General features: G+C 63.2%; 49 protein-coding genes and 2 tRNA genes. 26 read left to right on the top strand and 25 right to left on the bottom strand.

Going from position 1 to position 56,922, the window contains the following annotated elements:
- Window positions 1-61: 61 nt before the first annotated feature.
- The 5 genes from A3AC_RS0107050 to A3AC_RS0107030 form a co-directional block, all read right to left on the bottom strand.
- Entirely contained in the window at window positions 62-1,132 is a 1,071-nt protein-coding gene (locus A3AC_RS0107050) for a rhodanese-like domain-containing protein (RefSeq protein ID WP_025598074.1), read from the bottom strand.
- Between the two features lie 76 nt (window positions 1,133-1,208).
- Window positions 1,209-1,862 (bottom strand): peroxiredoxin, encoded by a 654-nt coding sequence (locus tag A3AC_RS0107045; protein ID WP_025598073.1) that lies wholly within the window; start codon window positions 1,860-1,862, stop codon window positions 1,209-1,211.
- A gap of 284 nt (window positions 1,863-2,146) precedes the next feature.
- A complete protein-coding gene (locus tag A3AC_RS0107040) occupies window positions 2,147-2,833 on the bottom strand; it encodes a Fe2+-dependent dioxygenase (RefSeq protein ID WP_025598072.1) in 687 nt (228 codons plus the stop codon).
- Window positions 2,834-2,944: 111 nt separating this feature from the next.
- Window positions 2,945-5,176 carry a TonB-dependent receptor gene (locus A3AC_RS0107035; protein ID WP_025598071.1) on the bottom strand — a complete coding sequence of 744 codons (2,232 nt, stop codon included), beginning with the start codon at window positions 5,174-5,176 and terminating at the stop codon, window positions 2,945-2,947.
- Between the two features lie 290 nt (window positions 5,177-5,466).
- Window positions 5,467-5,542: transfer RNA gene (locus tag A3AC_RS0107030), tRNA-Lys, on the bottom strand.
- Between the two features lie 197 nt (window positions 5,543-5,739).
- Between A3AC_RS0107030 and A3AC_RS0107025 the strand changes: the two genes are divergently transcribed.
- Together A3AC_RS0107025 and A3AC_RS0107020 are read left to right on the top strand one after the other, a co-directional pair.
- Complete coding sequence (locus A3AC_RS0107025) at window positions 5,740-6,144, top strand: PaaI family thioesterase (protein WP_025598070.1); 405 nt, start codon at window positions 5,740-5,742, stop codon at window positions 6,142-6,144.
- Window positions 6,145-6,189: 45 nt separating this feature from the next.
- A complete protein-coding gene (locus A3AC_RS0107020) occupies window positions 6,190-7,053 on the top strand; it encodes a patatin-like phospholipase family protein (protein WP_025598069.1) in 864 nt (287 codons plus the stop codon).
- Between the two features lie 17 nt (window positions 7,054-7,070).
- Here the strand turns inward: A3AC_RS0107020 and A3AC_RS0107015 are convergent, their stop codons facing one another.
- The gene (locus A3AC_RS0107015; RefSeq protein ID WP_025598068.1) at window positions 7,071-8,084 is read right to left on the bottom strand and encodes a D-2-hydroxyacid dehydrogenase family protein; all 1,014 of its coding nucleotides are present in this window, start codon (window positions 8,082-8,084) and stop codon (window positions 7,071-7,073) included.
- 373 nt (window positions 8,085-8,457) lie between these two features.
- Between A3AC_RS0107015 and A3AC_RS0107010 the strand changes: the two genes are divergently transcribed.
- On the top strand, window positions 8,458-10,326 hold the full coding sequence (locus tag A3AC_RS0107010; protein WP_025598067.1) for a phosphoenolpyruvate carboxykinase (GTP): 1,869 nt from the start codon (window positions 8,458-8,460) through the stop codon (window positions 10,324-10,326).
- Window positions 10,327-10,668: 342 nt separating this feature from the next.
- Entirely contained in the window at window positions 10,669-11,772 is a 1,104-nt protein-coding gene (locus A3AC_RS0107005) for a LysR family transcriptional regulator (protein ID WP_025598066.1), read from the top strand.
- Window positions 11,773-11,949: 177 nt separating this feature from the next.
- Here the strand turns inward: A3AC_RS0107005 and A3AC_RS0107000 are convergent, their stop codons facing one another.
- From A3AC_RS0107000 to dprA, 3 genes are all read right to left on the bottom strand, one after another.
- Window positions 11,950-14,622 (bottom strand): DNA topoisomerase III, encoded by a 2,673-nt coding sequence (locus tag A3AC_RS0107000; protein ID WP_025598065.1) that lies wholly within the window; start codon window positions 14,620-14,622, stop codon window positions 11,950-11,952.
- Window positions 14,623-14,917: 295 nt separating this feature from the next.
- A complete protein-coding gene (locus tag A3AC_RS0106995; protein ID WP_025598064.1) occupies window positions 14,918-15,295 on the bottom strand; it encodes a thioredoxin family protein in 378 nt (125 codons plus the stop codon).
- A 100-nt stretch (window positions 15,296-15,395) separates the two neighbouring features.
- Entirely contained in the window at window positions 15,396-16,658 is a 1,263-nt protein-coding gene (gene dprA, locus A3AC_RS0106990) for a DNA-processing protein DprA (protein WP_025598063.1), read from the bottom strand.
- Between the two features lie 244 nt (window positions 16,659-16,902).
- Here dprA and def point away from each other — a divergent pair, with 244 nt between their 5' ends.
- The 14 genes from def to A3AC_RS0106920 all read left to right on the top strand — a co-directional run bounded on the left by def (window position 16,903) and on the right by A3AC_RS0106920 (window position 29,657).
- The gene (gene def / locus A3AC_RS0106985; RefSeq protein ID WP_025598062.1) at window positions 16,903-17,406 is read left to right on the top strand and encodes a peptide deformylase; all 504 of its coding nucleotides are present in this window, start codon (window positions 16,903-16,905) and stop codon (window positions 17,404-17,406) included.
- Window positions 17,407-17,443: 37 nt separating this feature from the next.
- Window positions 17,444-18,430 (top strand): methionyl-tRNA formyltransferase, encoded by a 987-nt coding sequence (fmt, locus tag A3AC_RS0106980; RefSeq protein ID WP_025598061.1) that lies wholly within the window; start codon window positions 17,444-17,446, stop codon window positions 18,428-18,430.
- Window positions 18,431-18,543: 113 nt separating this feature from the next.
- Window positions 18,544-19,185: a LysE family translocator gene (locus A3AC_RS0106975; RefSeq protein WP_025598060.1), complete on the top strand. Its 642-nt coding sequence runs from the start codon at window positions 18,544-18,546 to the stop codon at window positions 19,183-19,185.
- Window positions 19,186-19,289: 104 nt separating this feature from the next.
- On the top strand, window positions 19,290-20,147 hold the full coding sequence (gene htpX / locus A3AC_RS0106970; RefSeq protein WP_025598059.1) for a zinc metalloprotease HtpX: 858 nt from the start codon (window positions 19,290-19,292) through the stop codon (window positions 20,145-20,147).
- Between the two features lie 191 nt (window positions 20,148-20,338).
- Complete coding sequence (gene rsmB, locus A3AC_RS0106965; protein WP_025598058.1) at window positions 20,339-21,778, top strand: 16S rRNA (cytosine(967)-C(5))-methyltransferase RsmB; 1,440 nt, start codon at window positions 20,339-20,341, stop codon at window positions 21,776-21,778.
- Complete coding sequence (locus A3AC_RS0106960) at window positions 21,775-22,374, top strand: DUF4390 domain-containing protein (RefSeq protein WP_025598057.1); 600 nt, start codon at window positions 21,775-21,777, stop codon at window positions 22,372-22,374. Before rsmB ends, A3AC_RS0106960 begins: the two co-directional genes overlap by 4 nt.
- Entirely contained in the window at window positions 22,364-24,778 is a 2,415-nt protein-coding gene (locus A3AC_RS0106955; protein ID WP_025598056.1) for a sensor histidine kinase, read from the top strand. The genes A3AC_RS0106960 and A3AC_RS0106955 overlap by 11 nt, the downstream gene beginning before the upstream one ends.
- Complete coding sequence (gene esaR / locus A3AC_RS0106950; protein WP_025598055.1) at window positions 24,779-25,468, top strand: response regulator transcription factor EsaR; 690 nt, start codon at window positions 24,779-24,781, stop codon at window positions 25,466-25,468. It abuts the gene before it with no gap.
- Between the two features lie 98 nt (window positions 25,469-25,566).
- Window positions 25,567-25,642: transfer RNA gene (locus tag A3AC_RS0106945), tRNA-Phe, on the top strand.
- Between the two features lie 398 nt (window positions 25,643-26,040).
- Entirely contained in the window at window positions 26,041-26,772 is a 732-nt protein-coding gene (gene queC, locus A3AC_RS0106940) for a 7-cyano-7-deazaguanine synthase QueC (RefSeq protein WP_025598054.1), read from the top strand.
- 107 nt (window positions 26,773-26,879) lie between these two features.
- On the top strand, window positions 26,880-27,512 hold the full coding sequence (queE, locus tag A3AC_RS0106935) for a 7-carboxy-7-deazaguanine synthase (RefSeq protein WP_025598053.1): 633 nt from the start codon (window positions 26,880-26,882) through the stop codon (window positions 27,510-27,512).
- A 9-nt stretch (window positions 27,513-27,521) separates the two neighbouring features.
- Window positions 27,522-27,965: a 6-carboxytetrahydropterin synthase QueD gene (queD, locus tag A3AC_RS0106930; protein ID WP_156924586.1), complete on the top strand. Its 444-nt coding sequence runs from the start codon at window positions 27,522-27,524 to the stop codon at window positions 27,963-27,965.
- Window positions 27,966-28,176: 211 nt separating this feature from the next.
- Complete coding sequence (locus tag A3AC_RS0106925; protein WP_025598051.1) at window positions 28,177-28,959, top strand: HpcH/HpaI aldolase family protein; 783 nt, start codon at window positions 28,177-28,179, stop codon at window positions 28,957-28,959.
- Complete coding sequence (locus A3AC_RS0106920; RefSeq protein ID WP_025598050.1) at window positions 28,956-29,657, top strand: tetratricopeptide repeat protein; 702 nt, start codon at window positions 28,956-28,958, stop codon at window positions 29,655-29,657. The genes A3AC_RS0106925 and A3AC_RS0106920 overlap by 4 nt, the downstream gene beginning before the upstream one ends.
- Before the next feature lie 68 nt (window positions 29,658-29,725).
- On the opposite strand, the gene rodA is transcribed toward A3AC_RS0106920, so the two are convergent.
- From rodA to A3AC_RS0106895, 5 genes are all read right to left on the bottom strand, one after another.
- Window positions 29,726-30,874: a rod shape-determining protein RodA gene (gene rodA / locus A3AC_RS0106915; RefSeq protein WP_025598049.1), complete on the bottom strand. Its 1,149-nt coding sequence runs from the start codon at window positions 30,872-30,874 to the stop codon at window positions 29,726-29,728.
- 10 nt (window positions 30,875-30,884) lie between these two features.
- Window positions 30,885-33,332 (bottom strand): penicillin-binding protein 2, encoded by a 2,448-nt coding sequence (gene mrdA / locus A3AC_RS0106910; RefSeq protein ID WP_025598048.1) that lies wholly within the window; start codon window positions 33,330-33,332, stop codon window positions 30,885-30,887.
- A 141-nt stretch (window positions 33,333-33,473) separates the two neighbouring features.
- Window positions 33,474-33,986 (bottom strand): rod shape-determining protein MreD, encoded by a 513-nt coding sequence (gene mreD / locus A3AC_RS0106905; protein ID WP_025598047.1) that lies wholly within the window; start codon window positions 33,984-33,986, stop codon window positions 33,474-33,476.
- Window positions 33,983-35,080 carry a rod shape-determining protein MreC gene (gene mreC / locus A3AC_RS0106900; RefSeq protein WP_025598046.1) on the bottom strand — a complete coding sequence of 366 codons (1,098 nt, stop codon included), beginning with the start codon at window positions 35,078-35,080 and terminating at the stop codon, window positions 33,983-33,985. Before mreC ends, mreD begins: the two co-directional genes overlap by 4 nt.
- A gap of 151 nt (window positions 35,081-35,231) precedes the next feature.
- Window positions 35,232-36,275, bottom strand: a complete 1,044-nt coding sequence (locus A3AC_RS0106895) for a rod shape-determining protein (protein ID WP_004189550.1) — start codon at window positions 36,273-36,275, stop codon at window positions 35,232-35,234.
- Between the two features lie 375 nt (window positions 36,276-36,650).
- On the opposite strand from A3AC_RS0106895, the gene gatC reads away from it, so the two are divergent.
- The 5 genes from gatC to A3AC_RS0106870 all read left to right on the top strand — a co-directional run bounded on the left by gatC (window position 36,651) and on the right by A3AC_RS0106870 (window position 42,028).
- A complete protein-coding gene (gatC, locus tag A3AC_RS0106890; RefSeq protein ID WP_025598045.1) occupies window positions 36,651-36,950 on the top strand; it encodes an Asp-tRNA(Asn)/Glu-tRNA(Gln) amidotransferase subunit GatC in 300 nt (99 codons plus the stop codon).
- A 184-nt stretch (window positions 36,951-37,134) separates the two neighbouring features.
- The gene (gatA, locus tag A3AC_RS0106885; protein WP_025598044.1) at window positions 37,135-38,622 is read left to right on the top strand and encodes an Asp-tRNA(Asn)/Glu-tRNA(Gln) amidotransferase subunit GatA; all 1,488 of its coding nucleotides are present in this window, start codon (window positions 37,135-37,137) and stop codon (window positions 38,620-38,622) included.
- Window positions 38,623-38,627: 5 nt separating this feature from the next.
- Complete coding sequence (gatB, locus tag A3AC_RS0106880) at window positions 38,628-40,103, top strand: Asp-tRNA(Asn)/Glu-tRNA(Gln) amidotransferase subunit GatB (protein WP_025598043.1); 1,476 nt, start codon at window positions 38,628-38,630, stop codon at window positions 40,101-40,103.
- A gap of 238 nt (window positions 40,104-40,341) precedes the next feature.
- Window positions 40,342-41,175 carry a PPK2 family polyphosphate kinase gene (locus tag A3AC_RS0106875; RefSeq protein ID WP_025598042.1) on the top strand — a complete coding sequence of 278 codons (834 nt, stop codon included), beginning with the start codon at window positions 40,342-40,344 and terminating at the stop codon, window positions 41,173-41,175.
- Between the two features lie 73 nt (window positions 41,176-41,248).
- Window positions 41,249-42,028: an exodeoxyribonuclease III gene (locus A3AC_RS0106870; protein ID WP_025598041.1), complete on the top strand. Its 780-nt coding sequence runs from the start codon at window positions 41,249-41,251 to the stop codon at window positions 42,026-42,028.
- A 98-nt stretch (window positions 42,029-42,126) separates the two neighbouring features.
- Here the strand turns inward: A3AC_RS0106870 and A3AC_RS29835 are convergent, their stop codons facing one another.
- The 7 genes from A3AC_RS29835 to argB form a co-directional block, all read right to left on the bottom strand.
- Window positions 42,127-43,425 (bottom strand): M48 family metallopeptidase, encoded by a 1,299-nt coding sequence (locus A3AC_RS29835; protein WP_442856476.1) that lies wholly within the window; start codon window positions 43,423-43,425, stop codon window positions 42,127-42,129.
- Window positions 43,407-44,801 carry an AmpG family muropeptide MFS transporter gene (locus tag A3AC_RS0106860; protein ID WP_025598039.1) on the bottom strand — a complete coding sequence of 465 codons (1,395 nt, stop codon included), beginning with the start codon at window positions 44,799-44,801 and terminating at the stop codon, window positions 43,407-43,409. Before A3AC_RS0106860 ends, A3AC_RS29835 begins: the two co-directional genes overlap by 19 nt.
- 14 nt (window positions 44,802-44,815) lie before the next feature.
- Complete coding sequence (gene metW, locus A3AC_RS0106855; protein ID WP_025598038.1) at window positions 44,816-45,424, bottom strand: methionine biosynthesis protein MetW; 609 nt, start codon at window positions 45,422-45,424, stop codon at window positions 44,816-44,818.
- A complete protein-coding gene (metX, locus tag A3AC_RS0106850) occupies window positions 45,421-46,566 on the bottom strand; it encodes a homoserine O-succinyltransferase MetX (protein WP_025598037.1) in 1,146 nt (381 codons plus the stop codon). Before metX ends, metW begins: the two co-directional genes overlap by 4 nt.
- 297 nt (window positions 46,567-46,863) lie before the next feature.
- Window positions 46,864-47,550 carry a nucleoid occlusion factor SlmA gene (gene slmA, locus A3AC_RS0106845; protein WP_025598036.1) on the bottom strand — a complete coding sequence of 229 codons (687 nt, stop codon included), beginning with the start codon at window positions 47,548-47,550 and terminating at the stop codon, window positions 46,864-46,866.
- A complete protein-coding gene (locus tag A3AC_RS0106840; RefSeq protein ID WP_025598035.1) occupies window positions 47,517-48,320 on the bottom strand; it encodes a pyrimidine 5'-nucleotidase in 804 nt (267 codons plus the stop codon). Before A3AC_RS0106840 ends, slmA begins: the two co-directional genes overlap by 34 nt.
- 187 nt (window positions 48,321-48,507) lie before the next feature.
- Complete coding sequence (gene argB / locus A3AC_RS0106835; RefSeq protein ID WP_013337747.1) at window positions 48,508-49,407, bottom strand: acetylglutamate kinase; 900 nt, start codon at window positions 49,405-49,407, stop codon at window positions 48,508-48,510.
- A gap of 264 nt (window positions 49,408-49,671) precedes the next feature.
- On the opposite strand from argB, the gene A3AC_RS29830 reads away from it, so the two are divergent.
- Complete coding sequence (locus A3AC_RS29830) at window positions 49,672-49,896, top strand: cysteine-rich CWC family protein (protein ID WP_084515399.1); 225 nt, start codon at window positions 49,672-49,674, stop codon at window positions 49,894-49,896.
- 31 nt (window positions 49,897-49,927) lie between these two features.
- Here A3AC_RS29830 and A3AC_RS0106825 read toward each other — a convergent pair whose 3' ends face one another.
- Entirely contained in the window at window positions 49,928-51,556 is a 1,629-nt protein-coding gene (locus A3AC_RS0106825) for a tetratricopeptide repeat protein (RefSeq protein WP_025598033.1), read from the bottom strand.
- 106 nt (window positions 51,557-51,662) lie between these two features.
- On the opposite strand from A3AC_RS0106825, the gene A3AC_RS0106820 reads away from it, so the two are divergent.
- Together A3AC_RS0106820 and A3AC_RS0106815 are read left to right on the top strand one after the other, a co-directional pair.
- Window positions 51,663-52,973, top strand: coding sequence for an ATP-binding protein (locus tag A3AC_RS0106820; protein ID WP_025598032.1), 1,311 nt, complete (start codon window positions 51,663-51,665; stop codon window positions 52,971-52,973).
- Window positions 52,970-53,512, top strand: a complete 543-nt coding sequence (locus tag A3AC_RS0106815; RefSeq protein WP_006050519.1) for a response regulator transcription factor — start codon at window positions 52,970-52,972, stop codon at window positions 53,510-53,512. The genes A3AC_RS0106820 and A3AC_RS0106815 overlap by 4 nt, the downstream gene beginning before the upstream one ends.
- Before the next feature lie 214 nt (window positions 53,513-53,726).
- Here A3AC_RS0106815 and hslU read toward each other — a convergent pair whose 3' ends face one another.
- The 3 genes from hslU to dksA all read right to left on the bottom strand — a co-directional run bounded on the left by hslU (window position 53,727) and on the right by dksA (window position 56,303).
- The gene (hslU, locus tag A3AC_RS0106810) at window positions 53,727-55,073 is read right to left on the bottom strand and encodes an ATP-dependent protease ATPase subunit HslU (protein ID WP_025598031.1); all 1,347 of its coding nucleotides are present in this window, start codon (window positions 55,071-55,073) and stop codon (window positions 53,727-53,729) included.
- 9 nt (window positions 55,074-55,082) lie between these two features.
- Window positions 55,083-55,619 carry an ATP-dependent protease subunit HslV gene (gene hslV, locus A3AC_RS0106805; RefSeq protein ID WP_006050517.1) on the bottom strand — a complete coding sequence of 179 codons (537 nt, stop codon included), beginning with the start codon at window positions 55,617-55,619 and terminating at the stop codon, window positions 55,083-55,085.
- Window positions 55,620-55,883: 264 nt separating this feature from the next.
- Entirely contained in the window at window positions 55,884-56,303 is a 420-nt protein-coding gene (gene dksA / locus A3AC_RS0106795) for an RNA polymerase-binding protein DksA (protein ID WP_006050516.1), read from the bottom strand.
- Window positions 56,304-56,922 lie beyond the last annotated feature (619 nt).

Below are 56,922 nucleotides of genomic sequence, written 5' to 3'. Positions count from 1 at the left end.
TGACGCGCTTGAACGGTATCGGCGGCGGAGCAGGGTGTATTGAAGGAAATTGCTATGTGAGCTACATGCTGCCGTTTTCCACGACGCGGCTCTCCGCACGCCAGCGCAGCATGCCGCCCGCGAGGTTCGCGACTTCGTTGAATCCGGCCTGGCGCAGGATCACCGTGGCTTGCGCCGAACGGCCGCCCGCGCGGCACACGGTTACGATGGGGCGCTCTTTGTCCAGCTCGGCGGCGCGTGCGGCCAGATTGCCGAGCGAAATGAGCTGTGCGCGAGGAATGCGGCCAAGCGGCCCGTTGAACTCGTCGGGCTCGCGCACGTCGACGATCTGCACTGAACGCAGATTGTCCTCTAGCCATTGCGGGCCGATTTCCCAGATTCCCGCGAATGTGTAGACGAGCGGTGCCCAATCCGGCTCGACGGCCTGCGTCGGGTCGCTCGCCGCCTCGCCGCATTTCAGGTTCGCCGGCACCGCAATGTCAATCTGCTTTGGATGCGGCAGCCGAAGGTTCGTCACGTAGCCGACGAAATCGTCTTCGCACAGCTCGCCGCCAAGCCGCGGATTGAAGCGCCGCTCTTCGCCGACGCTTGTGACCGTCAAGCCGCGATAGTCGTGAGCCGGATACAGCAGGCATGTGTCCGGCTGACTGAAAATCCGCCCGTGGATTGCGCGGAACATCGCGCGGGCATCGCCGTGCTGGAAATCGGTGCGCCCTGTGCCGCGAATCAGCAGACAGTCGCCGGTGAACATCATCGTGCCGTCGTCGAGTGCGAGGCTGATGCAGCCGTTCGTATGCCCCGGCGTCGCGCGCACTTCGAGGTAACGCGTACCGAACTCGCATCGGTCGCCGTGATTCAGGTAGCGGTCGGCGCCTTGCGCGCCGCTTGCTGACGATATCGCGATCTCGCTACCTGTACGGCGTTTCATCATCCATGCGCCCGTCACGTGATCGGCATGCACATGGGTGTCGATCGTATAACGGAGGCGCAGCCCCAGTTCCTGGATGAGCGCGCTGTCGCGGCGCACCTGCTCGAATACGGGGTCGATAAGGACCGCTTCCCGCGTCGCGCTGTCGGCAAGAAGATAGGTGTAGGTGGACGATTGCGGGTCGATCAGTTGGCGGAAGATCAGCAAGGTTTGTCTCCGTGGCGCGCACCGTCGCGAGAACCGGGCGCGCGGGGGCGCCCGGCTTCACTGCGCCGCGATCTCACCGTGGCTGCGCAACGTACCGCAAATACGGCTTCAGGGTTTTGAAGCCTTCGGGGTATTTCTTCGCCGCATCATCGTTCGAGACGGATGTCGGAATGATGACATCGTCCCCCGGTTTCCAGTTCACGGGCGTGGCGACCGCATGTTTCGCGTTCAGTTGCAGCGAATCAAGCAGACGCAGCACTTCGTCGAAATTGCGCCCGGAACTCATCGGATACACGAGCATCGCCTTGACCTTCTTGTCCGGCCCGATGATGAACACCGAGCGAACCGTAGCGTTGTCCGCCGCGGTGCGCGTGCCGCCGCTGGCATTCGGGTGAATCATGTCGTAGAGCTTTGCGACATTCAGATCGGCGTCGCCGATCAGCGGGTAATTGACTGCGTGGCCCTGCGTTTCTTCAATATCCTTCACCCACTTCTGATGATCGCTGACGGGGTCGACACTCAGGCCGATGATTTTCGTATTGCGCTTTTCGAATTCCGGCTTGAGGCCGGCCATGTATCCAAGCTCAGTGGTGCAGACGGGCGTGAAGTCCTTAGGATGCGAAAACAGAACCGCCCACTGGTCGCCGATCCATTCGTGAAAACGGATGGTGCCTTCGGTGGTTTCCGCGGTGAAATCCGGAGCTTCCTCTCCAAGTCGAATCGACATCGTCATCCTCCGTGAGAACGCGCCGGGGAGGTGCGCCGACTCGCTGAGCCGCGATCCCCCGGGCTGCCTGAACGTTTGATCAGGCGATTGCTTGCCTCTCGATCAGCCTCCAGCCGCCTTTACGGTCTTGGTGCGGGAGGACCTTGCGCGCGTGAAGGCGGGCGTCTTCGCAGATTGCTGTGCTGCGCAAACACCCGGATGCGCCACGCGTCGCGCTTAAAGCGTAGGACAAAAACGCGCGCCGCTCTAGCCAGCATGCAGGGCGAATCCGCCGCGTCTGCGAATCAGGTTTCGCTCCACATGCGCAGCAGGTTGTGATAGCAGCCGACGAGCGTGCGCCGGGCGGCGTCGTCCGCGTTCGACGCGTTAAGGCGCTGGATCGCGCCGTCCAGATCGAACAGCATCGCGCGCTGCGTGTCGTCGCGTACGAGGCTTTGCACCCAGAAGAAGCTCGACACGCGTGCGCCGCGCGTCACCGGCCGCACCTGATGCAGGCTCGTGCCCGGGTAAACGATGGCATGCCCGGCCGGCAATTTGACTTCCTGCATGCCGAACGTGTCTTCGATCAGCAGTTCGCCGCCGTCGTATTCGTCGGGCGGCGTGAGGAAGAGCGTGACGGACAGATCGGTACGCACGCGCGCGCCGCTGCCGGGCACGAGGCGAATGGCGCCGTCGACATGGCTGCCGAAATGCATGCCGCCTTCATAGCGGTTAAAGAGCGGCGGATAAACCTTGTTCGGCAGCGCGGCGCTGATGAAAAGCGGATGCCGCTCGAGCGCCGCGAGGATTCTGTCGCCCATTTCCAGCGCGATCGGCGAGCCTTCCGCGATCTGCTGGTTGCGCTTGACGGGCGCGCCCTGATAGCCGGCCGTCGCCCGACCGTCCACCCACGAGCCGGTGGCCGCCTCGAGTTGGGCGCGCATTGCGGCGGCGTCGGCCGGACTGAAAACGTCGGGGATCGAGACAATCATGGTTGGAGTTTCCTGCTGCAAAACCGCGCGCCTGTTCGCAGGCCTGACAGAGCGGGCAGCGAAAAGGCGCGTGGCGTGCGTGGCGTACGTATTTTGCTCGCCGCCCGGCGGTCAGAAGAACCGATAGTTTAGCGTCGCGAGGAACGTACGGCCGTTGCCGGGCACCGCGCGTCCGCCGTCCGACGGAATCAGCGCGTCGTAGTAGTTCTTGTCCGTGATATTCAGCACGTTGAACTGGACGTCGTACTTTTTCGCGTGATACGCGGCCATCGCGTCCCAGCGCGTATAGCCGCCGACCTGCACGAAGTTGTTGTTCGCCGCGTAGCGCGACGACGTGTAGATCGGCCCGCCGCCAATTTCCCAATGCGGCGTGAATGCGTAGGTGGTCCACAGCGTCAGCATGTTGCGCGGCGTGTTCGCGGGCGTTTTGCCGGCGGTGCCGTCCAGTGCCTTCAGGATCGTTGCGTCCATGTACGTGTAGCCGCCGAACACTTGCCACTTGTTTGTGATGTGGCCCGCGACGCCGAGCTGGTAGCCGCGCACGCGGACGTCGCCGTCGAGCGTGTAGCTGCCGTCCGCATTCAGCGTGCGCGCGTTCGTCTTCTCAATGTTGAAGAGCGATTGCGTCACGGACAGCCCGCCGCCCAGCAGATCCCACTTCGCGCCGACTTCGTACGACTTGTTGTGCTCCGGCGGCAGATTCTGCTGCCTGTTCGTGAGCGTGAGCGCTTCGAGCGACGGATTGAACGACGTGCCGTACGACACGTAATAGGACTGCCAGTCGGTCGGCTGCCAGATCACGCCGCCGCGCACGCTCGTAAAGTAGTTCGTCTGCGTCGCGTAGGAAGGCGCATTGATCGAGTTGTGAATCGACGCCTCATAGCGGTCCCAGCGCAGGCCGCCCACAACCTTCCAGTGTTCGCCGATGGAAACGGTGTCGTTCGCATAGACGCCGAGGCCGTTCGCGCTCGATTCCGCGAGATTCGTCGCAACCGTTTTTGCATTCGACGGACGCGTCGTGTAGGTGGGATCGACCAGCGGCACGATCGCAATCGTGTTCGACGGCAAGCCCGGCGTCGTGGTCGCGAAGCTCTGGTTGCTGTACGTCTCGTGGCTCAGATCCACGCCCGCGACGACTTCATGCTTGATGAAACCGGTGTTGAACTTCGCTTCGATGTCGGTCGAGTTGTAGACCGAATGATCGTTGATGTTGCGGTCCTTGCCTTGCAGCTTCACGAACAGCTTCGACGGATCGATGGCCGTGTAGTTGCCGTTGGCGAGAGCAGTCGACGTCGGCAGCGGACCGGTCAACACCGAGGCCGCATTGGTCGCGCGCGCTTCCGTGCTGTAGTGGCTGAACTGCGTCTGATTGCGCAGTTTCAGGTTGTCGTTGAAGCGGTGTTCGATGCGGGCGTTGAGCGTTTGCACGTCCTGGATCGTGCGGTCGTCAGTGAAGCCGTAGAACGTGCCGCGATTCACCGGCGCCGGGTGGCCGTTGAGCGCGGGAATGCCGTAGTCCGGCTGATCGCGGTTGTGCTGAATCAGCGCGGAGAGGGTGATTTCCGTCGGCGTGCCAATGCCGAATTTGACCTCGGGCGCGACGCCGTAGTCCTTGCTCTTCATCACGTCGCGCGAGGAACCGAGGTCCTGACCGAACGCGTTGATCCGGAATGCGGACGTCGACGTGATCGGCGTGTTCAGGTCGACGGTGGTGCGGTAGCGGTCGTGCGTGCCCGCTTGCACGGACACGTCCGCGCGCGGCTTGAGCGTGGGCTGCTTGCTGACCTGGTTGATCACGCCGCCCGTCGAACCGCGCCCGAAGTAGAGCGACGACGGGCCGTACAGCACGTCGATCGATTCGAGGTTGAATGTGTCGCGGTAGTACTGGCCGCGGTCGCGGAAACCGTCGAGGTAGATGTCGGTGCGCGCTGAGAAGCCGCGCAGGTTGATGTTGTTGCCGATCTGCCCGCCTTCCGCGGCGCCGATGGTGATGCCTGGCACGTTGCGCAGCGCGTCGGTGAACGAACTCGCGGCCTGCGATTGCAGCACCGACTTCGGCACCACGACGGCGGCTTGCGGAATGTCGCGCAGCGCGGTCGGCACTTTTGCGCCGACGCTCGAGACGTCAGCGGCGAATTCCGCCGGCGCGCCGTTCTGACCCGTCACCTTGACGGCGGGCAGTGTGGCGCTGTCTGCGTTCTGGCTGGCGGTCGGAGTGGAACTCGGAGTCGAAGTGGATGACGCGGGCGGTGCGCCGGTCGCGGGCGTTGCTGTCGTTTGAGCGTAAAGCGGCGTCGCGAACGCGACCAGAACGGCCGCCGCGAGAGGCGTGTTTCGGAACATCTCGATACCCTGTCGTTGTCGCTATTGTTCTGACTCGACGGACGCCAACGTCCGTGCAGCACCGGCAGGTGGACTGCCGGCGGCAAGGGCGATGGACCCATCGTCTTATTCTCATGTTCTCAAATGAGAATCAGTATCATTACACGGATGATAATAGTTCGCAATAATTCGTTACGCATCGGTAACCTTGGGCGCGGGGAAATGTGCGGGGGAGGAATGCGATGAGGGGTGGCGCGTGGGCCAAAAGCAAAAAGGCCGGTCAGCTTTCGCTAACCGGCCTTTGAATTCTTTGGTGGGGCGTGAGTGACTCGAACACTCGACCTACGGATTAAGAGTCCGCTGCTCTACCAACTGAGCTAACGCCCCAACAGAAGCGAAATTATGCAGCATGTTTTCCGGCTTGCCAAGCCCCTTTCCCAGATTTCTTAAAAAAACCGCCGCCCCCGCTCGAGCCATTCCTCAACGAAAGCCGTGCCTTCAAAAAGGCGTTGCGTCGGGCGTCCCGGTATCATGTCGCGGACACTTGCCGCTTATATCCCACGCGGCTTTCGACGGAAATCGCCATGGACGACAAAGAGACTACCGAACTGCTCGACCGCATCCTCGCGCCATGGGTCCGCGAACTTGCGCTGACTCCCGTCAAAGCCGATGCAGAAAGCGCGACGCTGCGCCTGCCGTTTGCCGGCGCGCTGCGTCACTCCGGCGGCGTGATCTGCGGTCAGGTGTTCATGGCCGCCGCAGACACCGCGATGATCGTCGCCATTACGGCCGCGCTCGGCGGCTTCAAGCCGATGACCACCGTATCGCTGAACATCAGTTTCATGCGCGCGGTGCGCAAGGGCGATGTGCTGGTCACCGCGCGCGTGCTTCGCTTGGGCCGCAATCTGGTATTTGGTGAAGTGGAACTGTTCGACGAGACCGGCAATATGGCGGTCCACGCAACCACGACTTACGCGTTGCTCGAATAAGCCGCCGCCTCGCGACACAAGACAAGCCACCAAGGACAAAACAGGATGTTCGATCAGGTCGTATTCGCCGGCGGCGGCAATCGCTGCTGGTGGCAGGCGGGTTTCTGGGACGTCGTGCAGCCGGAGTTGCACATTCGTCCACGTGTGATCGCCGGCATATCCGCGGGCGCGGCCACCGCGTGCATGCTCTACACGCGCGATTCCGAATGGGTCATGCGCTATTACGAAGACGCGCTGCGTCACAACTCGCGCAACGCCTACTGGGGCAATCTGCTGCGCGGTCAGTCGGTGTTTCCGCATTACCGCATCTATCGGCAGGCGCTGCTCGACATCTACGGCGAGAAGTTTTCCTCGCTTGCCGAGGCGCCTGAGATCCGCATCGGCGTTTCGCATCTGCCGCGTTGGCTCGGCGCGCGCAGCGCGGTGGCCGCGGGCCTCATCGCGTACAACATCGAAAAATATGTGCGCAAGACGCTGCACCCCACGCTCGGCCAGACGCTCGGTTTCCATCCGGAATTCGTGCGCGCTCAGGATTGTGCGACTGTCGAAGATCTCGCCGATCTGATCCTGCAATCGTCGAGCACGCCGCCTTTCACGCCGGTCTTGCGGCGCAACGGGCGGCCGGTGCTCGACGGCGGCATGGTCGACAACGTGCCCGTCGGCGCGCTCGACGCCGACGCGCCCGGCAACGTGCTCGTCATGGTCACGCGTCTTTATCCGCGGCCGCAGATGTTCGTCGTGCCGCATGGCGTGCAGCAACGGCTCTATGTACAGCCGTCGCGCAAAGTGCCGATCTCGAGCTGGGACTATACGAGCCCCTCGCAGATGGTGCATGCATACAACCTCGGCCGCGCGGACGGCGAGACCTTCCTCGAACGCATGCCCGATCTGCTGGAATTCGCCGCTTGAGGCTCGAGGCCTGACGCCTAGCGCCGGCGTCCGCCCTGCAACGCTTCCGGATTCGCGACGCTGGCCGTGTCGCCGGCATCAAAAGCCAGAATGTTCTTGAAGGCCGCGCTGAAGTACAGCTCATAGCTCTCGCGCTCCACATAGCCAATGTGCGGCGTGCAGATCACGTTCTCCATGCGCAGCAGGCTATAGCCTTGCAGGATGGGCTCGCTTTCATACACGTCGACCGCGACCATGCCCGGGCGATTGTGTGATAGCGCATTGACGAGCGCGTTTTCGTCGAGCAACTCGGCGCGGCTCGTGTTGACGAGCAACGCGGTCGGCTTCATGCGCATCAGATCTTCCTGCTTGACGATGCCGCGCGTGTCGTCGTGCAGACGAAGATGCAGCGACAGCACGTCGCTCTGCTCGAACAACGCTTCGCGGCTTTCCGCGACGCCGTAGCCGTCTTCGCGAGCGGCTTCGCGCGAATGCTCGCGGCCCCAGATCAGCACGTTCATGCCGAAGGCCTTGCCGTAGCCGGCCACGAGCCGCCCTATCTTCCCATAGCCCCAGATGCCCAATGTCTGACCGCGTAACACCTGGCCTAGGCCGAAGTTAGGCGGCAACGCGGACGTCTTAAGACCCGACTGCTGCCAGGCTCCCTGCTTAAGGTTCGCTACGTATTGCGGAATGCGTCGCTGCGCCGCCATGATGAGAGCCCACGTGAGCTCGGCCGGCGCGATGGGCGAACCGCTGCCTTCAAGCACGGCGATGCCGCGCTCGGTACAGGCGGCCAGATCGATATGGCTGGAGACTTTGCCTGTCTGGCTGATCATGCGCAAACGAGGCAGTTTATCGAGCAATTGCGAGCTGATGCGAGTGCGTTCCCGAATCAGAACGAGCGCGTCGACTTCGGAAAGACGGCTTGCGAGCTGACCAAGTCCCCGGACGGTGTTGTTGAAAACTTTGACTTCGTGATCGGCGAGCAGTTGAAAGCAGTCGAGCTTGCGTACGGCGTCCTGATAGTCGTCGAGGATGGCAATCTTCATGGTATGTATCTTGCGCCGCACCATGGCGGTGCGGAACGGAGTGTTATGCTGACTGTCCCATCATGTGACCCAGGTCACATGCCGGTCTGGCTGAATGCCTTACCGTAGAAACTGCCGCGTAGAACGACAGCGTTACGGCAAGGCCGATTGACATCGTTTTTAACAGTTTGTTGCGTGTTGAGGCAAGCCGCTTTACAGACGGTTGCAGACGCCCGTCCCATGCGCCTTGGCCGGACAAGCTGCGTTGAAGCCCGTGATGACCTGCGCAATTGCGCGTCGGTTTGTAGAAACCGGCGCAATCAATTGAACGTCTCTCGCATGCAGCATCGCCGGGCTTGTACCGTTTTCCAATCCCACAAACGGAGACAAGTCGATGAATCTTCCATCATTCGAGGCACATCCCACAGCCAAAGCGTCGGTAGAAGCGCCAGCGTGGGTCAAACATCGAAAACTGATCGACTGGGTCCAGCGCGTTGCCGCTATGACCAGACCGGACAAGATCGTCTGGTGCGACGGCTCGCAGGAAGAGTACGACCGCCTGTGCGCGCAGATGGTCGAAGCCGGCACGCTCAAGAAGCTCAATCCCGCGAAACGTCCGAACTCCTATCTTGCCTGGTCCGATCCTTCCGACGTCGCGCGCGTCGAGGATCGCACGTTCATTTGCGCAAAGCGTCGCGAGGACGCCGGGCCGACCAACAACTGGATCGCACCAGACGAAATGCGCGCGACGCTCGACGGTCTGTTCGACGGCGCAATGCGCGGCCGCACCATGTACGTGGTGCCGTTTTCGATGGGCCCGCTCGGCTCGCCCATCGCGCATATCGGCGTGGAACTGAGCGACAGCCCGTACGTGGTCACGAACATGCGAATCATGACCCGCATGGGTCGCAAGGTGTACGACGTGCTCGGCGAAGACGGCGAGTTCGTGCCGTGCGTGCACTCGGTCGGCGCGCCGCTCGAAGCGGGCGCGAAAGACGTGCCCTGGCCATGCAATCCGACCAAGTACATCGTCCATTTTCCCGAAACGCGCGAAATCTGGAGCTATGGCTCGGGCTACGGCGGCAACGCGTTGCTCGGCAAGAAGTGCTTTGCGCTGCGCATTGCATCGACGATGGGCCGCGACGAAGGCTGGCTTGCCGAGCACATGCTGATTCTTGGCGTGACCTCGCCCGAGGGACGCAAGCACCATGTGGCGGCGGCTTTCCCGTCGGCGTGCGGCAAAACCAACTTTGCGATGCTGATTCCGCCCGAAGGCCTGAACGGCTGGAAAATCTCGACCATCGGCGACGATATCGCGTGGATCAAACCCGGCAAGGACGGCCGGCTTTACGCGATCAATCCGGAAGCTGGCTACTTCGGCGTCGCGCCCGGCACGAGTGAAAAGACCAACTTCAACGCCATGGCCACGTTGAAGGAAAACGTGATCTTCACGAACGTAGCACTGACCGACGACGGCGACGTGTGGTGGGAAGGCATGACCGACGAACCGCCCGCGCATCTGATCGATTGGCAAGGCAAGGACTGGACGCCGGCGAGCGCGAAGGAGAGCGGCCGCAAGGCGGCGCATCCGAATGCGCGCTTTACGGCGCCGGCCTCGCAATGCCCGTCCATCGACGCCGACTGGGAAAACCCGGCGGGCGTGCCGATCGACGCGTTCATTTTCGGCGGACGCCGTTCCACCACGGTGCCGCTCGTCACGGAGGCGCGCAACTGGGTCGAGGGCGTCTACATGGCGGCGACCATGGGCTCGGAGACGACCGCAGCCGCCGCCGGCCAGCAAGGCGTGGTGCGGCGCGACCCGTTCGCGATGCTGCCGTTCTGCGGCTACAACATGAGCGACTATTTCGGCCATTGGCTGAAAACCGGTGAGCGCCTGCAGCAACTGAACGCGAAGCTGCCGAAAATCTTCTGCGTCAACTGGTTCCGCAAGGGCGCCGACGGCAAATTCGTGTGGCCGGGCTTCGGCGAGAACATGCGCGTGCTTGGCTGGATGGTCGGGCGCATCGAGGGCACGGCGCAGGGCGAGGAGCATGCGTTCGGCGTGTCGCCGCACTACGAGGACATCGACTGGAGCGGTCTGAACTTCAGCCGCGAGCAGTTCGAGCAGGTCATTTCCGTGGACGACGCGGCTTGGCGCGCCGAACTCGCGCTGCACTCGGAACTCTTTGACACGTTGCAGCAAGGGCTACCGCCCGCGTTGACCCAAGCGAAAAGCCAGTTGGAAAGCAAACTGGCAGCTTGACATGTGAGTGTTCACTACGCTTCGCAGAAGCCGCCCTAGGGCGGCTTTTCTTTTTCGCCCGGTCGCGATTGGCTTGAGGCCGTCTCTGGCGCTCAGGCGAGCCCTGTTCCATCTGTTCGAGCAAGCACGCGTTGCAAGCTGCGCCGCAGCATATTGTCTCGTTTGACGGAACAATCAGCGGTCATGCCCTACATTTGGGCGCACAGTCGCACAAAAATTGACGAGATTTCCGCTTTTGCGGGCAACTTCTGCACGATTGCGCGAGTCGTAGGAGAATCCTTAGTTCGCTTCCACTGGTTATCACCAATTGTCAGGAAGCCGTAACACGGCAGGAGTTGTCATATGGATCATTTGCAGTCGATGCGAGTTTTCGTCAAAGTGGCGGATCTCGGCAGTTTTGCCCGCGCTGCGAGCGCGCTGGATATCTCCAACGCAGTTGCCACCCGTCACGTTGCCGACCTCGAAGGGCGTCTTGGTACGCGGCTGCTCAACCGTACAACTCGCAGTTTGTCCCTGACCGAATCCGGCCAGGTTTATCTCGAACGCGCGCGCCAGATTCTCGACGAGCTCGAGGACGTCGAGCAGATGGTGGTCGCGCGAAATCACGAACCCGTTGGCACCTTGCGGATCGTCGCGCCGGTCGTATTCGGTTTGCACAACCTGGCGCCGGTGCTGCAAACCTACGCTGAGCGTTATCCCAAAGTCATTCCGGACGTCACGCTGGTGGACCGCCAGGTCGATCTGGTCGAAGAAGGTTTCGACGTCGGCGTGGTGATCGCACGGCAGATGCGCAGCGCGAGCATCGTCACGCGGCGTCTGACCACGGGCTGCATGACTGTGTGCGCCACCCCGGCTTATCTCGAGAAGCATGGCACACCCACGCGTCCCGAGCATCTGCTGGAACATCCGTGTCTGAGTCTGCCCTCCGAATATTGGGGCGACGAGCGCGTGTTTACCGGTCCCGAAGGCGAAGTACGCGTGCGGCCGTCGAACGTGATCGTCGCGAACAACACGGAGATGCTGCGTCAGTTCGCGCTGCTCGGTATGGGCATTGCGATTCTGCCGAGCTATCTGATCGGGCGCGACATGACGCGCGGCCGGCTGGTGCGCCTGCTTGGCGATTACCGTTTGCCGCAGGTCGAGATCAACATTGCGTATCCGAGCCGTCGCCATTTGCCGGCCAAGGTGCGCACGTTCATCGACCATCTTGTCGAGCATTTCAGCCAGACACCGAACAGCCTGCTCGGCGAACAGTGGATCAAGGACGGCGTTGGGCGTCCTGCGTCGCCGGCGTCGTTGGAGTCGGCGGATGCTGCGATGCCGCCCGAAGCGTTCGACGGCGCTGAGCCGCTATCCCGTCTGCTGGACAGCGAGCTGGCGCCGGTGCCAAAGACGTTGGGTAAGCCGGCGAACCGCTCGCGCCCCACGGTGTTGACGCCGCTGTAAAGCGACTTGGGTGGCGAGCAGTGCGCGCATCACATGGCGCGTTGCCGAAAGCATCAAAAAGCCAATGAAAAAGCGCGGTCACCTTATCGGTGATCGCGCTTTTTTGTCATGAGCGTCGTTGGCTAACGCAGGCGGGCATTCAGCGCGCAGCACGGCGCGCCGCGCTGCGCCCGCTGATCACGAGCCCGTTTTGCGGGCCGCCGTCTTTTTGGCCGGCGCTTTTTTTGCCGCTGCGGTTTTCGTCGCGGGTGCTTTTTTCGCTGCAGCCTTTTTGGCAGCCGGCGCTGCCTTCACCGCGACCGACGCTTCGTCCTCGTCGGATTCGAACTCCGGACCACCGGCCTTTGCTGCCGACTTCGCCGCGGCCGTCCTGGCGGCGGTCTTGGCCGACGGCTCCTTCTTCTCGAATTCGAAGCCGATCTTGCCGTCGTTCTGCTTGACGAGGAACGCCTTGAAGTTACGGCCTGTGCGCGACGACTTGAAGTTCGTCAGCAGGTCGGTGCGTCCTTCTTCGAGCAGCTTGGCCATCTGCTCGCGCGCGATTTCCTGCTGCAGAATCACCTTGCCCGAGCGGAAGTCGCAAGTCTTTGGATTGGCGACCGAGTTCTCGCAGACGTAGCTCATGCCATGCTCGAACACGCGGCCCTTGCACTTCGGACACGCGCCCACCGGCTCCTGATCGGAAAAGTCGGGCGGTTCGCCGTCTTCACCGCCAGCATCCTGACCGAAGTCGAACTCGAGCTTGTAGTTCTTGATTTCGTCGTCGAGCGAAAGCTTGAGGATCGCCGAGAAAGGACGGCCCATCTTGCTGCGGAAACCCGAGAGCGGACCGATCGTCTTGTTCTTCAGCAGTTCCTCGACTTCCTCGATCTCGAACTGTCGGCCGCCCGGAATCTTGGAGATGGAGAACTCGCACTTCGAGCACGCGAAGCGGCGATAATTCTCCTTCACCTGACCGCCGCAATTCGGGCATGGCGTCTGCAACGTCGCGTAATCGCCCGGGATCGTGTCCGAATCGTATTCCTTCGCACGCTTCACGATGGTTTGCGTCATGCGCGCGATTTCCTGCATGAACGCGTCGCGCGGCAGGTTGCCACGCTCCATCTGGGAGAGCTTGTATTCCCACTCGCCGGTCAATTCGGGCGCGGTCAATTCCTTCACGCCGAGACCGCGCAGCAGCGTCATCAACTGGAATGCCTTGGCGGTCGGAATCAGATCGCGGCCTTCGCGGATCAGATACTTCTCGCCGAGCAGACCTTCGATAATCGCTGCGCGCGTAGCCGGCGTGCCGAGACCCTTGGCCGCCATCGCTTCGCGCAATTCGTCGTCTTCGACGAGCTTGCCCGCGCCTTCCATGGCCGACAGCAGCGTGGCTTCGTTGTAGCGTGCCGGCGGTTTCGTTACCAGTTGCTGGGCGGCGATCTTGTCGGTCTTGACCTTTTCGTCCTTCTGCACGGGCACGAGGTTCGCGTCTTCACCGCTGATTTCGCGGCCGTAGACCTGCAGCCAGCCAGGCTCGACCAGCACCTTGCCTTCAGTCTTGAAGTGATGGCCGACCACCTCGGTAATACGCGTGGTCACGCGGTACTCGGCCGCCGGGAAGAACACCGAAAGGAAGCGCTTCACGACGAGGTCGTAAAGCTTCTGCTCGGGCTCGGACAGATTCTTCGGCGCTTGCAGCGTCGGGATGATGGCGAAGTGGTCGCTGATCTTCGAATTATCGAAGATGCGCTTGTTCGGCTTGACCCAGCCCTTGTCCAACACCTGCTTCGCGAACGGCAGATAGTTGTTGCTCTCCTTGAGCATGCCGAGCGTCTGCTTGACCGTATCCATATAGTCTTCGGGCAACGCGCGTGCGTCAGTCCGCGGATAGGTCAGCACCTTGTGCTTTTCGTACAGCGCCTGAGCGAGGCCTAGCGTGTTCTTGGCCGAGAAACCGAAGCGGCCGTTCGCCTCGCGCTGCAGGCTCGTCAGGTCGAAGAGCGCCGGCGACAGTTGCGTGGACGGCTTCGACTCTTCAGTGACCGTGCCGAGCTGGCCGCGGCACGCGGCGACGATTGTCTCCGCCGCGGGCAGCGACCACAGACGCGAGTCGCGCTTTTCAGGATCGAACTCGTCGCGCTTGAATTTCGGATCGAACCAGCGGCCCTCGTAAAAACCGGCCGCGCAGACGAACTCCGCCTTCACTTCCCAGTAGTCGCGCGGCACGAAGCGGCGAATCTTCTCCTCGCGCTCAACGACGATTGACAGCGTGGGCGTCTGCACCCGGCCGACGGTGGTCAGGAAAAAGCCACCGCCCTTGCTGTTGAACGCTGTCATCGCGCGCGTGCCGTTGATGCCGACGAGCCAGTCCGCTTCCGAGCGGCAACGCGCGGCGTCGGCGAGCGGCTGCATTTCCTCGTCGCTGCGCAAACGCGCGAAGCCGTCGCGGATCGCGGCCGGCGTCATCGATTGCAGCCACAGGCGCTGCACCGGCTGCTTCGCTTTCGCGTGTTGCGCGATCAGGCGGAAAATCAGCTCGCCCTCGCGCCCCGCGTCGCATGCGTTGATGAGGCGGTCAATATCCTTGCGCTTGAGGAGCTTCGTCAGCACCTTCAGGCGCGACTCGCTCTTCGCGATCGGATTCAGGTCGAAATGCGGCGGAATGACGGGCAGATTGGCGAAACTCCACTTGCCGCGTTTCACTTCGTATTCTTCGGGCGCGGCGATTTCCAGCAGATGGCCCACTGCAGAAGAGAGGACGTACTCGTCGCTCTCGTAGTATTCGTCATGCTTGGTAAAACCGCCCAAAGCGCGCGCGATGTCGTTCGCGACGGAAGGCTTTTCGGCGATGATCAGTGCTTTGGACATGACTCGATGTGAGGTTGGTATATCCGGGTTGGTGGCCTTGAGCGCGCCCAGTCGGCGCGACCCTCGTTTGCGACCTTGCTACCCATTAACGACCGCTTTATAGCACACGGCGGGAAAGCGGCGTGTCAACTGACATAAAAGCGCGCCATCATAATTGCGCGCTCAGCAATTGGGCAAGCTGCGGCAAACGCGCGCTGCGCCGGTCGCAACCGTCGTGCTGCCGAGGCTCCGGCGCGCTGCTCCGGATTGTCGGACGAGCCGCGCGGCTCGCGTTCGGATTGCCCTCAGATTGCCTTCAGACGGCCGCCAGCGCGGGCCGCAGCTTGGGTGCGCCGACCACGCCCGGCAGCGCGGTCAGGTCCGACAACATCCGCTCGACAATCGCTGCCTGAGGCAAAACGGTGCCGAAGAAGCGTGTCGTTACTGAGTCTTCGATCAGAATGGTCGGAAAATTCTCGACATCAAGATCATCGAATCGATCCGCATGCGTCTCGATGTCGATCCATGCGAAACAGATCTCCGGATGCCGCTCGGCCAGCTTGTCGAACGCCTCGCGGTACTCGCGACAGGTTCCGCACCACTCCGCGCACAGGCAGGCGACGAACAGCGTGTCGGGTTCGTTGACGCGCTCGGCTATCCGGTCCTGGTCGGTGTCGAGATTCAGCGCGGGCATGGTGGTTCCTCAAGTGCTTGGTCGAATGCTTTGGCGCGAATGTAGCACGGCCGATCGCGCAGGGTGTCCGAGCGGCGAGCGTGTCTAGCCGATTCGCGGCCTAGCCGTGGCTTGCCCGCGTGTAGCGGCCGCCGGGCAGCGCGCTGACGTGGCCGGCGAGTTCCAGTTGCAGCAGCGTGGCCTGCAAGGCGGCGTAGTCCATCTCGGTGCGCGTGGCGAGAATTTCAAGACTCGTCGGGGCGTGCCCGAGCGCGGCGAGGAGCCGCTCCGCGTCGGGGTCGGACGGAACGATTGCATTCGAGCGGCGCGCTTCAGTGTTTGCGGGCCCTGGCTGCGCCGCGTTCGCCGGTTCGCGGCTATTCGACGAGTCACCTGGCGTGCAGCCAGCCGCGGCATCGGCGAACGTGCACGTCGCGCCGCGCTGAACGTGGATGCCCGCGGCAAGGGGAGAGGCAACCGGCGCGGCCCTCGCGAACCCCAATTCATCGAGCACCTCGTCAGGCGTCTCCACGAGCTTTGCGCCCTGCTTGATCATCCGATGACACCCGCGCGACAGTGGCGCGTGAATGGAGCCGGGCAACGCGAAGATATCGCGGCCCATCTCGTTGGCAAGCCGCGCGGTGATGAGCGAGCCCGAGCGCATGGCCGCCTCGACAATCAGCACGCCGCTCACGAGTCCCGCGATCAGCCGGTTGCGCTGGGGGAAGTTGGCGGCGCGCGCCGGCGTGCCGAGCGGCCACTCCGACAGAATCGCGCCTTGCACGGCAATTTGCCTCGCCAGCGCATGATGCGCGGAGGGATAGACCAGATCCGCGCCGGTGCCGATCACCGCGACGGTGCTTCCAATTCCGTCGAGCCCGCCCCGATGCGCCGCGCCGTCGATCCCTTGGGCAAGCCCGGACACGACGGTCACGCCCGCCGCCGAAATCGTCCGCGCGAAGCGTTCAGCGTCTTCCATGCCTTGCGGCGTGGCGCTGCGGCTGCCCACTAGCGCGACCGCGCGTGTATGCAGCAAGTCCAGCCGTCCCTTTATATATAGCAGCGGCGGCGGATCGGGCATGGTGAGGAGCGCCGGCGGGTAGGCCGGGTCGTCGAGCGTGACGATCTGGTTGCCGGGCAGCTCACGCCAGGCAATCGCCGCGTCCAGTTGGGCGTCGAATTCGGGGCCCGTCGGAGCCAGCGCCGCGCGTGCCGCAGCCTCGCCGGCAATCGCGGCGAGCGTTTCGGGCTGCTGCTGAAGAATCGCCTCCGGAAGGCCGAAGGCACTCAGCAACAGGCGCAACGCCGCGGGTTTGAGTCCCGGCGCGAGAGAGAGCCGCAGCCACGCGGCGAGTTCAGTTTCCGTCGAAGGCAAGCTGTGCATTGTGGGTCGATCCTCGTGCAGGGGCCAGCGGGCAGGCGGGCGCCATGCTAAAATTTTCATCATCCGAAATAACTGCAGCGCCGCGCCCACCCGCGCGGGCTCGTCGTCTAGCGCGTGTGGCGCGTTGAATCGAACCGGTTCGACACCATCTATCGTGTGCGTATTGCGACGGGCCCACAACCTGGCCGAATGGCCAACGCGAGCCTTCCCACGGTCAGCGGCGCCGAAATTCACACTCGAAATCATGGCTTTACTGAACATCCTCAATTACCCGGACAAACGGCTGCACAAGGTTGCGAAGCCGGTGGAAGAGGTCAACGACCGTATCCGCCGCCTCGTCGCGGATATGGCCGAAACCATGTACGCCGCGCCGGGCGTGGGCCTCGCGGCCACCCAGGTCGACGTGCACGAGCGCGTGATCGTGATCGACGTCTCGGACACGCACGATCAGTTGCTCGCGTTCATCAATCCGGAAATTGTCTGGTCGAGCGACGAGAAAAAGCTCTCGGAGGAGGGCTGTCTGTCCGTGCCGGGCATTTACGACAACGTCGAGCGCGCGGAGAAAGTGCGCGTGCGGGCGCTGAACGAGAAGGGCGAAACGTTCGAGATGGACTGTGAAGGGCTTCTCGCAGTGTGCATTCAGCACGAAATGGATCACCTGATGGGCCGCGTGTTCGTCGAATATCTGTCGCCGCTGAAGCAGACGCGCATCAAAAGCAAGATGAAGAAACTCGCCCACGCGATGTAATGCGCGCCCGTTCCGCTACCCGCCTGCTTCCCCGCTCATGAGTCATTCGTTGCGCGTTGTCTTCGCCGGTACGCCGGAATTCGCTTCGGCGGCGCTCGCCGCCATCCACGGTGCCGGTTTTCCGGTGCCGCTCGTGCTCACCCAGCCGGATCGGCCGGCGGGTCGCGGCATGAAATTGCAGGCGAGTCCCGTCAAGCGTTACGCCGTCGAGCACGGGCTCGCGCTCGCGCAACCGCCGTCGCTGCGCCTGGCCGGCAAGTATCCGGCCGAGGCCGCGGCCGCCATCGAGCAGTTGCGCGCCACGCCGCACGACGTAATGGTGGTGGCCGCCTACGGCCTGATCCTGCCGCAGGAAGTGCTCGATATCGCGCCGTTCGGCTGCATTAATATTCACGCGTCGCTGCTGCCGCGCTGGCGCGGCGCCGCGCCGATTCATCGCGCGATCGAGGCGGGCGACGCCGAAACCGGCATCACGCTCATGCAGATGGACGCCGGCCTCGACACCGGCGCGATGATCTCCGAAACGCGCACCCCAATTTCCGCCGACGACACCACCGCCACCTTGCACGACCGCCTTGCGCAAGCCGGCGCGAAGCTGATCGTCGAGGCCCTGATGGAACTGGAGAAGAGCGGCAAGCTGGCATCCACGCCGCAACCCGCCGACGGCGTGACTTACGCGGAAAAGATCGGCAAGCACGAGGCCGCTCTCAACTGGCGTCGCCCGGCTGTGGCGCTCGCCCGCCAGGTGCGCGCGTTCGACCCGTTCCCGGGCGGCGTGGCCACGCTCGAAGACGGCACCTCGATCAAGATCTGGGCGGCCGCCGCCGAAGACGCCCCGAGCCACGCGGCGCCCGGCACGATCACCGATGTTTCCCCCGAAGGCGTAGTCGTGGCCTGTGGCGAAGGCGCACTGCGTCTCACGCAATTGCAAAAACCCGGCGGCAAGCGCCTGCCGGTGCGCGAATTCCTGGCCGGCTTTGCGCTGGCTACGGGTCAGCGTTTCGAGCTTCCCGAAGCGAATTAACACGGCGCGGCTGCGCCTTGCCATCGTCCGTTCGGCCGACGGCAAGCGGCACCGCCGGGCGCTCGCCGCGCGTTAGAATCGTTGTTGCAGAGGATCAGTTTCCGAGGATTCCCATGTTCGGCATCACCCATTTCGAGTTTTTCGTCATCGCCGTTTTCTTGCTGAACGTCACGCCGGGGCCGGATACGGCTTATATCGTCGGGCGCAGCGTCGCGCAGGGCCGAGGAGCGGGGCTCATGTCCGCGCTGGGCATTTCGGCTGGCTGCTGCGTGCACTCGCTCGCGTGCGCGTTTGGCCTGACGGCGCTGCTCGCCGCGTCGGCTACCGCGTTCACCGTCATCAAGTTTGTCGGCGCGATCTATCTGATCTATCTGGGCGTGCGCCTCATTTTCGCCAGGCCCGCCGTGGACGAGGCCCGCGGCGCAGCGCGCGCGGCCGGCGCGCCGAAGTCGCTGCGTCAGCTGTTCCTGCAAGGCTTCTGGACCAACGTGCTGAATCCGAAGGTCGTGCTTTTCTTCGTGTCGTTCTTCCCGCAGTTCGTTGCCGCCGGCACCGAGCAGAAGGCGCTCGCCTTTCTCACGCTCGGCGCAGTGTTCGTGGTGATGAGCATGCTGTGGAACAGCTTTGTCGCGTGGGTCGCCGGCAGCGTGACGCAGCGCTTCTCGGGCAAGCCTTCGGTGAAGAAGTGGCTCGACCGCGGCGTCGGCAGCGCCTTTGTCGGCCTGGGCATCAAGCTCGCCACTGCATCGAGATGATTGAATTTTCCGCGCGCGTCCATATCTAACATTTCGCTTACAATCAGGCGCCGCAATGATGCGGCACGGATATGAACCTGGCGTTAGGGCAAGGAGTTGCAGACATGTTCAATTGGGTCAAAACCGCGATGTTGATGGCCGCGATCACGGCCCTTTTCATCGTGATCGGCGGAATGATAGGCGGGTCGCGCGGCATGACGATCGCGCTCGTCATTGCGCTCGGCATGAATTTTTTCTCGTACTGGTTCTCGGACAAGATGGTGCTGCGCATGTACAACGCGCAGGAAGTCGACGAAACCAGCGCGCCGCAGTTCTACCGCATGGTGCGTGAACTCTCCACGGGCGCCGGCTTGCCGATGCCGCGCGTCTACCTGATCAACGAAGACGCGCCGAACGCATTCGCCACCGGCCGCAACCCGGAGCATGCGGCGGTTGCAGCGACCACCGGTATTCTGCGTGTGCTGTCCGAGCGCGAAATGCGGGGCGTGATGGCGCACGAACTCGCGCACGTGAAACATCGCGACATTCTCATCTCGACCATTTCGGCCACCATGGCCGGCGCGATTTCCGCGCTCGCGAACTTCGCGATGTTCTTTGGCGGCCGCGACGAAAACGGGCGTCCCACGAACCCGATCGCCGGCATTGCAGTCGCGCTGCTAGCGCCTATTGCCGGCGCGCTGATCCAGATGGCGATTTCGCGCGCGCGTGAATTCGAGGCGGACCGCGGCGGCGCGCAGATTTCCGGCGACCCGCAAGCGCTCGCTTCGGCGCTCGACAAGATTCATCGTTACGCGAGCGGCATTCCGTTCCCCGCGGCCGAGCAGCATCCGGCCACCGCGCAGATGATGATCATGAACCCGCTGGCGGGCGGCGGCATCGCGAATCTGTTCTCTACGCACCCGGCGACAGAGGAACGCATCGCGCGTCTGATGGAGATGGCCCGCACCGGGCGCTTCGAATAAAAGCCGTGCGCGCCGTTTGACGCGCGGTCTGACAAAGAGATAGGCGGGTCTTCGGACTCGCCTTTTTGTTTGCTGAAGGCGGCCCTGCGCTCCGCCGACGCCGCCTGGCGGTCCGCGAGCCGCGAGCCGCGCCACGCTACAATGTGCGTTCATTGTGCCGCGCCTACCGCGCGGCCTGCCTTAGTCTTCCCATGATCCCAAAGCCTTCTTCGCGTTCTGCTTCTTCGTCGGCGCGTCCGCGCGAGTCCCGCTTGTCCGTGCTGCATCTCGCGCCGGAGTCGCTCGGCTTCGCGCTCGATTGCGCCGCGCAAGCGGTCGGCGCCGTGCGCCTCGGCGCGGCTTTGCCGGCAGCGCTGCAATCCGTTTTCGTGTCCGCGCCGGAGGGCAGCGCCGCTGCTGCGCGCGGTGCGGTGCAGGACATCGCTTATCGAACGATGCGGCGTCTCGGCACGGCCGAGTGGCTGATCGCGCGGCTCGTCAAGAAAGCGCCGCCGCCCCATGTCGGCCATGTGCTGGCCTGCGCCCTTGCGCTCCTGATCGACGACGAAGCGAGCGCGGCCTATACCCCGTTCACGGTCGTCGACCAGGCGGTCAGGGCGATTGCGGCACGTCGTGAATTCGCGTTTGCGAAGGGGCTTGTCAACGCGGTGCTGCGCAACTTCCTACGCGAGCGCGACCTGCTGCTGACAGAAGCACAAGCCGACGAAGTGGCGCGCTGGAATTACCCGACGTGGTGGATCGACGCGGTGAGACGCGCATGGCCCGAAGCATGGCAAGACGTGCTCGCGGCCGGCAACACGCAAGGTCCGTTGACACTGCGCGTGAACGCGCGTCATTCGACTGTCGAAGCCTATCTGCAAGTCCTCGAGCAGCATCACATCGCCGCTAGCAAAGTGGGCGATCAGGCGGTCAAGCTCGCCGCGCCGATGCCTGTCGATCGTATTCCTGGCTTTAACGAGGGCGTGGTCTCGGTGCAGGACGCGGGCGCGCAGCTCGCCGCGCAACTGCTCGGCGTGCGTGACGGCATGCGCGTGCTCGACGCGTGCGCCGCGCCGGGCGGCAAGACCGGACATCTGCTCGAACTCGCGAACCTGCAACTGGTCGCGCTCGAAAGCGACGTGGCGCGCGCGCGGCGCATCGGCGAAAACCTGCAGCGGCTCAAGCTCGAAGCAGAAGTCCGAATCGGCGACGCGGGCGCGCCGTCCAAATGGCACGACGACATCGACCAGCCTTTCGATCGCATTCTTGCGGACGTGCCGTGCTCGGCGTCGGGCATCGTGCGGCGCCATCCGGACATTCGCTGGTTGCGCCGCGCGTCCGACATTCCCGCGCTCGTCGACGAACAGCGGCGCATTCTCGACGCGCTTTGGCCGCTCGTGAAACCTGGCGGCGAGTTGCTTTACGTTACGTGCTCGATCTTTCCCGAAGAAGGCGAGTTGCAGGCGCAGTGGTTTGGAAACAACTGCCAGGATGCGGTACGATTGGACGCGCCGGGGCAACTTCTACCTTCAGTCGCCCGCGCGCCCGCCGACACATCGGCCGGTTCTCATGCCGGAGAATTCGCTGACATCAGCGCCGGCGCGAACTCAGACCACGACGGATTTTTCTACGCGCGCTTTCAGAAACGGTGACCATCAAACGCTTCTTCCCGCTTCGGCTCGCCGCCGTGCTTTGGGTCGTGCTGGCCGTCTGGCTTGCGGCACCCGGCGCGGCGCGCGCCGACTCGATCGCCGTGCAGCGCGCTTCGCTGCAAGCCGACAACACCGGTTGGAGCCTCGACGCGCGTTTCGACTTCGAGTTGAACAGTAATCTCGAAGACGCAGTCAATAAGGGCATTCCGCTTTACTTCACGACCGATTTCGAACTGAGCCGGCCGCGCTGGTACTGGTTCGACGAACAGCCGGTCAACGTGTCGCAGAGCCTGCGGCTGTCATTTCAGCCGCTCACGCGTGAATATCGTGTGTCGAGTGTGTCGTCCGGCGGTTTGCAGCTTGGCTTCTCCACGTTGAAGGACGCGCTCGCGGTCATCAAGCATGTGTCGTCTTGGCATGTGATCGAGCGCAACGACGTGCATGTGGGCGAGACCTACACCGCGTCGGTGCGCATGCAGCTCGACGTTGCGCTTATGCCCAAGCCGTTCCAGATCGACGCGGTGAACAACCGCGACTGGAACCTCGCTTCCGAATGGAAGCGCTTTACCTTCACGGTGACCGAACGTGCTAAATAAAGTGCGCTCCGCCACCAGCGTCAGCAGCATCGTCGCACGCGTGCTGGTGACCACTGTCGCCGTGACGGCTGTGCTGTTGCTCGTGCTGCTCGCCGCGGCAAGCGCCAACACCGAATTCTTCGACCGCTATTACCAGTGGCTGTATGCGGCCAATCTGGTTGTCGCGATCATCTTTCTGCTCGTGGTGGTCACGCTCGTCGTCGTCATCATCGTGCGATTGCGAAAGGGTAAGTTCGGCACCCGGTTGCTCGCCAAGCTCGCGTTTTTCATGGCGCTGGTGGGCGTGGTGCCGGGCGGCATCATCTACGTGGTCTCGTATCAGTTCGTCTCGCGCAGTATCGAATCGTGGTTCGACGTGAATGTGGAAACCGCGCTTACGTCGGGTCTGAGCCTCGGGCGCAGCATGCTCGATACGTCGCTGTCCGATCTGCAAACCAAGGGGCGCCTGATGTCCGAGCAGCTCGCGAGCGCTGACGCGGCCGGCACGACGCTCACGCTGCTGCGTCTGCGCGACCAGTTCGGCGTGCAGGACGCGACGATCGTCGAGCCCACGCGCAGCATGTCCGGCGCGACGCCCGACATGCACGTGGTCGCACAGGCCTCGGGCAATTACGCGACGCTCGTGCCGAACGATCTGCCCACGCCGCTCATGATCGATCAGGCGCGCGGACGCGGATATGCGGCGATCGAAGGCGAGATCGACGGCGATCCTCGCGTGCACGGCAGCAAGGGCGCGCTAAGGCTGCGCGTCGTGCAGCGCATTCCCGATTCAAACGCGGCGCTTCTGCAACCCACCGAGCGTTTTCTGCAGCTCACGCAGCCGGTGTCGCAATCGCTTGCACGCAATGCCGACGCTGTGCAGCGCGCGTATCGCGAGTATCAGGAGAAAGCGCTCGGGCGTACGGGGTTGCGCAAGATGTACATCGGCACGCTCACGCTCGCGCTCTTTCTCGCCACCTTCATCGCAATGATGCTGGCGCTCGCGCTCGGCAATCAGCTCGCGCGGCCGCTGTTCCTGCTCGCGCAGGGCACCAAGGAAATTACCGAGGGCGACTACACGCCCAAGCGCGAAATCAAATCGCGCGACGAACTCGGCTTTCTCACGCAGTCGTTCAATGCAATGACGCGGCAGTTGTCCGAGGCGCGTGCCGCGGTCGAGAACAACCGCATTGCACTCGAGCATTCGAAGGCGTATCTGGAGAGCATTCTCGCGAACCTCACGGCGGGCGTGTTCGTGTTCGACCGGCAGTTCCGGCTCACCACGGCCAATCGCGGCGCCGAGCGCATCTTCCGTCAGCAGTTCCAGGAGGTGCTCGGCTCGGCGCTCGAACAGATCGGCGTGCTGAGCGAATTCGGCGGCATGGTGCGCAAGGCGTTTGCCGACCGCGAAGCCGCAAGCGGCGATGGTCATGACGACGGCGGCCATTGGCAGCAGCAGTTTTCGATTCAGGTGCCGGGCGAATCGGAGCCGCTCACGTTGCTCGTGCGCGGCGCACGCCTCGTGTCCGCAACCGATCGCGACGCGCAGGACATGCAGACGTCCGGCTATGTGGTGGTGTTCGACGACATCTCGGACGTGATCTCCGCGCAGCGCTCCGTCGCATGGGGCGAGGTCGCGCGGCGGCTCGCGCATGAGATCAAGAATCCGCTCACGCCGATCCAGCTTTCGGCCGAGCGTCTGCAGATGAAGCTCGCTGACAAGCTCGCGCCGTCGGATGCGGATGTATTGAAGCGCGGCGCGACCACCATCGTGAACCAGGTCGCCGCGATGAAGCAGATGGTCGATAATTTCCGCGACTACGCGCGCACGCCGCCCGCCGTGCTCGCGCATCTGCAATTGAACGACCTCGTGAGCGAAGTCCTGACGCTTTACGGAATTGAAGAAGGCAAGGGCGCCATTCAGGTCGAGCTGTCGGAACTGCCTGCAATTCGTGGCGATGCGACGCAGTTGCGGCAGGTGATCCACAACCTGCTGCAGAATGCTCAGGACGCGGTGGCCGAGGTCGAACGCCCGCGTGTGCTGCTCGAGACGAGGACAGTAGAATACGGAGACCCCGACGCAGAAGGCAAGGCACGCGTCGCTGTACGTCTGACAGTGTCGGATAACGGACCGGGTTTCCCCACACGCATTCTCACGCGTGCATTCGAACCCTACGTGACGACCAAGGCCAAGGGCACGGGCCTGGGTCTTGCGATGGTCAAGAAGATCGTCGACGAACATGGCGCGCGCATCGACATTCGCAATCGCATGAAAGCTGGCGATGTGATCGAGGGCGCGCAGATTTCGATCCTCTTCCTTCAACTGGCAGACGACGCCGCGGCTCCCGAAGCGGGACCGCATCCTGCGCATGGCGGTGCGTCGCAGGGAAAGACAAAAGCAACAGTGCAGACAAAGGCAGCGTAAATGGCAACCATCCTGGTGGTAGATGATGAAATGGGCATCCGGGAATTGCTCTCGGAGATCCTGAGCGACGAGGGGCATGTCGTGGAGGCGGCAGAAAACGCGCAGCAGGCGCGCGAATTCCGTTTGCGTCAGGCGCCGGACCTGGTGCTGCTCGACATCTGGATGCCCGATACCGACGGCGTGACGTTGCTCAAGGAGTGGGCTGCGCAAGGGCAGCTCACCATGCCGGTGATCATGATGTCCGGTCACGCGACCATCGACACAGCAGTCGAAGCAACGAAGATCGGCGCGCTGAATTTTCTTGAGAAGCCGATTGCGTTGCAGAAGCTGCTGAAGGCCGTCGAGCAGGGTCTCGCGCGCGGCACCGCGGCGGTCGCGCCTGGCGGCGCGGCGGCGAAATCCGCAATGCCGATGAGCTCGTCTGCGGTGGCTTCGGCTGCGGCCCTGCCGATGCTGTCCGCCGACGGCCACGGCAGCGGCGTGCTGGCGGCGCAAACCGCATCCATTTCTTTCGATATTCCGCTGCGCGATGCGCGCGATGCATTCGAGCGTGCGTACTTCGAGTATCACCTCGCACGCGAGAACGGCAGCATGACGCGCGTCGCGGAAAAGACCGGGCTGGAGCGCACGCATCTGTATCGCAAGCTCAAGCAGCTCGGCGTCGATCTCGGCAAGAACAAAGGCGAGTGAGGGCCGCGCGGCGTCGTGTGGCGATTTCGCTTGCGTAGATTTTTTAGACAAGGGGCTTGCCCAGTAGATGGCCCTTTGATATCATTTCGTTCTTCGTTGGCCCGGTAGCTCAGTTGGTAGAGCAGCGGATTGAAAATCCGCGTGTCGATGGTTCGATTCCGTCCCAGGCCACCAGGATTCAGCCCCAGGAAATCGCAAGATTCCTGGGGCTTTTCCTTTTGCTGTGGGGTTTCGTTGCTTCAGGGCTCGCGCGGTAGTACGGCGGGCGCGTCCGGCGAGCTTCGGCGTCGCGTGATAAAATCGCGCCAGTTCAAGGACTTGCATGAGAGCGCGGCGCCTGCTGAATGCGTTCGTTGGCGCATATTGGCCTTTATAGCCGCGCGGTCAACGCGATCCGCACCAAACCCCTCGGCCGACGATTATCGGTATAAGCGCCCAGCAGCTTCGCAGGCGGAAGGCGCGGCCTATACTGCTTTGGGCCGGCAGCAGTGCCGGCTCGCGTCGCGCCGCGTTGCTTGCATGGCGCACTTCGCGCAGCGCTACGCGGCACTCATCATTCACGGAGTTTCACGGTGATCCGCAAAGACGCTAAACGTAGCGCTCTGGTGCTGTTTTCCGGCGGCCAGGATTCCGCCACGTGCCTCGCATGGGCACTTGAACGATATGAAACGGTAGAGACGCTAGGCTTCGATTACGGCCAGCGTCACCGCGTCGAACTCGAATGCCGGGATGGCTTCCGCAGTGCGGTGGCGCGCACCTTCCCCGCATGGGGCGAGCGCCTCGGCGACGATCACATGATCGACCTGTCCGTTCTCGGCGCGATCAGTGACACGGCAATGACTCGCGAAATCGAGATCGAGGCCACGGCCAACGGTTTGCCGAACACCTTCGTGCCAGGCCGCAACCTGATGTTCATGACGATCGCGGCGGCAATTGCGTATCGGCGCGGATTGCAGGTGCTCGTCGGCGGAATGTGTGAAACGGATTTCTCGGGCTATCCCGATTGCCGCGACGACACCATGAAGGCGCTGCAGGTCGCCCTGAATCTGGGCATGGACACGCGCTTCCTGCTCGAAACTCCGCTGATGTGGCTCGACAAGGCCGACACCTGGCGTCTCGCGCGCGAGTTGGGCGGCGACGAACTGGTCGAACTGGTGCGGGTCGAGACGCACACCTGCTATGTCGGCGAGCGCGCGGAATTGCATGACTGGGGTTTCGGTTGCGGAGAATGTCCGGCCTGCCGCTTGCGCAAGCGTGGTTATGAAGCGTATCTCGCAGGTGAAAAGGTAACCGAGCCGGTGTGACCATGCCGCGCAACGGCGCGGCTTTGGCAATTGTTCGTAGGTACACAAGCTATACAAGGTACATAAAGTACGCGAGTACAGGTACAAGGCACAGGGCGGAAAGCAGCATGACGTACGCGGTCAAGGAAATTTTCTACACGTTGCAAGGCGAGGGCGCGAATGCCGGGCGCCCGGCCGTGTTTTGCCGCTTCGCCGGCTGCAACCTGTGGTCGGGGCGGGAGGAAGACCGCGCCGAAGCCGTGTGCCGCTTCTGCGACACGGATTTCGTCGGCACGGACGGTGAGAACGGCGGCAAGTACCGCACCGCTGAAGATCTGGTGCAGATGATCGCTTCGCAATGGCCGCAAGGCGAGGGCCAGCGCTTTGTCGTGTGTACCGGCGGGGAGCCGATGCTGCAGATCGACCAGCCGCTCGTCGACGCGCTGCACGCGGCCGGCTTTGAGATCGCCATCGAAACGAACGGCTCGTTGCCGGTGCTCGAGACGATCGACTGGATTTGCGTGAGCCCGAAGGCCGACGCGCCGCTCGTCGTCACCAAAGGCAACGAACTGAAAGTCGTGATTCCGCAGGACAACCAGCGCCTGTCCGACTACGCGAAGCTCGACTTCGAGTATTTCCTCGTCCAGCCGATGGACGGCCCGTCGCGCGACATCAACACCAGGCTCGCGATCGACTGGTGCAAACGCCATCCGCAATGGCGCCTGTCGATGCAGACCCACAAGTATCTGAACATTCCCTGATTTGCCGTGCTGACGATTACACGAAAACTCGAATTCGACGCGGGTCACCGCATTCCCGATCACCGTAGCCAGTGCCGCAATCTGCACGGCCATCGCTATGTGCTCGAAATCACGCTGCAAGGCGATCTTGTCGACACCGAAGGCGCGCCCGATCGCGGCATGGTGATGGATTTCGCCGACGTGAAGTCGCTGGCCGTCGAGCATCTCGTCGACAAGTGGGATCACGCTTTCCTCGTCTACGAAGGCGATTCGCAGGTGCGCGGCTTTCTCGAAACAATGGCCGGCCACAAGACGGTCGTGCTCGATCGCATTCCCACCGTGGAAAATCTCGCGGCCGTCGCGTTCGAGATTCTCGCCAACGTCTACGACGCGCACTACGGCGTGAATCTGCGGCTCCAGAAGGTGCGCCTGTACGAGACGCCGAATTGCTGGGCCGACGTGGTCCGCGACTAACGCTCCTCCCCGCTGCGCGGCCAGCCGCCGCGTTATTGTCACGGTATGATCGCTTCCATAACCACACGGAGCGAGACATGCCGGTTACAGCATTGCGTTGCAGCAGGCACAGAGGCCGCCCGCGTCCGGGCGAAGCGCTGTGCCGCACTCATCCAGGCGCGCTGGCCCGCGGCTCGTGCAATGACGGTTTCGAACGGCACGGAGCGCGGCAATGAGCACCTTCACCAATCCCCTCAAGCAACGTCTGAAAGAAGCCGATCCGCTGTTCGGGCTCTGGCTGTCGCTCGGCAGCGATGCCGCCGCGGAGGCGCTCGCGCACGCCGGCTTCGACTGGCTGCTGATCGACATGGAACACGCGCCGAACGACAGCGGCGACGTGACCTCGCAACTTCGGGCGATTGCCGCCGCGCATCTGCCGAGCGAACCAGTGGTGCGTCTGCCGGCTCGCGAGCCGTGGCTCGTCAAGCGTGTGATGGACGCCGGCGCGCGTACGCTGATGTTTCCGAACATCGAGTCCGCTGAAGAAGCGGCGCACGCGGTTCGCCTCACGCAGTATCCGAGCGCGGAGGCGGTCGATGGTCTGCGCGGCGTCGCGGGCGCGGTGCGCGCTGCCGCATACGGCATGCGGCGCGACTACGTGCAAACGGCAAACGCGCAGATCGCGACCATCGTGCAGATCGAGTCGGCGCGCGGCCTCGATGAAGTGGAAAAGATCGCGGCGACGCCGGGCGTCGATTGCCTGTTCGTCGGACCCGCCGATCTCGCCGCGAGCCTCGGCCATCTCGGCGATTCGAAGCACGCCGACGTGCAGGCGGCCATGGCGCGCATCGTCAGTGCCGCGGACAAGGCCGGCATTGCCGCCGGCATTTTTTCGATGGACGCCGCGAGCGCAAGGCAGCATCGCGACGCCGGTTTTCGTTTTATCGCTCTGGCCGCCGATGTCATGTGGATGTTGCGCGCAACCCGCCAGGCGTTGCAGGAGGTGAGAGCATGAAGTGGCTGAGGCAAGGCGTCGTCGCGCGGGCAGCCGTGGCGGCGGTATTGATGACAGGCGTGGCGGCGCATGCGCAGGATCGTGTCGCGAAATCGAACGACCCCGAGACGCAAACCGCGGTCGCCGACTACAACGCCGGCAATATGACGGCGGCGCTCTCCGAATTTCGCAAAGCGGCCGAGCGCGGCAGCCGCCTCGCGCAGTTCAATTACGCGATGATGCTGCTCAACGGCGAAGGCACTGCGGCCAACATCGATGAAGGCAAGAAGTGGCTGCGTAAGGCCGCCGACGCCAACATGTCGCACGCGCAATATGTGTACGGCAAGATGTATGACGATGGCGAGTTTGTCGGGCGCGATCCCGTGGAAGCGCACCGCTGGTTTCTGAAGGCCGCGCAGCAGGGGCACGTGCAGGCTGAGCTCGCCCTCGCCAATCAGTTCCTCGATGGACGAGGCACCGATCGCGACAACAAGCAGGCGTTCCTCTGGTACAAGAAGGCCGCGGAAGGCGGCGACATGACCGCGCAGTACGTGACCGGCTCCTTCTACGAGCGCGGCGGCGACGGCGTGGACAGGAACCTCAACGTGGCGCGGGCTTACTACGCTGCGGCGGCCGCGCAAGGCGATCCGGCGGCGCGGCTCAAGTATCAGCAACTGAGTTCGCAGTTGCGGGATCAGAAGGAAGTGAAACCGCAATAAGCGAAAGGGGCGCATCTGACGAAGCGCCCCTTCTCTTTTGCACGGCTTTGCAGCGCGATGTGTCCGTGCTAGCTCTGCATCAGCCGCTTTTGCCGCGCGACGCTCATGATGAGGCCAATGGCGACGCCGAGTGTTGTGAGCGCAGTGCCGCCGTAGCTCATGAACGGCAGCGGCACGCCGACCACCGGCAGAATGCCGCTCACCATGCCGATGTTGACGAACGCGTAGGTGAAGAATGCCATGGTCAACGAGCCGGCCAGCAAGCGTCCGAACAGTGTCGCGCCGTTTGCCGCGATATACAGCCCGCGCGCGATGAGCAGCATATAGAGCGTGAGCAGCACGATGCCGCCCGCGAGTCCGAATTCCTCGGAGAACACCGCGAAAATAAAGTCGGTGTGCTTCTCGGGGATGAACTCCAGATGCGCCTGCGTGCCCTTCAGCCAGCCCTTGCCCAGCGGGCCGCCGGAGCCGATTGCAATCACCGCCTGAATGGTGTGGAAGCCTTTGCCGAGCGGATCCGAAGTCGGATCGAGCAGCGTGCAGATGCGGTGCTTCTGATAGTCGTGCATCAGCGGCCACTGAACCTCGGGCTGGCAGATCTTGTCCTGCAACGCCGCGATCGAAGCGACCGCGATCACGCCGGCAATCAGCACCGGCACGATCAGTTTGAAGCTCAGGCCCGCGAAATAAATCACGAAGAAGCCCGCGGCGAAGACCAGCACCGCCGTGCCAAGGTCGGGCTGCTTGGCGATCAGACCTACCGGCACAGCCAGAATCAGCAGCCCGACGACGAAGTCATACCAGCGCATCACGCCTTCGCGCCGCTGGTAGTACCAGGCGAGCATGAGCGGCGTCGCGATCTTCAAAATCTCCGACGGCTGGATGACCACGCCCACGTTGATCCAGCGCTTTGCCCCCTTGCGCGTGAGGCCGAACAGCGCCACGGCGACCAGTAACGCAATCCCGAACGTGTACAGCGGGACCGCGAAGCGCATGAGCGTGGTCGGCGGAACATTGGCTAGCGCCCACATCAGCACGAACGTCAGCATGATGTTGCGCAACTGGTCTTCCACGCGGCCCGGCACATCCAGACTCGCGCTGTACAAGGTGACGATGCCCACGCACAGCAGCAGGAACACGATCAGTGCGAGCGGGCGGTCGAAGCCCGCGAACATGCGCTTGATGCGGTCGAGCCAGGCGCGCTTGTCGAATTGCATGCCTTTCTCCTTATTCGTCGATGCCGCCGGAAACCGGCTGACGTGGCGACGCCGGCTCAGTGCCGCTATCGCGCGATGGTTCCCGGCCCGCATTGGTTGCGGGGCGTGCAGCGGCAGCGGGCGCTGGCGCGCTCGCCGGTTGGGGCTGGCGCGGCGCGCCGGATTTGCGCCGGGTCGGATTGTTGGCCGACGAGGCTGAGGCCGGCACCGGTGTATTTGCCGTGGGAGCCGATGCCGCCGGCTTGCGCGCCGCTGCTGTACCCGCCGCGGCGGCGGGCGATCTGGATGTTGCGGCAGCAGGAGACGAGACGCCTACCGCAGCCGCTGCGCCCGACACGCCATTCAGCCCGGATGCCGCCGATGCCGCTGAAGCGGCCGAAGCCGCCGCTGCGGCCGAGGCAGCCGCCGCCCCAGAAGCCGCTCCCGGCATGGGCAGCGCGGTAAAGCCCGCGGCGATCCTGACCGGCTGCGTCGCTTGCTGCGGCGCGGGCGCGGTGCCGACTTCCGGTGCGGACGCGTCCTCAGTCGCCGACGCCGCCGCCGCGACAGCCGCCGCCTCCGCGCCTGGCTTGTTCTTGCCGACCAGGTAGTAGTCGAGCACCTTGCGCGCGATCGGGCCGGCCGCCTCGGCGCCCCAGCCGCCGTTCTCGACGATCAGCGCGAGCGCGATCTTCGGTTGCTCGGCCGGCGCGAAGGCGATGAAAAGCGCGTGGTCGCGCAAGTGTTCGGCGATCGCGTGACCCTTGTAGTTCGCGCCCTGCAGCGAATAGACCTGCGCCGTGCCGGTCTTGCCCGCCGCCAGATACGGCGCGCCGATGAACACCTTCGACGCCGTGCCGTTCGTCACGACGCCTTCCATCGCGCGCTTGATGATGTCGATGTCCGACTGCTTCACCGGAATCTTGTCGCTCGGATCGCGCACGACCGGGCGCGTGTCTTTGGTGAGCGGATTTTCGATGTCGCGCACGAGATGCGGTTTCATCACGATGCCGTTGTTCGCGAGCGTGGCCGTGGCGTGCGCGAGCTGAAGAATCGTGAACGAGTTATAGCCCTGGCCGATGCCCAGGCTGATCGTTTCCCCTTCGTACCACTTCTGCTGTTCGGGCTTGCGGTACGCCTTGCGCTTCCATTCCGTGGACGGCAGGATGCCGCGCGCCTCGCCCGCAATGTCGATGCCGGTGATCTGGCCGAAGCCCCACGGCTTCATGAAGTTCGCGATGTTGTTCACGCCGAGATCGTGCGCGAGCATGTAGAAGTAAGTGTCGTTCGACACCACGATCGCACGGTTCATGTCGACCCAGCCCTGACCCGAGCGCACGTCGTTGCGGAACGTGTGACCGCCGAAGGTGTAGGAGCCCGGATCCTGGAAGCCCCAGCCCGGCGTGCGCTTATGCAGCGACAGCGCGGCGAGCGCCATAAACGGCTTGTACGTGGAGCCGGGCGGATAGGTGCCGTGCAGCGGCCGGTTCAGGAGCGGATGGTCGGGCGAGTTGTTGAGCTCGTCCCAGGTCTGCTGATCGATGCCGTCTACGAACGAATTCGGATCGAAGCTCGGCGCGGAGACGAATGCGAGCACGTCGCCGGTGGACGGCTCGATGGCGACGAGCGCGCCGCGGCGGCCCGCGAATGCCTGCTCGGCGACCTGCTGCAGGCCGATGTCGAGCGACAGCACGAGGTTATTGCCAGGCGTGGCCTGCGTGCGCGACATCGTGCGCACCGGCCGGCCGCCGGCGGTGACTTCGACTTCCTCGAAACCAGTCTGGCCGTGCAACTCCGTCTCGTAACTCTGCTCGACGCCGATCTTGCCGATGTAGTCGGTGCCCTTGTAGTTGTTTGCGTCCAGACGCGGATCATAGTGTTCCGGATCGCTGTCGTTCTGATCGCTGGCGTCGTCGATGCGCTCCTGGTCGCGCTGCGAAATCCGCCCGATGTAGCCGATCACGTGCGCGGCCGTCGGGCCGAGCGGGTATTGGCGGAACAGACGCGCGCGCACTTCCACGCCCGGAAAGCGGAAGCGCTGGGCGGTGAAGCGCGCGACTTCGTCGTCGGTGAGGCGAGTGCGGATCGGCAGGCTCTCGAAGTTCTTCGAGTCTTCCTGCAGCTTCTTGAAACGGCGGCGGTCGCGCGCGTCGATCGAGACGACCGTGGCCAGATCGTCGATCACGCTTTCGAGCGGCGCATTGAGCTTGGAAGGCGTGATTTCGAGCGTGTACGCAGAGTAGTTCTTTGCCAGCACCACGCCGTTACGGTCTGTGATGATGCCGCGGTTCGGCACAATCGGCGCAACGGAAATGCGGTTTTCGTCGGCCTGCAGCGAGTACTTGCTGTAGTGCCAGACTTGCAGGAACAGGAAGCGAAAGCCGATCAGCCCGAAGCAGACGAACACGAACAGGCCCGCCGCCGCGACGCGCACGCGGAACTTCGAGAGCTGTTGCTGAGTGTCCTTGAATTCGGTCATGCGATTTTGCAAAAGGCCGGGCGACGGCCATTACGAGTGTGCGCCTGATCCGGGCAAAACCGGAAGGCATGAAGAGCGATGGGCGCCGAGCGCACAGGCAATGCGGGGTTGATCGCGATGGCCTGCACGCGCGGCGCCGGGTTAAATGGGCCGCGTGTCGTCTGGGTCGGCCGGGCGGCGCTGCGGCATCAACAGCAGCACGCTGGCGACCGGCCACAGCGCGGCTTCGACGAATCCGTCAATCAGATAGCCCCAACCGGGAAACGCCGCGCCCGTCAGCAGACGGATCACGAACGGCACCAGTTGTGCGATGACGAGAAGCGGCATGACCGCAAAAGTTTGCACGCCTAGCGACATCCACAGCACACGGCGATGGATCGTGATCGCGCCGTACGAGAGCAGCGTGTACGCAAGCGCGTGCTCGCCGAGCAGGCTCGCGTTGTGCACGTCCATCAGCAAACCGAGAAAGAACGCGATGCCCATGCCGACCTTGCGCGGCTGGTGCACGTTCCAGAACAGCAGCACGAGCGCGACGAAATCAGGCACGCCGATGAGGCGCCCCCACGGCATCAGATTCAGCAGGAACGCCGCGGCGAGACTGAACGCGATGAAGTACGGATTGACCGGCTGCAGAATGTATTGCGGGCGGTTCATGGCTTGGCCCCCGGCGCGGCTTGCGGCTTTGCCTTTTCAGCAGCGGCGGCTGGTTTCGCCGCTGCTGATTTCTGGTCGGCGGCGCCCGCCTTGCCCGCCTGGGCCGATTTGGCGGCCTGGCCAGCCGCATTGCTCGCGGACTTCTCGGACGGTTTCGCTGATTTGTCGGCGGCGGCCTTACTGTCGGCCGGCTTCGCGCCTTTCTTTCCCTTCGTGTCTTTCGCTGGCGATTCCGGCTCCTCGACGGGGCGCGGCGGCACGTCGTTCACGTAATGCAGCACCAGCAATTGACGCGCGCCGCGCACCGGCGCAATCGGCAGGCAGATCACGCGCGCGAAGGCGGTATCCGCCTGCTTGTCGACACGCACCACCTTCGCGACCGGCAAGCCCGGCGGATATACGCCGTCGAGCCCGCTCGTGACGAGTTCGTCGCCCGTCTGCACGTCGGCGCTGATCGGCACGAAGCGCAGGTCGAGCGTGTCGCCCTTCGGGGTGCCGTAAATGACACTGCGCAGACCCGTGCGCACGATCTGCACCGGCACAGCCTGGTCCTTGTCGGTCAGCAGCGTCACTTCGGCTTGCAGCGGGAACACGCGGGTCACCTGGCCGATCACGCCGTCTTCGTTGACGACCGGCGAGCCGTTCTGAATGCCTTGCTGCGCGCCGCGGTTGATCACCACCTTCTGCGTGAACGGATCGCGCGTGTCGTACTGGATTTCCGCCGGCAGCGATTGCGTGGTCGCGCGCTGCGACAGCTGCAGCAACGCGCGCAAGTGGGCGTTCTCAGCGGAAAGCTCCGCGGCGGTGTTCGCCTGTTGCGACAGCTGAAGGTTCCTTGTGTGCAGCTTCTCGTTGTCGCTGCGCAGCGTGGCGCTCGTCACGGCGAGGTCGGCGGCGCCCATAAAGACGTCGCGCGGCACGAGCGCCGCGCGTTGCAACGGATAAAGACCCGCGCCGAGCACGCCGCGAACGATTTCAAGCGTCTTGAAGCGGGCGTCGGAGATCAGCAGGGCAAGCGCCAGCACGACGAAAAACACGAGCCGTGCGAGGGCGGAAGGGCCTTGCTTGAACAGGGGCGGCGGACTGTATTCCATGGTCGGCGCCGGGGGCGTAAGCGGTTGGGTGAGGCGGCGGCGCGCTGAAAACGCGGTTCAGCGTACGGACGCTGGGCGGCCGAGCCAACGGCAAACCGGCCCGCAAGGGGCCGTTTGCCAGATCCGCGCTACTGACATCGAACGCGCTCGCTTACTCGTACGAGAAGATGCTGCCGAGCTTGTCCATGCGCTCGAGCGCCATGCCCGAGCCGCGCACGACGCACGTGAGCGGGTCTTCGGCGACGAGCACCGGCAGGCCGGTTTCTTCGGCAAGCAGGCGGTCCAGATCGCGCAGCAGTGCGCCACCGCCCGTGAGCATCATGCCGCGTTCGGCGATGTCCGCGCCGAGTTCCGGCGGCGTTTGTTCGAGCGCGATCTTCACCGACGACACGATCTGGTTCAGCGGGTCGGTGAGCGCTTCGAGAATTTCGTTGCTGGAGATGGTGAAGCTGCGCGGAATGCCTTCCGACAGATTGCGGCCCTTCACTTCCATTTCCTTGACTTCGGAACCCGGGAAGGCCGAACCGATTTCCTTCTTGATGGCTTCAGCCGTTTGTTCGCCGATCAGCATGCCGTAGTTGCGGCGGATGTAGTTGACGATGGCTTCGTCGAACTTGTCGCCGCCCACACGCACCGAACCCTTATAGACGATGCCGCCGAGCGAGATCACGCCGACTTCGGTCGTGCCGCCGCCGATGTCCACGACCATGGAGCCGGTGGCTTCCGACACCGGCAGGCCGGCGCCGATTGCAGCGGCCATGGGTTCTTCAATGAGATAGACCTGCGAAGCGCCCGCGCCGTGCGCGGCTTCCTTGATCGCGCGGCGCTCGACCTGGGTCGAGCCGCACGGCACGCAGATGATGATGCGCGGCGACGGCGAGAACATGCGCGATTCGTGAGCAGTTTTGATGAACTGCTTGATCATCTGCTCCGTGACCGTAAAGTCGGCGATCACGCCGTCTTTCATGGGGCGGATCGCTTCAATGTTGCCCGGCACCTTGCCGAGCATCTGCTTGGCTTCCTTGCCGACTGCCTGAATGGTTTTCTTGCCGTTGGGTCCGCCTTCCTGGCGGATGGACACGACCGACGGTTCATCAAGAACGATGCCCTTGCCACGCATATAGATGAGCGTGTTGGCGGTGCCGAGGTCAATCGCCAGGTCGTTGGAGAAGTAGCTGCGCAAAAAACCGAACATTCAAAATCCTGTCTCGCTTGGGGCCGGGCCGCGCAATATTGCGCAGGGCGGCAGCGGAAAAAATAACAGCTTCAACCGGGCGATGCGGCGCCACAGGAACTTGAAGCTGCGAGGGAGTCTACCGGAGGCCGGTGCAAAGCCAGGCCAGAAATATCCGAACCATCTTCACGAAATGTCCAGAAAGGCCTTGATAAGTCGGTCCGGGTTTGGGTCGAACGCGTAATGATACCTTATAATTTTGGATGTTTTGAAGGAAACGGACGGCACTTTTTGCCGCCGCTGGCCCCTTTTTCGAGGTCTTCCTCCAGCGTCGTAACTCGCTGTCGCAGCGCTCTTTTCCTGCTGCGGCAGTCCGCCACTTTTTCCGGTGACTGCATGGCTTTGACCCTGACCGATGTTAAGCGCATCGCGCATCTCGCGCGGCTCGAACTGGCCGACGCCGACGCCGAACACACGCTTGTCCAGCTCAACGACTTTTTTGGCCTCGTCGAGCAGATGCAGGCGGTCGACACCACGGGCATCGCACCGCTTGCCCATCCGATCGAGCAGATCGAAGACGTCGCGCTGCGTCTGCGCGACGACGCGGTGACCGAAACCATCGAACGCGAAGCTTTCCAGCGTCCCGCGCCGGCCGTGCAGGACGGTTTGTATCTCGTGCCGAAGGTGATCGAGTAACACCCGCGCGGCAGGTCGCGCGCAGCCTGCAAGCCGCAGGCTGCGCGAAGAACGGCATGCCGCACCAGAGCCGGCGCCAGCAGGTCCGCTTTTCTCCGATACCTCGGCCCGGTTCGCCGGCGGGCAATCGAACGCCTCCACGGCAGCGCCATTCGCGCTGCCGCGCTTTCCAGGACAACACGCAATGCATGAAAAAAGTTTGACCGAACTGCGCGCCGCGTTGGCGGCCAAGGAATGCTCCGCAGTCGAGCTGGCGCAGCTCTATCTAGGCCGCATCGACGCCGCCGCGGGCCTCAATGCGTTCATTCAGGTGGACCCCGACCTGACGCTCGCGCAGGCGAAAGCCGCGGACGCGCTGCTTCACGCAGGCCACGGCGGTCCGCTGATCGGCGTGCCGATCGCGCACAAGGACGTGTTCGTCACGAAGGGATGGCGCTCCACCGCCGGCTCGAAAATGCTGTCCAACTACGAAAGCCCGTTCGACGCCACCGTGGTCGAGCGTCTGCAGAAGGCGGGCATGGTGTGCGTCGGCAAGACGAATATGGACGAGTTCGCGATGGGCTCGTCGAACGAAAATTCGTATTTTGGTCCGGTGCAGAACCCTTGGGATCGTCAGGCGGTGCCGGGCGGTTCGTCGGGCGGCTCCGCGGCGGCTGTCGCCGCGCGCCTCGCGCCTGCTGCAACCGGTACGGATACCGGCGGCTCCATCCGTCAGCCGGCGTCGTTCTCGGGCATCACCGGCATCAAGCCGACTTACGGCCGCGTGTCGCGCTACGGCATGATCGCGTTCGCTTCGTCGCTGGATCAGGGCGGCCCGATGGCGCAAAGCGCCGCCGATTGCGCGATGCTACTCAACGCCATGGCGGGTTTCGACGAGCGCGATTCGACAAGCCTCGTGCGCGACGACGAAGACTACACGCGTTATCTCGGCGAGCCGTGGAAGCAAGGTGACGCGGGCAAGCCGCTCGCCGGCCTGCGCATCGGCTTGCCGAAGGAGTATTTCGGCGCCGGTCTCGCCGACGACGTGCGCGCGTCCATCGAAGCCGCGCTGAAGCAGTACGAAGCGCTTGGCGCCACGCTCGTCGAGGTGTCGCTGCCGAAAACCGAGCTATCCATCCCGGTGTACTACGTGATCGCGCCGGCTGAGGCGTCGTCGAACCTGTCGCGCTTTGACGGCGTGCGTTTCGGCCATCGCGCCGCGGAATACCGCGATCTGCTCGACATGTACAAGAAGTCGCGCGCGGAGGGCTTCGGGCCTGAAGTGAAGCGCCGCATCATGGTCGGCGCCTACGTGCTGTCGCACGGCTACTACGACGCCTATTACCTGCAAGCGCAGAAAATTCGCCGCATCATCGCGCAAGATTTCCAGGAGGCGTTCAAACACTGCGACGTGATCATGGGACCGGTCGCGCCTTCTGTGGCGTGGGATCTGGGCGCTAAGGGCGACGATCCGGTGCAGATGTATCTCGCGGACGTCTACACGCTGTCGGTGAGCCTCGCCGGTTTGCCGGGCATGAGCGTGCCGTGCGGCTTCGGCGCGGGCGCGAACGCACAGCGCCCGGTGGGATTGCAGATCATCGGCAATTATTTCAACGAAGCCCGGATGCTGCAGGTGGCCGACGCGTTCCAGCGCGCGACCGACTGGCACCGCAAGTCACCGGCAGGAGTGTGAGCACCATGACCAAGCAATGGGAAGTCGTGATCGGTCTGGAGACCCACGCGCAACTGTCCACGCAATCGAAGATTTTCTCGGGCGCGCCCACGCAATTCGGCGCCGCGCCCAACACGCAGGCTTGCCCCGTCGATCTGGCCTTGCCGGGCACGTTGCCGGTAATGAACCGCGGCGCCGTGGAACGCGCGATCCAGTTCGGTCTCGCCATCGGCGCAACGGTCGCCTCGCGCAGCATCTTCGCGCGCAAGAACTACTTTTACCCCGATCTGCCGAAGGGCTATCAGATCAGCCAGTACGAGATTCCCGTCGTGCAAGGCGGCCACGTGACCATTCAGGTGCCGGCCAACGAAAAGGCGGGCACGCAAGCGTACTCGAAGGTCGTGAACCTCACGCGCGCCCACCTCGAAGAAGACGCAGGCAAATCGCTGCACGAGGACTTTGCTGGCATGACCGGCATCGACCTGAACCGCGCGGGCACGCCGCTGCTCGAAATCGTCACCGAGCCGGAAATGCGCAGCGCGGCGGAAGCGGTGGCTTACGCAAAGACGCTGCACACGCTCGTCACGTGGCTCGGTATTTGCGACGGCAACATGCAGGAAGGCTCGTTCCGCTGCGACGCGAACGTGTCGGTGCGGCCGGTCGGTCAGGCGGAATTCGGCACGCGCGCCGAAATCAAGAACCTCAACTCGTTCCGGTTCCTCGAAGAAGCCATCCAGTACGAGGTGCGCCGACAGATCGAGCTGATTGAAGACGGCGGCACGGTGGTGCAGGAAACGCGTCTGTACGATCCGGACCGGCGCGAAACGCGCTCCATGCGCAGCAAGGAAGACGCGCACGATTACCGCTATTTCCCCGATCCCGACTTGATGCCGCTCGTGATCGACGCGGCGTGGGTCGAGCGCGTGAAGCGCGAAATGCCCGAACTGCCGGAAGCGATCCAGCAGCGTTTCGTCTCGCAATACGGTTTGACGCCGTATGACGCGAACGTGTTGACGTCGAGCAAGGCGACGGCCGCGTATTTCGAAGCGGTGGTTGAGAAGCTCGGCGCGGCCAACGCCAAAGTCGCGGCGAACTGGGTGATGGGCGAGGTGTCGTCGCAATTGAATCGCGAAGGCCTCGAAATTGCTGAGTGTCCGGTATCGTCGGCGCAACTCGCGCTGCTGTTGCAGCGCATTGCCGACGGCACGATCTCCAACAAGATCGCGAAGGAAATTTTCCTCGCGATCTGGGAAGAGAAGGCGAACGACGAGGCCGCGGCCGACCGCATCATTGAAGCGAAGGGTTTGAAGCAGATTTCGGACACGGGCGCGCTGGAAGCGATCATCGACGAGGTGCTCGCTGCGAACCAGAAGTCGGTCGAGGAATTCCGCGCGGGCAAGGAGAAGGCGTTCAACGCGCTGATCGGCCAGGCGATGAAAGCGACCAAGGGCAAGGCGAATCCGGCGCAGGTGAACGAACTGCTGAAGAAGAAACTGAGCTGAAGTCTGCTTGACGTCTGCCTGAAGCTGCCTGAAGTCTGCCTGGAGCTGTCCGAAGCGAGGTTTGATGCCACGCCGAAGCCAGCCTCAAGCCTGACGCAGTGCGGTTAATCGCAGATAGCCGAAGCGCCCGCGCTTTGGCGACCGCGGGCCGTTGCCGGAAACGAAAGTTGGAGGCAACGGCCCGTTTCATTTGCGGGCCGGCTTTTGCGAACCCGAACGCAGATTACGGAGTATGTGAATGGCGAAGCGACTGGACCTTGACGATTTCCGCGTGCCTTACTTCGACGGCAAGAAAAGCAAATTCTCGCTCGACGATTTCGACCCCGCCGCGAAACCTTTTTCCACGGGATCGAAAGATTCCGACCGTGAACGGCTCTCCGAAATCGGCGCGGAACTCGACGTCTTCCAGGAACGTTTGCATGCGCAGCGAAAACGCCGCGTGTTGCTGGTGCTGCAAGGTATGGACACGAGCGGCAAGGACGGGACGATTCGCGCCGTGTTTCACGAAGTCGACCCGCTCGGCCTGCGCATCGCGCCATTCAGGGCGCCGACACCCGACGAACTCGCGCACGACTTTTTGTGGCGCGTTCATGCGCAGGCGCCCGCAGCGGGCGAACTGACCATCTTCAACCGCAGCCACTACGAAGACGTGCTCGTGCCAACGGTGCTCGGCAGCATCGACGCAAATGCATTCGACGCGCGGTGCCGCCACATTCGCCAGTTCGAGGAACTGCTTGCCGATAGCGAGACGGCGATCATCAAGTGCATGCTGCATATTTCGAAAGAAGAGCAGCGCAGGCGCTTGCAGGCGCGCATCGACGATCAGACCAAGCACTGGAAATTCGACGTATCAGATCTCGATGCGCGCAAGCAGTGGGGCCAATACCAGGCTGTCTATGGCGACGCGCTCGCCGCGACTTCAACTGAATACGCGCCGTGGTACGTGATTCCCGCGGACTCGAAAACGCATCGCAATCTGATGGTCGCTGAGTTGCTGTTGCGCAAGTTCCAGGAACTGAAGCTCGAATTTCCGCCGGCCAAGGAATCGCTGAAAGGCGTCAAGGTCGAGTGACGTTCGGCTTATCATCCTGCAGCCCGAACACGAATCCAGAAACGAATCGAACACAAAGACACAAAGGAACGACATGTTGCGTGTGATTACCGCCAACCTGAACGGCATCCGCTCAGCGGCAAAGAAGGGTTTTTTCGAGTGGTTCGGCGAGCAGAATGCCGACATCCTGTGCGTGCAGGAAATCAAATGTTCACAGGACGACATGACGCCGGAATTCATGGCGCCGCACGATTTCACCGGCTATTTCCAGCACGCGGTGAAGAAGGGCTATAGCGGCGCGGGTGTCTATACGCGTCACGAGCCGGACGAGGTAGTGATCGGCTTCGGCAGCGAGGAGTTCGATCCCGAAGGACGGTATGTCGAACTGCGTTTCGGCAAGCTCTCGATCGTATCCGTGTATGTGCCGTCAGGCTCGAGCGGCGAGGAGCGTCAGCAGGCGAAGTATCGTTTCATGGACGAGTTCATGCCGCATCTCGCGGAACTCGCGCGCGAGCGCGAAGTGATCCTGTGCGGCGACGTGAATATCGTCCACAAGGAAATCGACATCAAGAACTGGAAGAGCAACCAGAAGAATTCAGGTTGCCTGCCGGAAGAGCGCGCGTGGCTCACCAAACTGTTTGATGAAGTGGGTTACGTCGACGTCTTCCGCACGCTCGACCAGCGGCCCGAGCAATACACGTGGTGGAGCAATCGCGGCCAGGCGTATGCGAAGAACGTGGGGTGGCGCATCGATTATCAGATCGCGACGCCTGGCATCGCGAGCAAGGCGAAACGCACCGAGGTGTTTCGCGACATCAAGTTCAGCGACCACGCGCCGCTCACCGTCGACTACGACCACGACGTGAAGAAGTGAGTTTGATATTTCGCACCGTCGCTTGAAACCCGGCGAGGCAGAGTGAGCGGCGTCCGCGTCCGCCAGGACGCTCGCTCAGTCGAGCTATTCAAGGCGCGTTAGTCGCGTGCCAGCTTGCGGCGCGGACGGCCCATGCCAGCGTAGTCCGGCAGCGCATCCACCGTTTTGCCGATGGCCTTCGCATAGAGCGGCAGCATATCCGGCAGGCGCTTGATGATGTCCTGGCGGCGCGCCGGCGGATACGGATGCACATAGATGAAGCCCTGCTCGCGGTTGCTGCGCGTGGCCTGTGCGAGCTTGTCCCATAGCGTGACCGCGGCGCGCGGATCGAAGCCGGCGCGAGAGGCAATGTCGCTGCCTATCACGTCGGCTTCGGTTTCGTCCGTGTTTTCGTACTTCATCTCGAGCAGCCGTGAACCGATGCCGAGCGGCGCCACGCCAAGATCGGCGAGGCCGAATAGCTGTGGGATCGTGCCGGACGAATCGAGTTGGCTCGCCTGCAATTGGCCGAGCCGCTCGCGCGCATGTTCACGCAGCGCGTGAGCAATCTCGTGGCCGATCAGCATGCCGAGTTCGTTGTCGTTCAGACGCGCGCGGTCGAGCAGCCCTCCATAAACGACGATCTTGCCGCCCGGCAGACAGTACATGCGAATGTCCGGCGAGCGCACCACGGCGACATCCCACTTCCAGCCTTTTGCGCGCTCGTTCCATTTGAGCGAGTAGGGCACCATCTTGTCGACGATCGAGCGAACGCGCGTGACGTGCGCATCCGCCTCGCCGTACAGACGGTTTGCGTGCTCGGCGCCGTACGCGATCTGGCTGAACTCTTCGGCGGCCTGCGCCTCGAGCACCGGCGACGGAATCAGGTTGCGGAACACCAGATAGCCGCCGTAGCGCAACTGGTTGTTCGGGCTGTACGGCGCGGACACGGGCGCAGTGGCTGGCAGCTTTGCAGCGCCAGTGGGCGCTGAGTTCGCCGTGGTCGCCGCTTTCCCGGCCGCAGAAGGCTGCGCCGACGATCCCGGCGACGTGGCCGCTGCCGGCGCGCTGCCGGCATTGTTTGCGTTGTTCGCGGCCGGTGGCGCGGGCGGCGCGTTTTCGGCATTGGCGGCAGCGGCAGCAGCAGATTTCGCGGACGGCGCGGTTGACTGCGGCGCTGCTGCCGTTCCCGCATTGGCCGCGTTCGCAGATGCACCCGCAGTGGCGCTGTTGGCGGCGGCGGGCGCCGCCGCGGCTGCATATGCACCAGACGACATGGCCATAGTCACTAAGCCGAAGCAGCCAACGGTCAACGTGACATGGAGCGCAGTGCGGCCAGCGTCGCGCCACCTCACGCGGCAGGCGTGCAAGCACGACGACTGTTTTGCGAAAAGCGCCTTCACGACCGGACTCTCCACGGCGCAATGCGCAACAGAAGCAGCATACCCGGCACGGCTAGCGCAGTGCAGACAATGAAATAGTCGAACCAGCCGATCCTGGCGACCACATAGCCGCTCGCCGCCGAGGCCAGCGTGCGCGGCACCGAAGCGAGGCTCGTGAAGAGCGCGAACTGCGTGGCCGTATAGCGCGGATCGGTCGTGCTGGCGATGTATGCGGTGAAGGCCGCCATCGTCAGTCCGGTGGAGAAGGTCTCGAAACCATAGACGAGCGCAAGCGCGACCGAGCGGGGCTCGAGCTGCACCGACCAGTCGATGCCAACCCAGGACAGCAGCTTCGTCGTGCCCGCGCTGATCCCCACGGCGATATCGTAAATCGCCGTCAAGCCTGGCGAGGCCGGTCCGAGATGCGCGAGCCATGCGAAGCCCAGCGTCGACACCATCTGCAGGATGCCGAAGATCCACAGGCCTCGACCGATGCCGATCTTCATCAGCCAGACGCCGCCCACAATGCCGCCCGCGAGACTCGCGCCGAACGCCGTCGTTTTTGCGATCACGCCGATCTGCGTGCGCGAGAAGCCGATGTCGAGGAAGAACGACGTGGACAGCGTCGTCGCCATGGTGTCGCCGAGCTTGTACAGAAAGATGAAGCCGAGCACGAAGAACGCGCCGCGCCAGCCATCGCGTTCCAGAAATTCGCGGAACGGCTGCACGATGGCTTCGCGCAAATTCCTGGGCGGCGTGCCATGCACTTCCGGTTCGCGTACTACAAGCGTCATGACGATGCCCGGCAGCATAAAGGCGCCGGTCACCATGAAAACCGTCGTCCACGGCAAATGATCCGACAGAATAAGCGCGAGTGAACCGGGTACCAGCGCCGCGATCTTGTAGGCATTCACATGTACAGCGTTCCCCAGGCCTTGCTCCGTGTCGCTCAGCAATTCGCGCCGGTAGGCGTCGATAGAAATATCCTGGCTTGCGCCGAAAAAGGCGACGAGCGCAGTCAATGCCGCGACCGTCCAGATCGAGTCGCGCGGCGACACGAACCCGAGGGCGGCGATGGCGCCCGCGACCAGAATCTGCGTGACGAGCATCCAGCCGCGGCGCCTGCCCGGACGCCAGCCCGGCAAGCGCGGGACGTAGCGGTCCATGAGCGGCGCCCAGATGAATTTCCAGGTGTACGGGAACTGGATCAGCGCAAAGAGGCCGATCTCCTTCAGATTGACGCCTTCAGAGCGCAACCACGCCTGCACCAGATAGACGAGCGTGAACAGCGGCAATCCCGACGTAAAGCCGAGAAAGACGCAGATCAGCATGCGCGTATTGAAAAACGCGCGCCAGCCGGGATGTTCTTCGTGAGCGGTAAGTGCAGGCGCCTCGTGCGGCGGGTTCGACATGTGAATGACTTGCGTTAGCTTTTCTTGACGCGATAGACCGCAAGACTACCACGCCAGTTCACGCCCCACCGTACGGTCTGGCCATCGTGCAAGACGACACGGTCGAGAATTTCGATGCCGACTTCGGGCGCGAGCGCCTCGAAATCCTTGATGGTCAGCACGCGCACGTTCGGCGTGTTGTGCCATTGATAGGGCAGCGACCTGGATACCGGCATACGTCCTTGCACCACGGAGAGCCGATGCGCCCAGTAGCCGAAGTTCGGAAACGACACGATGCATTCGCGACCGACCCGCACCGTTTCGCGAAGAATCGCCGCCGTCTGATGAATGGTCTGCAGCGTCTGCGACAGAATCGCGAAATCGAAGCTGCCGTCCTCGAAAAGACGCAGGCCGTCTTCGAGATTCTGCTGGATCACGTTGACGCCGTTTTGCGTCGCGGCCAGCACGCCGGCATCGTTGATTTCGATGCCGTAGCCCTGCACGTCCAGTTCCTCGGTGAGCAGTGACAGCAGCGAACCGTCGCCGCAACCCAGATCGAGGACCGTGGCGCGCGGCTCGACCCAGCGGGCAATTGCGCGAAAGTCCGGGCGCAGCGCCAGATAATCGAGTGCTCGCTGGTTCATGCGTTCACCTCGTTTGCAATGCGTTCGTAGTAGGCGCGCATCAGGTTGTGATAGCGCGCGTCGTCGAGCAGGAAGGCGTCGTGGCCGTGCGGCGCGTCAATCTCTGCGTAGGTGACGGTGCGCTTGTGGTCGAGCAGCGCCTTCACGAGTTCGCGCGAGCGGGCCGGTGCGAAACGCCAGTCGGTGGTGAAACTCGCAATCAGATATTTCGCCGTGGTGTGGGCAAGGGCCGCTGTCAGATCGCCTTCGAAAGCCTTGGCCGGATCGAAGTAATCCAGCGCGCGCGTGATGAGCAGATACGTGTTGGCGTCGAAGTAATCAGCGAACTTGTCGCCCTGATAGCGCAGATACGACTCCACCTCGAACTCCACGTCGAAGTTGAAGTTGTAGGCGTCGAGCGCGCCTTCCGCGCGGCGCAGCGAGCGGCCGAATTTCTCGGCCATGTCGTCGTCCGACAGATAGGTGATGTGGCCGATCATTCGCGCGACGCGCAAGCCGCGCTTGGGCTTCACGTTATGCGCGTAGTAGTTGCCGCCGTGAAAATCCGGGTCCGAAAGGATCGCCGAGCGCGCCACTTCGTTGAATGCAATGTTCTGCGCCGACAGCTTCGGCGTGGACGCCACCACGATGCAATGGGCGACGCGCTGCGGATACATCATGCTCCACGCGAGCGCCTGCATGCCGCCCAGGCTGCCGCCCATGACCGCCGCGAAACGCTCGATGCCGAATTGATCCGCGACGCGCGCTTGCGCATTGACCCAGTCTTCCACCGTCACCACGGGGAACGTCGCGCCATACGGCTTGCCGGTGGCCGGATCGATGCTCATGGGCCCGGTCGAGCCGAAGCACGAACCGAGATTGTTGACGCCGATCACGAAGAACCTGTTGGTATCGAGCGGTTTGCCGGGACCGACCATGTTGTCCCACCAGCCGATGTCCTTCGGATTGTCCGCATACACGCCTGCCACGTGATGCGACGCGTTGAGCGCGTGGCACACGAGCACCGCATTGCTGCGCGCGGCGTTGAGCTTGCCGTAGGTCTCGACCATCAGGTCGTAGCCCGCAAGCGAACTGCCGTTTTGCAGACGCAACGGCTCGGGGAAATGCATTTTTGTTGGAGCGACGATACCGATCGATTCCATTCATTCCGCCATTTGACAAATACAGGGCGGCTAGACGGCGTCGGCAAGCACGGAGAAGAACGACTTGTGCGCGGCTGACGACCTCTTTAGCCGCATTTATAGTGAACCGGGGAATTACTCCACGGTTCGCGCGCCCGCAATCGAGTCAGCAAATCGGCGCGTATGACGTATTCAGTTCTGGAGTGCGGCGCCTGTGAGGTGTTCGAGGGAGATGCAGGGCCGCAGTCAGGCGCAAAGTATAGCGGAAAATTCCGCGCGTCAACGTCTGACTGCCGGCTCGCGCGCTTTCCCAGCGGCCTATTGAAGGATCACGCGCAATTGCTGATCGGCCTCGTCGGCCGGCATGCGCACAAAGCCGCTGCGGACAAAGCGATGCCAGCGTCCAATCACATAGCTCAACAGCAGACTTGCCCTGACGGCGGGATCGTAGTCCGCCGGAACGGGCGCCGGCGCGTTTTGCACAGGGGCGTCGGTACTTACCGCGGCCAAGCGCAGACATTGCTTCAAAGAAGCCTCGACGCGCTCGAGCATCTGGTTGACGCGCATAGTCAGCCGCTCATGTTCGCCGACGAGCGCCTCGCATGTCAGCACGCGCGTCATACCAGGATTTTTCGCGGAGAAATTCAGCAGCATCAGCGCGATGGCGCGCGCTTGCAGCACACCATTGTTTTCCTTGTCGACGATCTGATTGATCAGGCCGAAGATCGTCTGCTCGATAAACTCGATTAGTCCTTCGAACATTTGCGCCTTGCTTGCAAAGTGACGGTAGAGCGCGGCTTCCGACACGCCGAGCCGCGCGGCCAGCGCGGCGGTGGTGATCTTTTCGCTTTTCGGCGCTTCGAGCATTGCGGCGAGCGTCTGCAGGATATGCACGCGGCGCTCGCCCGGCTTCAGGCGCTGCGCGCGTGCGACGGACGGCAGAGCGGGGTCGTGAGCGGAGGCGTGTTCGGCTAGGGCTTCGTCAGGCTTGTCGATCGGCTGCATGGCTGTCGTCCCGTCTGCTGGCGCTTCAATCGAACCGAGCGGGTGCTCAGTCGTAACGATTTTAGCGAACGAATGCTCCGATCGACATAATGCGGCCGGCCGGTGCCCGGCAGCCGCGTGGGCACGCCGTCCGCATGCGGTTTGCGCGGCAGATGGCCGGTGATCCACACGGTCCGGATGCCGAGCCGCCGGTAGTTCTTCAGGTGCGAGCGCGTGTCTTCGACGAGCACCACGTCCTTCAGCGACACATGCGCGTCGCGCATGGCCTTGCGCAACATCGCGTGGTCGGGCTTCGCGCGCCAGCGGCGGCGGTCGCGCATATGCTCGATGGCGATCACCTGCTCGAACAGACGCTCGATGCGCAGTTGCGCGAGCACGGCGCGCGCATATGCCTCAGGCGCGTTGGTCAGCACAATCTTGCGGCCAGGCAGCGCCGCGACAAGACGCGCGACGCCGCGCTCATGACGGATCATCGAGCCGAGATCGGGAAACGTGTGCACGACTTTGAGGAAGTCGTCTGCATCGAGCGGATGATGGCGCGTGAGGCCCAACAGCGCCGCGCCGTAGCGTTGGGTGTAGCCGGTGCGCAGACGGTTCGCTTCGTCGAGCTCGACTTGCAGTGCGTCGACGATGTACTGCGTCATCGCCTGATTGATCGCGGGAAAGATTGCGTGCGATGCGTGGTGCAGCGTGTTGTCCAGATCGAACAGCCAGACAGGGCGACCACCTGCGATTTGCGGACGACGGCGCCGGAAAGTCGGAGTTCGCATGGGAAGTTAGCGCTTCAGGCGCCGGGCGCCGCGACGAGCGCGCGACGAAGCGATGACGGGGACAGGCCGTGACCGGGGCACAACGCGCCCATGACTGCGCACCGCGCAGACGCCGCACAGCCGGCGTGGCCGGCACATGAGGCGGCGTTGCAGCAGCGCGCCCCATTTGCCGGATATGACACAGGGATCAATGCGAGCGGATCATCGTGCCGAACGGCTGTTCGGTGAGAATTTCCAGCAGCACCGAATGTTCGATACGCCCGTCGATAATGTGCACCGAGCGCACGCCGCTCTTGGCCGCGTCCAGCGCTGACGAGATCTTGGGCAGCATGCCGCCCGAGATCGTGCCGTCGGCGAACAGTCCGTCGATTTCGCGCGCGGACAGGTCGGTGAGCAGATTGCCTTCCTTGTCCATCACGCCGGGAATGTTCGTCATCATCACGAGCTTTTCAGCGTTCAGTACGACCGCCAGCTTGCCCGCGACGAGGTCGGCGTTAATGTTGTACGACAGCCCGTCTTCGCCGAAACCGATTGGCGAGATGACAGGAATGAACGCGTCGTCCTGCAGCGCTTTGACCACGGCCGGATTGATTGCCTCGACTTCGCCCACCTGGCCGATGTCCACATATTGGCCCGGATTGTCGCGGTCCGGCATCAGCATCTTGCGCGCGTGGATCAGCCCGCCGTCTTTGCCGGTCAGGCCCACGGCGTGACCACCGAAGTGATTGATCAGCGTGACGATGTCTTGCTGCACTTCGCCGCCCAGCACCCATTCGACGACTTCCATCGTCTCTTCGTCAGTGACGCGCATGCCCTGAATGAAGGTGCCCTGCTTGCCGACCTTCTTCAGCGCCTGGTCGATTTGCGGACCGCCGCCGTGCACGATGACCGGATTGATGCCGACCAGCTTCAGCAGAATCACGTCGCGCGCGAAGCCCTGCTTGAGCCGCTCTTCCGTCATGGCGTTGCCGCCGTATTTGATGACCACGGTCTTACCGTGATACTGGCGAATGTAAGGCAGCGCCTCGGCCAGAATTTCAGCCTTCAGGGTGGGCGCAATCTGCGAAAGGTCGGGAAGCTCGGACATGGCGGCAGGCTCGGGCACGGAACAGTTGAAACAGGGCGAATTGTACAGGACTGGCGCACTGCAACAGGGTTTTCGACACGCGCGGCGGCGGCGCGCAACGCCGCGGTTTCCGCGCTGCGCAACCGGAGTTTGCAGCGCCATCCGACGGCCAAGCGTACCGCGTAGCCCGCGCGTCTGTGAACTGGCCAAATGGACGACTCACAGTAGGACGCGAGCCGTGGCATCATTTCCTCGTCGATGCTCCCGCGAGAACGTCCGCCTGTCATGAAACCGTCCGCCTCAAGCCCACCAGGCAGCGCGCGTTGCCCGCGCTGCGGCAATGCATTCGATTGCGCGATGCATGCCGAGCCTTTCGAGTGCTGGTGCCGCGAGATGCCGGCGCTGCCGCGCGAACGACTCGACCCGTCCGGCCGTTGCCTTTGCCCGGAATGCCTCGCTGCTGAAATTGCGCGGGCTGCTCAGCCGGAGCCAGGTGCCGGATCGCCGTGAGCGGTTTTTCGTGCAATGAAAGCCGCCGCGGCTAGCGTCGCGGGCAGACGTGCCGGGCCGCGAGCGCATCCAGATCGTGGGCGAGCGCCTCCAGCGCCGGCTCCCACTCGCCAAATCGCGGCTGACGGTACAGCGTCGTGCCCGGATACCAGGGGCTGTCGTGTCGCCCGGTCAGCCAAACCCAGTGCGGGTTGACGTCGAGCAACACCCATGTGCGCTGTCCGAGCGCGCCGCTCAGATGCGCGGCCGAGGTGCAAACGGTAATGACGAGATCGAGCGCGCCGACAAACGCGGCGGTGTCGTCGAAAGTGGCGAATTCGGCGGTGTAGTCGTTTATCGGCAGACCGGCTGCCTGCGCGGCATTCACCTCGGCGCCCGCGCCCGGTTGTAGCGAGTAGAACGCCACGTTGCGCATGCCCGCGAAGTGCTTCGCATAGCGTTCCCAGCCGACACGGCGAAACGGATTGCGCTGGTGCGTGTGACTGCCGGTCCATGTCAGACCGACCTTGAGCCTCGGCTCGGCGGCAAGCCGGTCGCGCCAGCGTTCGAGAGCGGCGGCGTCCGCGTGCAGATAGGGCGTGGCTGCGGGAATGGTGGACTCGCGGGTGCCGAGAACAAACGGCAGGCTCAGCAATGAAATCTCGAAGTCGAACGGGGGCAGCGTTTCGACGCCGCCGCCGGCCGAGTAATGGTCGACATGACGGCCCAGGCTGCGCACGAGCAGCGCGCCCATCTGCGGAAACGAGTTCCAGGCGAGGCGGCCGCCCTCGCGATGCACACGCTCGGCAACGAGTGGAATGTAGCGGCTGAACTGCAGCACGTCGCCCATGCCTTGCTCGCCCCACACGAGCAGCGTCTTGCCGCCGAGCGGCTCGCCGCGCCAGGTGGGGGCTGGCAGCGCGGGACGATTGCCGCGCAGCTCTGTTGAGCCGCTCCAGCGCGCTTCATGCGAGAGCCAGCCGTTCGCATGATCGCCGCGCATCAGTTGCAGCATCGCGAGATTGGAGCGCATTGCAGCATCAGCGGGTGCGAGCGCGCATGCCGTTTGCGCGGCTTGGACCGCCGTGGCCCAGCGTTGCGCTTCGCGGAGTGTCAGCGCATAGTTGTTGTGCGCAAGCGGGCTAAGCGGCGCGCAGTGCACAGCGTGCTCGCCGGCTTCGAGCGCGCGCGGCAAATCCATGTTCTTGCGATAGGCGTCGGTGAGATTGATCCACGCGTTGCCGTCGGCGGGATCGTGTTGGACCGCCTGTTCGAGCAGCGCGATTTGTTGATCCAGATCACGTCCGGTAAAGGCAAGCGCGCCCGCGAGATTGCAGCGCAGAGAAGGCAACGCCGGATTGAGCACGAGCGCGCGCTGATATGGAGCAATGGCCTCGTCATGCCGGTCCGCCATCTGATATGCGTAGCCGAGCCGAAAATGCGCATATGCGTTGCGCTCGTCGAGTTGCGCAATAATGGCGGCCAGTTCGATCGCGTCGCCGTGGCGTCGCTGTTGGATCAATGCGTGCGTGAGCGAGGCGAGCGATTCGTCGTCGAGCGGATGGAATTGCGCTGCTGCATGAAGCGCTTGCGCTTCGTGCTCGCGCGCGCCGTTGTGGCGAGCCGCGGCGGCTTGCCGCATAAAATTAAGGAAAGCTGACGAGATGTCAGAGTTGACCATGGTTGACCGCAGCCGAACGACCGGCCCGCGCGCTGACAAAGCGGCTATGGTAACGCCGCCCGGCGGCGACATCATTCGGAAGCGTCCGAACGGGTAAATTGAAGTCATGCATCGTATAACCAACACCGGCCGCGTCAATCTCGGCCATCTGTTCTGGCTGCGCAGCCTCGCGATCATCGGGCAACTGCTGACCATTGCGGTCGTGCAGATATTCATCGGCGTGCATTTGCCGTTGCCGGCCATGCTGCTCGTCATTGCGCTCGAAGTGATCTTCAATGCGCTCACCTGGTGGCGCGTCGCGCAGCAGCGGCCCGAGTCGAACATGGAGTTGTTCGGCCAGATCTGGGTCGATCTGGGCGCGTTGTCCGCGTTGCTGTTTCTGTCGGGCGGCACCACGAATCCATTTGTTTCGCTGTATCTGCCTTCGCTTGCGATTGCGGCTGCGGTGCTGCCGTGGCAACTCATGGCCTGGCTCGCCGCGTTCGCCGTGGCTTGCTACGCGGTGCTCGGTTTCGATTCGGTGCCCTTGAATCTCGACAATCCCGCGAACCTGTTCGACTACTTCCGCGCCGGCATGTGGGTCAACTTCATGGTGAGCGTGGGGCTGATCGCGTGGTTCGTTGCTCGTATGTCGCGAGCCCTGCGGCTACGTGACGCAGCGCTCGGAGAAGCGCAGCAGCGCTTGCTTCACGACGAACGCGCAGTTGCGCTCGGGGTCCAGGCCGCCACCGTCGCTCACGAAATCGGCACGCCTCTGTCTACAATTGCGATGCTGTCCGAAGAACTGCGCGACGCGGCGCGCACCGACAAAGGGCTCGCGCCCTACAGCGCCGATCTCGAACTGCTCGAGCAACAGATGAGCCTTTGCACGTCGGCGCTCGCAAGGCTGCGCAGCCGCGCAACGACCACCACGAATCGTCAGCCGGTGGACGAGTGGCTCGAATCGTTCGCCGATCAATGGCGCTTGCGCCATCCGCATGTGAAGTTCGAGCGGCTGGGCGCTCCTCCTGCGGATGTCAGCCTTGAGGACACGGTAGCCGTCAGCCAGATTCTGACGATCCTGCTCGACAACGCCGCGCGCGCGAGCCGCGATCACGTCACGCTGTCGTGCAGCTTGACGGCGCGCGGCGACCAGATCGAATTCGAAGTCTGCGACGCGGGCCCCGGCATTCCGGCTGCGCTGCGCGGCTCACTGGGTACGATGCCGGTGGAAAGCACGCAGGGCGGGCATGGCGTCGGGCTCTATCTGGCCTTTTCGGCGGCGGCGCGTCTGAAAGGGTCGATCGAATTGACGGACGTCAATGCGACCAGGCCGCGTGGCACGCGCGCAGTTTTGCGGCTGCCGCTCACCGAGCGCAAAATTTCCGGCACGGGCCGTCAAGGCGCCGCGCCATCCAACACGGAGAAACAGGCATGAGCGAAATGAATTTTCTGGTGATCGACGACGACGAGGTGTTCTCCGGCATCCTCGCCCGCGGTTTGACGCGGCGCGGCTATACGGTGAGCGAAGCCCACAACGCGGACGAGGCGATCAGGCTCGCGAACCAGCAGAAATTCAGCCAGATCACGGTGGATCTGCATCTTGGCAACGACTCCGGCCTCACGCTCGTTGCACCGTTGCGGGACCTGCAACCTGACGCGCGCATGCTCGTGCTGACCGGTTATGCCAGCATTGCGACCGCGGTGCAGGCGGTGAAAGACGGCGCGGACAACTATCTGGCGAAGCCTGCGAACGTCGAAACAATTTTGTCTGCGCTGCAAAGCGAGGCAAGCGCGCTGCAAGCCGAGGAGGCGATCGAGCACCCCACGCCGCTTTCCGTTGCGCGCCTTGAGTGGGAGCATATTCAGCGTGTGCTGGCCGAGCACGGCGGCAATATTTCGGCCACGGCGCGTGCGTTGAACATGCATCGCCGGACCTTGCAGAGGAAACTCGCGAAGCGGCCGGTCAAGCAGTAGGCGGTGCTTTGTGACTTGCGCTTGCGGTTGAGCGCCGGCGTGTCGTGCTGCTCGGTGCGGCGGCTGTGCTGACATCCGCAGCCGCTTTGGAACTCTCATCGGTCCCACGCCTCCAAAGCCGCTTTGGCACTCCCATCCGCCTCACGCGCACGAATAGAAAAACGGGCCGCCCTTTACAGGCAGCCCGTTTTAGCATCGTCACTTCTGCTTTAAATCACAGCACGTAGCGCGACAGATCTTCGTCTTCTGCTACTTCGTTTAGCGCACGATCCACATACGCTGCGTCGATCTGCACCGTCTTGCCGGAATGATTGCCGGCGGAGAACGAAACTTCTTCGAGCAGTTTTTCGATGACCGTGTACAGACGGCGCGCGCCAATGTTCTCTGTCTTTTCGTTCACCGAATAAGCGATTTCCGCGAGGCGGCGAATGCCGTCGTCGGCGAATTCGAGATGCACGTCTTCCGTCGCGAGCAATGCCTGGTATTGCTTGACGAGGCTCGCGTCCGTCGACACGAGGATCGACTCGAAATCGTTCACCGACAGAGAATCGAGTTCCACGCGAATCGGAAAACGTCCCTGCAACTCGGGAATCAGATCGCTCGGCTTGGCAAGGTGAAACGCGCCGCTGGCGATGAACAGAATGTGATCGGTCTTCACCATGCCGTACTTGGTGTTGATCGTGGTGCCTTCCACAAGCGGCAGCAGATCGCGCTGCACGCCCTGGCGCGACACTTCACCGCCGCCGGCTTCACTGCGCGACGCAATCTTGTCGATTTCGTCAAGGAACACAATGCCGTTCTGCTCGACGTTCTGCACTGCCTTGGTCTTCACCTCTTCGTCGTTGAGCATCTTGCCGGCTTCTTCGTCGGTGAGAACCTTGAGCGCTTCCTTCACCTTCATCTTGCGGCGCATTTTCTTGCCGCCGCCGATGTTCGCGAACATCGAGCGGATCTGCTCGGTCATGTCTTCCATGCCCGGCGGCCCCATGATGTCCATGCCGACCTGCGGCTGCTCGACGTCGAGCTCGATTTCCTTGTCGTCCAGCGAGCCTTCGCGCAGACGCTTGCGGAAGGTCTGGCGCGTGGTGCTGCCTTCGTCGGCGGTATCCGCGGCGCTTGAACTCGAGCCGAAACCGACCGGACGCGCGCTCGGCAGCAGGATGTCGAGAATGCGGTCTTCGGCCTGGTCTTCGGCTTTGGTTCGCACTTTGCGCATTTCCGACTCGCGCGTCTGCTTGACCGAAATCTCAATCAGATCACGCACGATGCTGTCGACGTCGCGCCCCACGTAGCCCACTTCGGTGAATTTGGTGGCCTCGATCTTGATGAACGGTGCATCCGCGAGCTTGGCCAGCCGCCGCGCAATTTCGGTTTTGCCGACGCCGGTCGGTCCGATCATCAGAATGTTCTTCGGCGTGATTTCCTGACGCAGCGGCTCTTCGACCTGCTGACGGCGCCAGCGGTTGCGCAGCGCCACGGCAACCGCTTTCTTCGCGCGGCCTTGGCCGATAATGTGTTTGTCGAGTTCCGAGACAATCTCGGCAGGGGTCATGGTGCTCATCGTGGGTCCTTACTCGATCGTCTCGATGACGCGGTTATGGTTCGTGTAGATGCACATGTCGCCAGCAATCTCCAGCGACTTCTCCACGATTTCGCGCGGCGACAACTCGGTGTTGTCCGCGAGGGCCTTCGCGGCCGCCTGCGCATAAGCGCCGCCCGAGCCGATTGCGCAAATGCCGCCTTCGGGATCGAGCACGTCGCCGTTACCGGTGATGACGAGCGTGGTGGTCGCGTCGGCCGCGATCAGCATGGCTTCGAGACGGCGCAGCATGCGGTCCGTGCGCCAGTCTTTCGCGAGTTCGACCGCGGCGCGCGTGAGGTTGCCCTGGTGCTTTTCCAGCTTCGCCTCGAAGCGGTCGAGCAGCGAAAACGCGTCGGCCGTGCCGCCCGCGAAGCCGACCAGAACCTTGCCGTTATAGATGCGCCTGACCTTCTTGGCACCGCCCTTCATGACGATGTTGCCGAGCGTCACCTGGCCGTCGCCGCCGAGCGCGACTTTGTCGCCCCGGCGCACGGAGACGATTGTCGTGCCGTGAAATTGCTCCATATGCGTTCCTCTTTGCAAAGCGGGTAGGACGCGGCAGCGCGATGCGCGACCGCATGAATGCCTGGAAGCGGACGGCGCGCGGCGCGAACAGTGACCCGCCTCGCGCGCTCGTGCAGCGCATGTCGGAATTATTTTAGGGCGCGCGCGGGCATATCAAGAGCCGGCGAATGGCATAGGACAAAAGAAAAAAGGCGCACGGATCACCGTGCGCCTCTCGACGAAGCAGCGTTTGTGGGCGCGGCGCCGAAGCCGCGCCGCCGGCGTTCAGTCGCCGAACAGCTTCTGGCGCAGTTCGCGGCGCTCCTGCGCCTCGAGCGACAGGGTGGCCGTGGGCCGGGCGAGCAGACGCGGAATGCCGATCGGCTCACCGGTTTCTTCGCACCAGCCGTAGTCGCCAGAGTCGATGCGCGCGAGAGACTGCTGCACCTTCTTCAGCAGCTTGCGCTCGCGGTCGCGCGTGCGCAGCTCGAGTGCATGCTCTTCCTCGATCGTTGCGCGGTCGGCCGGGTCCGGCACGATCACGGTTTCGCGCAGGTTCTCGGTGGTCTGGCCGGCATTGCGGAGAATTTCCGCCTGCAGCTGTTCGAGCTTGTTCTTGAAGAAAGCGAGCTGATCCTCATTCATGTAATCCTTGTCGCTCATCTTCAGGATTTCGGCTTCGGTCAAGAGTCGTTTCGTCGTCATCTGGCTTACTTCTTCAATGTGAGGCAAAACTCTTACATAGTGCCCGCACTTTCGTATTGCCCGCAAGGCGCCTGGGGCGCTGAGCACAGGGCTGGCACGGACGATGAACTGTCGTGACGCCGAAGCGCCTCACGCCCACCTCGGGCGTCAAAACGCCAATGCGGGGCCGAACTCCTCTGGAAACCGGTTCTCAAATGCTCCTGAGGTATTTGCTCCCGGGCAGCGAATCTCCTCTGGCTGCCTCGGGCATTGTCGGCGAGCTCCCCGGATAAGATTTTCCGGCGCCGTTTCAGGCCCGGCGCGCAATACGTAAACACCGCGCACTGACCGGGCAAATCGTTCTCATTCTCCAGTGGGCACGTATTGTAACTGAATCACAATCCGGCGCCGCAACTGGTGGAAATCCTTCTGTGGCGCACCGGTATCCCGAAAATATAACGCGCGAACGAGCAAAAAGCGATGGTTGGACACGCACTAATACAGCAGGGTTTTCACGTGTTTTTCACACGTGTGCGTCAGCGCACATTTCGCGGCGGCGGGTTGCCGCCGCGTTGTGCTTGCAAGCCCGCTTGCTCTCGTGCTTTAGCCGGCACCGGCCGCCGCACTCGCCGCTGACCTC

Source organism: Burkholderia sp. WSM2230 (assembly GCF_000472445.1).
In the GTDB taxonomy this organism is placed as follows: Bacteria; Pseudomonadota; Gammaproteobacteria; order Burkholderiales; family Burkholderiaceae; genus Paraburkholderia.
This window is presented reverse-complemented; position numbering and strand designations above follow the sequence as displayed.

What these genes read in the sequence shown, in the direction of transcription:
- A3AC_RS0107045 (WP_025598073.1), bottom strand. Translation starts at nt 1,862, where the DNA reads ATGTCGATTCGACTTGGAGAGGAAGCTCCGGATTTCACCGCGGAAACC.
- A3AC_RS0107040 (WP_025598072.1), bottom strand. Translation starts at nt 2,833, where the DNA reads ATGATTGTCTCGATCCCCGACGTTTTCAGTCCGGCCGACGCCGCCGCA.
- A3AC_RS0107035 (WP_025598071.1), bottom strand. Translation starts at nt 5,176, where the DNA reads ATGTTCCGAAACACGCCTCTCGCGGCGGCCGTTCTGGTCGCGTTCGCG.
- A3AC_RS0107025 (WP_025598070.1), top strand. Translation starts at nt 5,740, where the DNA reads ATGGACGACAAAGAGACTACCGAACTGCTCGACCGCATCCTCGCGCCA.
- A3AC_RS0107020 (WP_025598069.1), top strand. Translation starts at nt 6,190, where the DNA reads ATGTTCGATCAGGTCGTATTCGCCGGCGGCGGCAATCGCTGCTGGTGG.
- A3AC_RS0107015 (WP_025598068.1), bottom strand. Translation starts at nt 8,084, where the DNA reads ATGAAGATTGCCATCCTCGACGACTATCAGGACGCCGTACGCAAGCTC.
- A3AC_RS0107010 (WP_025598067.1), top strand. Translation starts at nt 8,458, where the DNA reads ATGAATCTTCCATCATTCGAGGCACATCCCACAGCCAAAGCGTCGGTA.
- A3AC_RS0107005 (WP_025598066.1), top strand. Translation starts at nt 10,669, where the DNA reads ATGGATCATTTGCAGTCGATGCGAGTTTTCGTCAAAGTGGCGGATCTC.
- A3AC_RS0107000 (WP_025598065.1), bottom strand. Translation starts at nt 14,622, where the DNA reads ATGTCCAAAGCACTGATCATCGCCGAAAAGCCTTCCGTCGCGAACGAC.
- A3AC_RS0106995 (WP_025598064.1), bottom strand. Translation starts at nt 15,295, where the DNA reads ATGCCCGCGCTGAATCTCGACACCGACCAGGACCGGATAGCCGAGCGC.
- dprA (WP_025598063.1), bottom strand. Translation starts at nt 16,658, where the DNA reads ATGCACAGCTTGCCTTCGACGGAAACTGAACTCGCCGCGTGGCTGCGG.
- def (WP_025598062.1), top strand. Translation starts at nt 16,903, where the DNA reads ATGGCTTTACTGAACATCCTCAATTACCCGGACAAACGGCTGCACAAG.
- fmt (WP_025598061.1), top strand. Translation starts at nt 17,444, where the DNA reads ATGAGTCATTCGTTGCGCGTTGTCTTCGCCGGTACGCCGGAATTCGCT.
- A3AC_RS0106975 (WP_025598060.1), top strand. Translation starts at nt 18,544, where the DNA reads ATGTTCGGCATCACCCATTTCGAGTTTTTCGTCATCGCCGTTTTCTTG.
- htpX (WP_025598059.1), top strand. Translation starts at nt 19,290, where the DNA reads ATGTTCAATTGGGTCAAAACCGCGATGTTGATGGCCGCGATCACGGCC.
- rsmB (WP_025598058.1), top strand. Translation starts at nt 20,339, where the DNA reads ATGATCCCAAAGCCTTCTTCGCGTTCTGCTTCTTCGTCGGCGCGTCCG.
- esaR (WP_025598055.1), top strand. Translation starts at nt 24,779, where the DNA reads ATGGCAACCATCCTGGTGGTAGATGATGAAATGGGCATCCGGGAATTG.
- queE (WP_025598053.1), top strand. Translation starts at nt 26,880, where the DNA reads ATGACGTACGCGGTCAAGGAAATTTTCTACACGTTGCAAGGCGAGGGC.
- A3AC_RS0106925 (WP_025598051.1), top strand. Translation starts at nt 28,177, where the DNA reads ATGAGCACCTTCACCAATCCCCTCAAGCAACGTCTGAAAGAAGCCGAT.
- A3AC_RS0106920 (WP_025598050.1), top strand. Translation starts at nt 28,956, where the DNA reads ATGAAGTGGCTGAGGCAAGGCGTCGTCGCGCGGGCAGCCGTGGCGGCG.
- rodA (WP_025598049.1), bottom strand. Translation starts at nt 30,874, where the DNA reads ATGCAATTCGACAAGCGCGCCTGGCTCGACCGCATCAAGCGCATGTTC.
- mrdA (WP_025598048.1), bottom strand. Translation starts at nt 33,332, where the DNA reads ATGACCGAATTCAAGGACACTCAGCAACAGCTCTCGAAGTTCCGCGTG.
- mreD (WP_025598047.1), bottom strand. Translation starts at nt 33,986, where the DNA reads ATGAACCGCCCGCAATACATTCTGCAGCCGGTCAATCCGTACTTCATC.
- mreC (WP_025598046.1), bottom strand. Translation starts at nt 35,080, where the DNA reads ATGGAATACAGTCCGCCGCCCCTGTTCAAGCAAGGCCCTTCCGCCCTC.
- A3AC_RS0106895 (WP_004189550.1), bottom strand. Translation starts at nt 36,275, where the DNA reads ATGTTCGGTTTTTTGCGCAGCTACTTCTCCAACGACCTGGCGATTGAC.
- gatC (WP_025598045.1), top strand. Translation starts at nt 36,651, where the DNA reads ATGGCTTTGACCCTGACCGATGTTAAGCGCATCGCGCATCTCGCGCGG.
- gatA (WP_025598044.1), top strand. Translation starts at nt 37,135, where the DNA reads ATGCATGAAAAAAGTTTGACCGAACTGCGCGCCGCGTTGGCGGCCAAG.
- gatB (WP_025598043.1), top strand. Translation starts at nt 38,628, where the DNA reads ATGACCAAGCAATGGGAAGTCGTGATCGGTCTGGAGACCCACGCGCAA.
- A3AC_RS0106875 (WP_025598042.1), top strand. Translation starts at nt 40,342, where the DNA reads ATGGCGAAGCGACTGGACCTTGACGATTTCCGCGTGCCTTACTTCGAC.
- A3AC_RS0106870 (WP_025598041.1), top strand. Translation starts at nt 41,249, where the DNA reads ATGTTGCGTGTGATTACCGCCAACCTGAACGGCATCCGCTCAGCGGCA.
- A3AC_RS0106860 (WP_025598039.1), bottom strand. Translation starts at nt 44,801, where the DNA reads ATGTCGAACCCGCCGCACGAGGCGCCTGCACTTACCGCTCACGAAGAA.
- metW (WP_025598038.1), bottom strand. Translation starts at nt 45,424, where the DNA reads ATGAACCAGCGAGCACTCGATTATCTGGCGCTGCGCCCGGACTTTCGC.
- metX (WP_025598037.1), bottom strand. Translation starts at nt 46,566, where the DNA reads ATGGAATCGATCGGTATCGTCGCTCCAACAAAAATGCATTTCCCCGAG.
- slmA (WP_025598036.1), bottom strand. Translation starts at nt 47,550, where the DNA reads ATGCAGCCGATCGACAAGCCTGACGAAGCCCTAGCCGAACACGCCTCC.
- A3AC_RS0106840 (WP_025598035.1), bottom strand. Translation starts at nt 48,320, where the DNA reads ATGCGAACTCCGACTTTCCGGCGCCGTCGTCCGCAAATCGCAGGTGGT.
- argB (WP_013337747.1), bottom strand. Translation starts at nt 49,407, where the DNA reads ATGTCCGAGCTTCCCGACCTTTCGCAGATTGCGCCCACCCTGAAGGCT.
- A3AC_RS29830 (WP_084515399.1), top strand. Translation starts at nt 49,672, where the DNA reads ATGAAACCGTCCGCCTCAAGCCCACCAGGCAGCGCGCGTTGCCCGCGC.
- A3AC_RS0106825 (WP_025598033.1), bottom strand. Translation starts at nt 51,556, where the DNA reads ATGGTCAACTCTGACATCTCGTCAGCTTTCCTTAATTTTATGCGGCAA.
- A3AC_RS0106820 (WP_025598032.1), top strand. Translation starts at nt 51,663, where the DNA reads ATGCATCGTATAACCAACACCGGCCGCGTCAATCTCGGCCATCTGTTC.
- A3AC_RS0106815 (WP_006050519.1), top strand. Translation starts at nt 52,970, where the DNA reads ATGAGCGAAATGAATTTTCTGGTGATCGACGACGACGAGGTGTTCTCC.
- hslU (WP_025598031.1), bottom strand. Translation starts at nt 55,073, where the DNA reads ATGAGCACCATGACCCCTGCCGAGATTGTCTCGGAACTCGACAAACAC.
- hslV (WP_006050517.1), bottom strand. Translation starts at nt 55,619, where the DNA reads ATGGAGCAATTTCACGGCACGACAATCGTCTCCGTGCGCCGGGGCGAC.
- dksA (WP_006050516.1), bottom strand. Translation starts at nt 56,303, where the DNA reads ATGACGACGAAACGACTCTTGACCGAAGCCGAAATCCTGAAGATGAGC.